The organism is Streptomyces sp. NPDC050564, from assembly GCF_044457265.1.
In the GTDB taxonomy this organism is placed as follows: domain Bacteria; phylum Actinomycetota; class Actinomycetes; order Streptomycetales; family Streptomycetaceae; genus Streptomyces.
This window is the reverse complement of the sequence record NZ_JBITGS010000005.1, coordinates 204546-261738: the sequence shown is the minus strand read 5'-3', so window position 1 is coordinate 261738 and position 57193 is coordinate 204546. Positions and strand designations below refer to the sequence as shown.

The 57193-nt window shown below is 69.8% G+C and carries 50 protein-coding genes (2 of these 50 only partly in view); 32 read left to right on the top strand and 18 right to left on the bottom strand.

The window, feature by feature from the left end:
* Nucleotides 1–204 carry the final stretch of a methyltransferase domain-containing protein gene (locus tag ACIBK0_RS10640; protein ID WP_399077830.1) on the top strand. The gene continues 591 nt to the left of window position 1, outside the view, so only the last 204 of its 795 coding nucleotides appear in the window; its start codon lies beyond the left edge, outside the window; its stop codon occupies nt 202–204.
* A gap of 695 nt (nt 205–899) precedes the next feature.
* Here ACIBK0_RS10640 and ACIBK0_RS10635 read toward each other — a convergent pair.
* Nucleotides 900–1805 (bottom strand): carbohydrate kinase family protein, encoded by a 906-nt coding sequence (locus tag ACIBK0_RS10635; protein ID WP_399077828.1) that lies wholly within the window; start codon nt 1803–1805, stop codon nt 900–902.
* Between the two features lie 38 nt (nt 1806–1843).
* Nucleotides 1844–2749, bottom strand: a complete 906-nt coding sequence (locus tag ACIBK0_RS10630; RefSeq protein WP_399077826.1) for a pseudouridine-5'-phosphate glycosidase — start codon at nt 2747–2749, stop codon at nt 1844–1846.
* 97 nt (nt 2750–2846) lie between these two features.
* Between ACIBK0_RS10630 and ACIBK0_RS10625 the strand changes: the two genes are divergently transcribed.
* Entirely contained in the window at nt 2847–3275 is a 429-nt protein-coding gene (locus ACIBK0_RS10625) for a VOC family protein (RefSeq protein WP_399077824.1), read from the top strand.
* Between the two features lie 279 nt (nt 3276–3554).
* Nucleotides 3555–3917, top strand: a complete 363-nt coding sequence (locus tag ACIBK0_RS10620) for a cupin domain-containing protein (RefSeq protein WP_399077822.1) — start codon at nt 3555–3557, stop codon at nt 3915–3917.
* A gap of 78 nt (nt 3918–3995) precedes the next feature.
* Here the strand turns inward: ACIBK0_RS10620 and ACIBK0_RS10615 are convergent, their stop codons facing one another.
* Entirely contained in the window at nt 3996–4550 is a 555-nt protein-coding gene (locus ACIBK0_RS10615) for a methylated-DNA--[protein]-cysteine S-methyltransferase (RefSeq protein WP_399077820.1), read from the bottom strand.
* Between the two features lie 88 nt (nt 4551–4638).
* The gene (locus ACIBK0_RS10610) at nt 4639–5508 is read right to left on the bottom strand and encodes a glycerophosphodiester phosphodiesterase (RefSeq protein WP_399077817.1); all 870 of its coding nucleotides are present in this window, start codon (nt 5506–5508) and stop codon (nt 4639–4641) included.
* 279 nt (nt 5509–5787) lie between these two features.
* On the opposite strand from ACIBK0_RS10610, the gene ACIBK0_RS10605 reads away from it, so the two are divergent.
* From ACIBK0_RS10605 to ACIBK0_RS10575, 7 genes are all read left to right on the top strand, one after another.
* On the top strand, nt 5788–6654 hold the full coding sequence (locus ACIBK0_RS10605) for an MHYT domain-containing protein (protein WP_399077815.1): 867 nt from the start codon (nt 5788–5790) through the stop codon (nt 6652–6654).
* A gap of 40 nt (nt 6655–6694) precedes the next feature.
* Entirely contained in the window at nt 6695–8830 is a 2136-nt protein-coding gene (gene uvrB / locus ACIBK0_RS10600) for an excinuclease ABC subunit UvrB (protein WP_399077813.1), read from the top strand.
* A gap of 160 nt (nt 8831–8990) precedes the next feature.
* Nucleotides 8991–9569, top strand: coding sequence for a TerD family protein (locus ACIBK0_RS10595; protein WP_189187596.1), 579 nt, complete (start codon nt 8991–8993; stop codon nt 9567–9569).
* A gap of 42 nt (nt 9570–9611) precedes the next feature.
* Entirely contained in the window at nt 9612–11633 is a 2022-nt protein-coding gene (locus ACIBK0_RS10590; protein WP_399077811.1) for a TerD family protein, read from the top strand.
* Nucleotides 11634–11905: 272 nt separating this feature from the next.
* Complete coding sequence (locus ACIBK0_RS10585) at nt 11906–12895, top strand: TerC/Alx family metal homeostasis membrane protein (protein ID WP_399077808.1); 990 nt, start codon at nt 11906–11908, stop codon at nt 12893–12895.
* Nucleotides 12896–13024: 129 nt separating this feature from the next.
* The gene (locus tag ACIBK0_RS10580) at nt 13025–13327 is read left to right on the top strand and encodes a hypothetical protein (protein ID WP_399077806.1); all 303 of its coding nucleotides are present in this window, start codon (nt 13025–13027) and stop codon (nt 13325–13327) included.
* Between the two features lie 96 nt (nt 13328–13423).
* Nucleotides 13424–14524, top strand: a complete 1101-nt coding sequence (locus ACIBK0_RS10575; protein ID WP_399077804.1) for a calcium:proton antiporter — start codon at nt 13424–13426, stop codon at nt 14522–14524.
* A 33-nt stretch (nt 14525–14557) separates the two neighbouring features.
* Here the strand turns inward: ACIBK0_RS10575 and ACIBK0_RS10570 are convergent, their stop codons facing one another.
* Nucleotides 14558–15859, bottom strand: coding sequence for an MFS transporter (locus ACIBK0_RS10570; RefSeq protein WP_399077802.1), 1302 nt, complete (start codon nt 15857–15859; stop codon nt 14558–14560).
* A 60-nt stretch (nt 15860–15919) separates the two neighbouring features.
* The gene (locus ACIBK0_RS10565; protein WP_399077800.1) at nt 15920–16966 is read right to left on the bottom strand and encodes a S66 peptidase family protein; all 1047 of its coding nucleotides are present in this window, start codon (nt 16964–16966) and stop codon (nt 15920–15922) included.
* 101 nt (nt 16967–17067) lie between these two features.
* Between ACIBK0_RS10565 and aroQ the strand changes: the two genes are divergently transcribed.
* A complete protein-coding gene (aroQ, locus tag ACIBK0_RS10560) occupies nt 17068–17541 on the top strand; it encodes a type II 3-dehydroquinate dehydratase (protein ID WP_399077798.1) in 474 nt (157 codons plus the stop codon).
* A gap of 83 nt (nt 17542–17624) precedes the next feature.
* Here aroQ and ACIBK0_RS10555 read toward each other — a convergent pair whose 3' ends face one another.
* The 5 genes from ACIBK0_RS10555 to ACIBK0_RS10535 all read right to left on the bottom strand — a co-directional run bounded on the left by ACIBK0_RS10555 (nt 17625) and on the right by ACIBK0_RS10535 (nt 22087).
* Nucleotides 17625–18377: an amino acid ABC transporter ATP-binding protein gene (locus ACIBK0_RS10555; protein ID WP_399077796.1), complete on the bottom strand. Its 753-nt coding sequence runs from the start codon at nt 18375–18377 to the stop codon at nt 17625–17627.
* A complete protein-coding gene (locus ACIBK0_RS10550) occupies nt 18374–19276 on the bottom strand; it encodes an amino acid ABC transporter permease (RefSeq protein WP_399077794.1) in 903 nt (300 codons plus the stop codon). Before ACIBK0_RS10550 ends, ACIBK0_RS10555 begins: the two co-directional genes overlap by 4 nt.
* Nucleotides 19273–20157: an ABC transporter substrate-binding protein gene (locus tag ACIBK0_RS10545; RefSeq protein ID WP_399077792.1), complete on the bottom strand. Its 885-nt coding sequence runs from the start codon at nt 20155–20157 to the stop codon at nt 19273–19275. Before ACIBK0_RS10545 ends, ACIBK0_RS10550 begins: the two co-directional genes overlap by 4 nt.
* Before the next feature lie 574 nt (nt 20158–20731).
* Entirely contained in the window at nt 20732–21388 is a 657-nt protein-coding gene (locus ACIBK0_RS10540; protein ID WP_399077790.1) for an MBL fold metallo-hydrolase, read from the bottom strand.
* 9 nt (nt 21389–21397) lie between these two features.
* Complete coding sequence (locus tag ACIBK0_RS10535) at nt 21398–22087, bottom strand: maleylpyruvate isomerase family mycothiol-dependent enzyme (RefSeq protein ID WP_399077787.1); 690 nt, start codon at nt 22085–22087, stop codon at nt 21398–21400.
* A 222-nt stretch (nt 22088–22309) separates the two neighbouring features.
* On the opposite strand from ACIBK0_RS10535, the gene uvrA reads away from it, so the two are divergent.
* Nucleotides 22310–25351, top strand: a complete 3042-nt coding sequence (gene uvrA / locus ACIBK0_RS10530; RefSeq protein WP_399077785.1) for an excinuclease ABC subunit UvrA — start codon at nt 22310–22312, stop codon at nt 25349–25351.
* A 376-nt stretch (nt 25352–25727) separates the two neighbouring features.
* Here uvrA and ACIBK0_RS10525 read toward each other — a convergent pair whose 3' ends face one another.
* The gene (locus ACIBK0_RS10525; RefSeq protein ID WP_399077783.1) at nt 25728–26639 is read right to left on the bottom strand and encodes a carbohydrate kinase; all 912 of its coding nucleotides are present in this window, start codon (nt 26637–26639) and stop codon (nt 25728–25730) included.
* Nucleotides 26636–27694, bottom strand: a complete 1059-nt coding sequence (locus ACIBK0_RS10520; RefSeq protein WP_399077781.1) for a LacI family DNA-binding transcriptional regulator — start codon at nt 27692–27694, stop codon at nt 26636–26638. Before ACIBK0_RS10520 ends, ACIBK0_RS10525 begins: the two co-directional genes overlap by 4 nt.
* Nucleotides 27695–27969: 275 nt before the next feature.
* Between ACIBK0_RS10520 and ACIBK0_RS10515 the strand changes: the two genes are divergently transcribed.
* Nucleotides 27970–28398, top strand: coding sequence for a Rieske 2Fe-2S domain-containing protein (locus ACIBK0_RS10515; RefSeq protein WP_399077779.1), 429 nt, complete (start codon nt 27970–27972; stop codon nt 28396–28398).
* Nucleotides 28399–28429: 31 nt separating this feature from the next.
* On the opposite strand, the gene ACIBK0_RS10510 is transcribed toward ACIBK0_RS10515, so the two are convergent.
* On the bottom strand, nt 28430–29377 hold the full coding sequence (locus tag ACIBK0_RS10510; protein ID WP_399077777.1) for a hypothetical protein: 948 nt from the start codon (nt 29375–29377) through the stop codon (nt 28430–28432).
* A 312-nt stretch (nt 29378–29689) separates the two neighbouring features.
* Between ACIBK0_RS10510 and ACIBK0_RS10505 the strand changes: the two genes are divergently transcribed.
* Nucleotides 29690–30157, top strand: coding sequence for a hypothetical protein (locus tag ACIBK0_RS10505; RefSeq protein ID WP_399077775.1), 468 nt, complete (start codon nt 29690–29692; stop codon nt 30155–30157).
* Between the two features lie 61 nt (nt 30158–30218).
* Here the strand turns inward: ACIBK0_RS10505 and ACIBK0_RS10500 are convergent, their stop codons facing one another.
* Nucleotides 30219–30569 (bottom strand): response regulator, encoded by a 351-nt coding sequence (locus ACIBK0_RS10500; protein WP_399077772.1) that lies wholly within the window; start codon nt 30567–30569, stop codon nt 30219–30221.
* A 173-nt stretch (nt 30570–30742) separates the two neighbouring features.
* Between ACIBK0_RS10500 and ACIBK0_RS10495 the strand changes: the two genes are divergently transcribed.
* From ACIBK0_RS10495 to ACIBK0_RS10420, 16 genes are all read left to right on the top strand, one after another.
* Nucleotides 30743–31150, top strand: a complete 408-nt coding sequence (locus ACIBK0_RS10495) for a hypothetical protein (protein ID WP_399077770.1) — start codon at nt 30743–30745, stop codon at nt 31148–31150.
* Entirely contained in the window at nt 31147–33864 is a 2718-nt protein-coding gene (locus ACIBK0_RS10490) for a PAS domain S-box protein (protein WP_399077768.1), read from the top strand. Before ACIBK0_RS10495 ends, ACIBK0_RS10490 begins: the two co-directional genes overlap by 4 nt.
* Before the next feature lie 350 nt (nt 33865–34214).
* Nucleotides 34215–34886 (top strand): response regulator, encoded by a 672-nt coding sequence (locus ACIBK0_RS10485; protein ID WP_399077766.1) that lies wholly within the window; start codon nt 34215–34217, stop codon nt 34884–34886.
* A 65-nt stretch (nt 34887–34951) separates the two neighbouring features.
* The gene (gene uvrC, locus ACIBK0_RS10480) at nt 34952–36997 is read left to right on the top strand and encodes an excinuclease ABC subunit UvrC (RefSeq protein ID WP_399077764.1); all 2046 of its coding nucleotides are present in this window, start codon (nt 34952–34954) and stop codon (nt 36995–36997) included.
* A complete protein-coding gene (rapZ, locus tag ACIBK0_RS10475; RefSeq protein WP_399077762.1) occupies nt 36994–38025 on the top strand; it encodes an RNase adapter RapZ in 1032 nt (343 codons plus the stop codon). The genes uvrC and rapZ overlap by 4 nt, the downstream gene beginning before the upstream one ends.
* Complete coding sequence (gene yvcK / locus ACIBK0_RS10470; RefSeq protein ID WP_399077760.1) at nt 38022–39092, top strand: uridine diphosphate-N-acetylglucosamine-binding protein YvcK; 1071 nt, start codon at nt 38022–38024, stop codon at nt 39090–39092. Before rapZ ends, yvcK begins: the two co-directional genes overlap by 4 nt.
* A complete protein-coding gene (gene whiA / locus ACIBK0_RS10465; RefSeq protein ID WP_010987695.1) occupies nt 39083–40072 on the top strand; it encodes a DNA-binding protein WhiA in 990 nt (329 codons plus the stop codon). Before yvcK ends, whiA begins: the two co-directional genes overlap by 10 nt.
* Before the next feature lie 161 nt (nt 40073–40233).
* Entirely contained in the window at nt 40234–43191 is a 2958-nt protein-coding gene (locus ACIBK0_RS10460; protein ID WP_399077758.1) for a M14 family zinc carboxypeptidase, read from the top strand.
* Nucleotides 43192–43383: 192 nt separating this feature from the next.
* Nucleotides 43384–44394 (top strand): type I glyceraldehyde-3-phosphate dehydrogenase, encoded by a 1011-nt coding sequence (gene gap, locus ACIBK0_RS10455; protein WP_399077756.1) that lies wholly within the window; start codon nt 43384–43386, stop codon nt 44392–44394.
* A 128-nt stretch (nt 44395–44522) separates the two neighbouring features.
* Nucleotides 44523–45734 (top strand): phosphoglycerate kinase, encoded by a 1212-nt coding sequence (locus tag ACIBK0_RS10450; RefSeq protein ID WP_399077754.1) that lies wholly within the window; start codon nt 44523–44525, stop codon nt 45732–45734.
* A gap of 5 nt (nt 45735–45739) precedes the next feature.
* Complete coding sequence (tpiA, locus tag ACIBK0_RS10445) at nt 45740–46516, top strand: triose-phosphate isomerase (protein ID WP_399077752.1); 777 nt, start codon at nt 45740–45742, stop codon at nt 46514–46516.
* 110 nt (nt 46517–46626) lie between these two features.
* Nucleotides 46627–46863: a preprotein translocase subunit SecG gene (gene secG / locus ACIBK0_RS10440; RefSeq protein ID WP_107440227.1), complete on the top strand. Its 237-nt coding sequence runs from the start codon at nt 46627–46629 to the stop codon at nt 46861–46863.
* Nucleotides 46864–47099: 236 nt separating this feature from the next.
* A complete protein-coding gene (locus tag ACIBK0_RS10435) occupies nt 47100–47435 on the top strand; it encodes an RNA polymerase-binding protein RbpA (RefSeq protein WP_003957010.1) in 336 nt (111 codons plus the stop codon).
* Nucleotides 47436–47588: 153 nt separating this feature from the next.
* Nucleotides 47589–48869, top strand: coding sequence for an MFS transporter (locus ACIBK0_RS10430; RefSeq protein WP_399077749.1), 1281 nt, complete (start codon nt 47589–47591; stop codon nt 48867–48869).
* Nucleotides 48870–48937: 68 nt separating this feature from the next.
* Nucleotides 48938–50590 (top strand): glucose-6-phosphate isomerase, encoded by a 1653-nt coding sequence (gene pgi / locus ACIBK0_RS10425; protein ID WP_399077747.1) that lies wholly within the window; start codon nt 48938–48940, stop codon nt 50588–50590.
* 117 nt (nt 50591–50707) lie between these two features.
* Nucleotides 50708–51676: a hypothetical protein gene (locus tag ACIBK0_RS10420; protein WP_399077745.1), complete on the top strand. Its 969-nt coding sequence runs from the start codon at nt 50708–50710 to the stop codon at nt 51674–51676.
* A 6-nt stretch (nt 51677–51682) separates the two neighbouring features.
* On the opposite strand, the gene ACIBK0_RS10415 is transcribed toward ACIBK0_RS10420, so the two are convergent.
* The 3 genes from ACIBK0_RS10415 to ACIBK0_RS10405 all read right to left on the bottom strand — a co-directional run bounded on the left by ACIBK0_RS10415 (nt 51683) and on the right by ACIBK0_RS10405 (nt 55563).
* On the bottom strand, nt 51683–53974 hold the full coding sequence (locus tag ACIBK0_RS10415) for an ABC transporter permease (RefSeq protein ID WP_399077743.1): 2292 nt from the start codon (nt 53972–53974) through the stop codon (nt 51683–51685).
* A 306-nt stretch (nt 53975–54280) separates the two neighbouring features.
* Nucleotides 54281–55051, bottom strand: a complete 771-nt coding sequence (locus ACIBK0_RS10410; RefSeq protein WP_399077741.1) for an ABC transporter ATP-binding protein — start codon at nt 55049–55051, stop codon at nt 54281–54283.
* Nucleotides 55048–55563 (bottom strand): PadR family transcriptional regulator, encoded by a 516-nt coding sequence (locus ACIBK0_RS10405; RefSeq protein ID WP_399077739.1) that lies wholly within the window; start codon nt 55561–55563, stop codon nt 55048–55050. The genes ACIBK0_RS10410 and ACIBK0_RS10405 overlap by 4 nt, the downstream gene beginning before the upstream one ends.
* A 155-nt stretch (nt 55564–55718) precedes the next feature.
* Between ACIBK0_RS10405 and ACIBK0_RS10400 the strand changes: the two genes are divergently transcribed.
* Together ACIBK0_RS10400 and ACIBK0_RS10395 are read left to right on the top strand one after the other, a co-directional pair.
* The gene (locus tag ACIBK0_RS10400) at nt 55719–56993 is read left to right on the top strand and encodes an ABC transporter substrate-binding protein (RefSeq protein ID WP_399077737.1); all 1275 of its coding nucleotides are present in this window, start codon (nt 55719–55721) and stop codon (nt 56991–56993) included.
* Between the two features lie 161 nt (nt 56994–57154).
* Nucleotides 57155–57193, top strand: partial view of a glycoside hydrolase family 13 protein gene (locus ACIBK0_RS10395; RefSeq protein ID WP_399077735.1) — the start only. The gene runs 1635 nt beyond the window's last position; only the first 39 of its 1674 coding nucleotides appear in the window; its start codon is at nt 57155–57157; the stop codon falls past the right edge of the window.

The following is a 57193-nucleotide window of genomic DNA, read 5'->3' as shown; positions in this document are numbered from 1 at the left end:
GTGGAGGCCGACGCGTACTTCCCTGTCACCTCGCCCGCCTGCGCCGCCCTGGAGTCCGCGACGATCCGCCAGATCCGCGACCAGCTCGTCGCCGCGGGCCTGGCCACTCACCAGGACATCGACCGACACCTGGCCAACGTCGCCTCCGGCTCCATGGACCTGGCGACGGCACCGATGATCTCGACATGGGGGCGCAAGGGGTAGACGAAGGCATGGCGTTGGCGCTGGGCGCCATGGATACGACCGTCCACCCGGGTGTCGGCCCACCTGCTGGCGGCGCCGGGCCGACCCGCCGGCCGATCGGTAGGGGTCGGCGATGCGGCCGCCGCCTCGGTTCTGTCGGCCCAACTGCGTGCCCGCCGGCTGGTCCGCGCCACCGAGATGCGGTACCCGGTCGGCTTCGCCTGCGGCCCGCGTGTCGCCTTCTGCGGCGGGCTGTCCCCGCACCCGATGGCCGTCCCGCTCGGTCGGGCTCGTCTGCGGCCCGCGCGTTTCTCTGCGCGCGGCGGCGCTACCTACCCCACCTGCGTGCCGCCCCACAGGTTCCGGCTTCGCCAGTCGGCCCGCCTGCCGTCCCACCGGGTCGGGTTTCGCCAGTCGGCCCGCCTGCCGCCCCACCGGGTCGGGTTTCGCCAGCCGGCCCGCCTGCCGCCTCTGTGTGGTGGCACTGCCGCCTCCACCCGCGTGCTGCCTCACTCGGTCGGGCTCGTCTGCGGCCCGCGCGTTTCTCTGCGCGTGGCGGCGCTACCTACTCCCAGCTGCGTGCCGCCCCGGCCAGTCGTGCTTCGCCAGCCCGCCGGCTGCGTGACGCTCTGCGCCATGGCGCCATCGGCACGCCTCCACATGGCCCAACGAGCCGGCGTCGCCACCCCACCTGCGCGCCCACCGTCCGGCCGCCGTCAAGCGCTCTCCGGCGGTCTCCCTCCGACCCGCTCCACCGCCATCGCCCCAGCCCCACACCCCTCGGCCGCCGCTTCTTGGGGCTCCGCGCCGGCGAGCAGGGCGGCGAGGAACGCTCCGGTGAAGGCGTCGCCGGCGCCCGTGGTGTCGCGGGGTGTGGCGGGCACGGCGGGGACATGGGCCCGGATGGTTCCAGAGCGGGCCACCAGGGCGCCGGCACCGCCCTGCTTGGCGACGACGAGGGGGACATGGCGGCTCAACTTGGCCGCCGCGTCCGCGGGATCGGGCAGCCCGGTCAGCAGGTGCGCCTCGTCACGGCTGGGGAGCAGGATGTCGATGCCCTGGGCGAGTTCGAGGAAGCGGTCCACACCCAGCTCGGTGAGGAACCCCGCCGACGCCGGATCCAGGCTCACCGGCACGCCACGCGCGCGTGCCGACTCCAGCGCCACCGACACCAACGCCCGGCTCGGCTCGGAGAAGAACAAGTAGCCCGACAGATGCAACCGCGCGACACCGTCGAGCAGCGCGGGCGACCAGTCGCCGGGATCCAGCCGCAGAGAGGCCCCGCTGTCCGTGAGGAACGTGCGCTCCGCCGAAGCGCCCGTGTCCACCAGGCAGATCACCGTCCCCGTCGGTGCCTCCGGATCAACGACGAGAAGGGGACGTATGCCGCAGGCCGCGAGCTCACGCTCGTGCCACTTCGCCGCGTCCGCGCCCACCCGGCCGAGCAGCCGTACGTCCGAGCAGCCCCAGTGCGCGGCCCAGCACGCGACATTGGCACCCGCGCCGCCCGGCAGCGTGCGGATCGCGGCGGCGGTGTCGGTGCCCGCCGCGAGCGGTCCGCGGTGCCGGGCGACGATGTCCGTGACCACGTCACCGACGACCAGCAGAGCGCCCGCAGACACCCCCGTACTTCCCCCGGCACCCCCGCGATCCGTCCCGCTCACGCCTCGGCCCAGGCCGCCGCGATCCGCCCCGCGAGCCGTACGTTGCCGCGCACCGCCGCCAGATTGGCGTTCAGCGAGGCGCCGTCGGTGTGCCGCACCAGATAGTCGAGCAGGAACGGCGTCACGGCTTGCCCGGTCACACCCTCCGCCTCGCACGCGTGCAGCGCGTCGGTGAGTACGCGCGCGTGGAGCCCGGGATCGAGCTGCTCCTCCTCAGGGACGGGGTTCGCGACGATGAGGGCCGATTCGGGAGCGTCCAGCGCGTCCTGCGCCCGCATCACATCCGCCACCTGCCCGGGGGAGTCCAGCGTCCAGTCCACCGGATACCCCGAGTCCGAGAGGTAGAAGCCGGGAAAGCGTGCTGTGCCGTAGCCGGCCACCGCCACGCCCAGCGTCTCCAGGCGCTGCAGCGTCGCGGGCACGTCCAGGATCGACTTCACGCCCGCGCAGACCACGGTGATCCGGGTACGCGCCAGCAGACCCAGGTCGGCCGACTCGTCCTGCGTCACCGTCCACTCGCGGTGCACCCCGCCGAGCCCGCCCGTCGCGAACACCCGTACTGCCGCGCGAGCGGCCAGCAGCGCGGTCGCCGACACGGTCGTCGCCCCGCTCGCACCCGCCGCCACCGCGAGCGGCAGATCGCGGTGACCCAGCTTGCGGATCCCGTCCTCGTTCGCGACCCGTTCCAGCTGCTCCTTGTCCAGACCGACATGGGGCCGCCCGTCGAGCACGGCGATCGTCGCGGGGACGGCTCCCTGTCGCCTAACGACATCCTCCAGCTCCAGCGCGACCTGCAGATTCCGCGGGCGGGGCAGCCCGTGCGCGATGATCGTCGACTCCAGGGCCACCACCGGCCGGCGCGCGTCGAGCGCCTCCCGCACCTCTTCGGACACCACGATCACGCGTCTGCCTCCTGTCGGTCGTCTTTCCTCATCTCTGGCGGGCGGCTCGCCCGGTCAAACCCTTGCGACCTGCGGCGTACGACACCAGCCTGGGGATATGACGGACAACTCGGCACGTCTCGACCATGTCGTCCTGTGGGTGCGCGATCCGGTCGCCTCGGCCGACTTCTACGAGAAGGCGGTCGGCCTGGAGCCTCTGAGGGTCACCGAATTCGCCGCCGGAAAAGCGTCGTTCCCCTCGGTACGCCTCAATGGGGAGACCATTTTCGACCTCGCGCCCCTCCCCCTGGCGGAGTACATGAACGTGGTTCCCGGAGGCGCCGAAAGTGCCGGGCACCCGGTCAACCACGTATGCCTTTCCCTCACGGGACCCGAATTCGAAGCGCTACGGGCACGGCTGGAGGAGCGGTCCGTCCCCCTCTCGGGTTTCTCGTACGACTCCTACGGAGCCCGTGGGATGGCCAAGCGCAGCTTCTACTTCCGTGACCCGGACGGAAACGTCTTCGAGGCACGGCACTACGAGTAGCCCCCGGGACGGAGAGAACCCCCGGGACGGAGAGAAGGGGTGCCCCCACGCGCGCGGGAGCACCCCTCCGGGAGACAGGCGTGAGGTCAGACAGGCCGCACGCCCGCCGGCGCCCCATGCGGATCGAGGACGTACTTGCGGCCGGCGCCCTGGTCGAACTCGGCGTATCCGTGACTTCGGATGCCAGCGGCTGTGCGCAGGGCGGAGTCTGCTACCGGCCGCGCGTTCCGGCCACCCTCCGCGTGAGGTCTTTCTCGAATGCCCTTAAGGTGACCGCTCATGACCACGAACACCCAGGCCACCCCGTCCTTCGCCGTGCACATACCCGACGCCGAGCTCGAACCGGAGCCCCTGGACCCGGCTCAGATCGTTTCCGGCGACCCGGCAGTCACCGGCAAGGTGCTGTGGGAGTCGGCCGACGGCAAGCAGCTGCGCGGCATCTGGCAGATCACGCCCGGCGTGGTGACCGACACGGAGGCGAATGAACTCTTCGTCGTCGTGAGCGGCCGCGCCACGATCGAGGTCGAGGGCGGCGACGTCATCGAGGTGGGCCCGGGCGACGCGGCGATCCTGCGCGAGGGCGACCGCACCACCTGGACCGTGCACGAGACGCTCCGCAAGGCGTACCACATCAGCCTCTGACGCGGTCAGGCTCAAGCAGCGAGGTGTACTCACCGGCTCAGCGGTGAGACACCCTCACCCGGTCTCTCGGGGCAGTGGTCAGAACAGCGGCTCCGGAAGCACTCCCTCCAGCGCGAGCAGCTTCCGCTTCGTCTCCAGACCGCCCCCGAACCCGCCGATACCGCCGTCGCTCTCGACCACCCGATGGCACGGCACGACGACCGGCAGCGGATTCGAGCCCATGGCCACGCCCACGGCCTGCGCCGCGCCCGGCTGGCCGACCCGCCCGGCCAGGTCGCCGTAGCCGACGACCGCGCCGTACGGAACGCCCGACGCCAGCTCGCGCAGCACCTGGCGGTTGAACCCGGAGATCAGCGACCAGTCCAGCGGCAGGTCGAAGTCGCGCCGCTCGCCGGAGAAGTACGCCGCGACCTGACGTATCGCCTCGGCCAGCAGAGGCGACTCGGGGGCCTCGACGGGCTCGGTGCCCAGACGGGACGTGAGCCGGTCGAGCGCTTTGTCGCGCACTTCGTCCGTGGCGTGGAAGACGACGTTCACCAGGCCGTCGCGTGTCGCCGCCAGCAGCAGTGGACCGATGTCCGTGCCGACGACGGTCCACGCGACGTGCTGCTCGTACCGCCCATGGCTGTCCATGCGACCCACCGTACGGCCCGCCACCGACAACGCCCGTGGCGCGGACGCGGGCAGACGTCCGCAGCACGGGCGGTGGAGCCGCGGAGCGCTACCCCAATGCCCTCCGGATGACGTCGGGCACGTTCGTGATGATGCCGTCCACACCCAATCCGGCCAGGCGTCTGGCAGTGTTCGCGTCGTTCACGGTCCAGGCGAAGACCTTCATCCGACTGCCGTGCGGTCCGCCGAGTCCGTGCACCGTGGAGACGTAGCCGGATGACAGGGAGGTGTGATCCGCGTTGATCTGGTCGGTGAATCGGGCGTACTGGGGGAGCTGTGCGATCGACGGCTTGCCCAGGAAGGCCGTCCTGATGCCCGGGCGCAGATCATGGACCGTTCGCACGCTGTCCGCGCTGAAGCTCTGGACGAGCAGGCTGCTCCTCAGATGCGCCGGATCGAGCCAGCCCTCGTTGCTCAGGAGCTTGAGAGTCTGTCGCTCGATGCCGGGATAGAGGTCGGGATTCTTGATCTCCAGGACGAGCTTCTGGTGGTTGTGCGAGACACGGTCCATGTACTGCTTCAGTGTCGGCACGCGCGCGCCCGCGTACCGGGGGCTGAACCAGCTCCCGGCGTCCAGGCGAGCGATCTCCGCGGCGGTGAAGTCCTTGACCTTCCAGGGAGCCCTCTTGGGATAGACCTTCTCGACGTCGGTGGTACGCGCCAGCGTGGCGTCGTGCAGGACGACGAGCTCACCGTCCCTGGTGCGCTGAACGTCGTTCTCGACCCAGCTGAACCCCATTGCGGCAGCCTTGTCGATGGCGGCCAAGGTGTTCTCGGGCGCATACGCCGAGGCGCCGCGATGGGAGACGATCACCGGGCCGGTGCTCTGGGACCCGGCCCGGGCGTGCGGGCTGGGGAGTATCACCACAGCACCCCCTAGAAGCGCGGCGGTCGTGGCGGCGGCAACGCGCGCGTGCATTCCTTCTCCTCGCGTCCAGTGATCACTGACAGCACAAGAGTGACAGCAGAGAGTCAATGGAGGAGGGATGCGGGATGGCCACAGATTGAATGGAGTTGTCCAAGTCCGTTCACTGGTGGTGCACAGGTGGGGCGAGGCCGTGATTCTTTGCCGGAAAATCGTTCGACCATTCCAGTGGGAGTCATACTCTCTGCCTCAACCCTGTCCGCTCTTGCGGTCCCGAGGGTGGGGGTATTTCAGGGCATTTCAGGAGCAATAGGGCGGGAAGGGCAGCCGCGCATGCAGGGCACGGTCGACGGCTTCACTTACGGACTCGTCACACCGCTGGTGGCCTACCTCATGGCCTGCCTGGGTGGAGCGCTGGGTCTGCGCTGCACCACCAGATCGATGCTCGTCGCCCGCTCCTGGCGCGCCGGCTGGCTGGCGCTCGGCTCGGCCGCGATCGGCTCGGGGATCTGGACGATGCACTTCATCGCGATGATGGGGTTCACGATCAAGGAGACCCCGGTCCACTACGACAAGCTGACGACGTTCGCGAGCCTTGGCGTGGCCGTCGTGATGGTCGGCATCGGGATCTTCATCGTCGGCTACCGCGGCGCCCGCGGAACGGCACTGTTCACCGGGGGCACCATCACCGGCCTGGGAGTCGCCTCGATGCACTACCTGGGCATGGCCGGCATGCGCCTCAACGGAAGGCTCGAATACAACACCCTCACGGTCTCCGCCTCGGTGGTCATAGCCGTCGTGGCCGCCACAGCCGCCCTGTGGGCGGCGGGACAAGTGCGGGGTTTCCTGTGGAGCGTGGGCGCCAGTCTCGTCATGGGGCTCGCCGTCAGCGGCATGCACTACACGGGCATGGCCGCCCTCAGCGTCCATCTCCACGGCACGTCCAGCACCCCTGGGGGCGACTCGCCCGCCGCCCTGCTCGCGCCCATGATGATCGGCCCCCTGGCCTTCCTGTGTCTGGCGGGCGTCGTCGTGATGTTCGACCCGCTGATGGTCATGGGAAGGCCCGACTGGACCCCCACGGAGAACCGGCCCGGCATCCCGGCCCACCCCGCCGTCCCGCACCCCGGCCGCCGTCCTGCGTCCCGCACCGAGCGGAACCAGCGCCACCGCAGTTCCCGCACCCCGCAGAGCTGGTGATCCGGCCCCGTTGTCAGTGCGGGGTCGTACGGTGGATTCCATGCGGCCCGTATCCAAGATCGAACGTTCGGTGGCGCCCTTCGAGGTCGTCAGCTCCTACCAGCCGAGTGGTGACCAGCCCACGGCCATCGCCGAGCTGGAAAAGCGCATCAGCGCAGGCGAGAAGGATGTCGTGCTGCTGGGTGCGACCGGCACCGGCAAGTCCGCCACCACCGCGTGGATGATCGAGAAGCTCCAGCGCCCCACCCTGGTGATGGCCCCGAACAAGACCCTGGCCGCCCAGCTGGCCAACGAGTTCCGAGAGCTGCTGCCGAACAACGCGGTCGAGTACTTCGTCTCGTACTACGACTACTACCAGCCCGAGGCGTACGTCCCGCAGTCGGACACTTACATCGAGAAGGACTCCTCGATCAACGAGGAGGTCGAGCGATTGCGTCACTCCGCGACCAACTCGCTGCTGACCCGCCGTGACGTCGTGGTGGTCGCCTCGGTCTCCTGCATCTACGGCCTCGGTACGCCGCAGGAGTACGTCGACCGGATGGTCTCGCTCAAGGTCGGCGACGAGATCGACCGCGACGACCTGCTGCGCCGCTTCGTCGACATCCAGTACGCGCGCAACGACGTGGCGTTCGCCCGAGGCACCTTCCGGGTCCGCGGCGACACCATCGAGATCTTCCCGGTCTACGAAGAGCTGGCCGTCCGCATCGAGATGTTCGGCGACGAGATCGAGGCCCTCTCCACGCTGCACCCGCTCACCGGCGAGGTCATCAGCGACGACGACCAGGTCTATGTGTTCCCGGCCTCCCACTACGTGGCGGGCCCCGAGCGCATGGAGCGCGCGGTAAACGACATCGAGAAGGAGCTGGGGGAGCGCCTCGCCGAGCTGGAGAAGCAGGGCAAGCTTCTGGAGGCCCAGCGCCTGCGCATGCGGACGACGTACGACATCGAGATGCTCCGCCAGATCGGCTCCTGCTCCGGAGTCGAGAACTACTCGATGCACTTCGACGGCCGCGACCCCGGCTCCCCGCCGAACACACTGATCGACTACTTCCCGGACGACTTCCTGCTCGTCATCGACGAGTCGCACGTCACCGTGCCCCAGATCGGCGCGATGTACGAGGGCGACGCGTCCCGCAAGCGCACCCTCGTGGACCACGGCTTCCGACTGCCGTCCGCGCTGGACAACCGTCCCCTGAAGTGGGAGGAGTTCCAGGAGCGCATCGGGCAGACGGTCTACCTCTCGGCAACCCCGGGACAGTACGAGCTCTCCCGCTCCGACGGCCAGGTCGAGCAGATCATCCGCCCCACCGGCCTGATCGACCCCGAGGTCGTCGTCAAGCCCACCGAGGGCCAGATCGACGACCTGGTGCACGAGATCCGCAAGCGCACCGAGAAGGACGAGCGGGTCCTGGTCACCACGCTCACCAAGAAGATGGCCGAGGACCTCACCGACTACTTCCTCGAACTCGGCATTCAGGTGCGCTACCTCCACAGCGACGTCGACACCCTGCGCCGCGTCGAGCTGCTGCGCGAGCTGCGCGCCGGCGAGTACGACGTCCTGGTCGGCATCAACCTCCTGAGGGAGGGCCTCGACCTGCCCGAGGTCTCCCTGGTGGCGATCCTCGACGCCGACAAGGAGGGCTTCCTGCGTTCCGGTACGTCGCTGATCCAGACGATCGGCCGTGCGGCGCGCAACGTGTCCGGCCAGGTCCACATGTACGCCGACAAGATCACCCCGGCGATGGAGAAGGCCATCGAGGAGACCAACCGCCGCCGGGAGAAGCAGGTCGCGTACAACAAGGAGAAGGGCATCGACCCGCAGCCCCTCCGCAAGAAGATCAACGACATCGTGGCGCAGATCGCCCGCGAGGACGTCGACACGGAGCAACTGCTCGGCTCGGGTTACCGCAAGACGAAGGACGGCAAGGGCGCCAAGGCCCCCGTGCCCTCGCTCGCCGGCAAGGCGGCCAAGTCCGCCAAGGGCAAGGGCAAGGGCAAGGAGACGGTGCCGACCGACCGTCCGGCAGCCGAACTGGCCGAGCAGATCGAGGAGATGACGGAGCGGATGCGCGCCGCCGCGGCCGATCTCCAGTTCGAGATCGCGGCCCGACTGCGCGACGAGGTGTCCGAGATGAAGAAGGAGCTGCGCCAGATGAAGGAGGCAGGCCTGGCCTGACGCCCTCGCGGGCCGTGCCGGACCTCGGCATATGCGCGCTGTGTTGCAAGACCGACACAAAGCGCGCCCCGGGGTTCGGCACTGTCAGTGGCGCTGCGTAGGGTTCTGGTCATCCGCGGACTCCGCGGCAACAGGGGACAGTTCGAGAGGGGAACAGCGCGTGACGGTCAACATGACCAAGGGTCAGGCCATCAGTCTGCAGAAGAACGACGGGGGCACCCTGACCGCGGTGCGCATGGGGCTCGGCTGGCAGGCGGCCCCCCGGCGCGGGCTGTTCGGCTCCCGCACCCGGGAGATCGACCTCGACGCCTCGGCCGTGCTGTTCGCGGACAAGCAGCCTGTCGACGTGGTGTTCTTCCGCCACCTCGTCAGTGACGACGGCTCCGTACGGCACACGGGTGACAACCTGGTCGGCGGCGTGGGCCAGGGCGGCGACGACGAGGCGATCCTCGTCGACCTGCAGCGCATCCCGGTCCACATCGACCAGATCGTCTTCACCGTGAACTCCTTCACGGGCCAGACGTTCCAGGAAGTACAGAACGCGTTCTGCCGTCTGGTCGACGAGACCAACGGCCAGGAGCTCGCCCGCTACACGCTCGCGGGCGGCGGACAGTACACGGCCCAGATCATGGCGAAGGTGCACCGCGCCGGCGCGGGTTGGCAGATGACGGCCCTCGGCACGCCGGCCAACGGTCGTACGTTCCAGGACCTGATGCCCGCGATCCTGCCGCACCTGTAGGCAGTCGGCGCAGCACAAGAAGCGACGTAGGGGGACAAGGCGATGACGGCCGAGCTGGTCCGGGGGCAGAACCATCCGCTCTCCCAGGTCCGTCTTGAGGTCCGTGTTTCGGCCGGCAAGCCGATCGTGGCCGGGGCCACGCTCAGCGACGAGCAGGGCAAGGTCCGCGGCGTGGAGTGGGTGGCCCACCCGGGCGCACCCACACTGCCCGGACTCGAGGTCTCCAAGCAGGCGGCGGCCGACCACCGCCTCGCGTTCGACCTCGACGCCCTGCCGGAGAGCGTGCACCGGGTCAATGTGCTGCTCGCACTGCCGTCCGGGGTGGGCGGCCCGGTCCGGTTCGGCGCTGTCGCCGCCCCCTTCGTCGCGGTCACCGGCCTGGACGGCTCCGAGGTCGCCAGCTACACCATCACCGGCCTGGACGCCGAGTCGGCCGTCGTCGCCCTGGAGCTCTACCGCAGGCAGGGCGCCTGGAAGGTTCGCGCGGTCGGGCAGGGATACGCCGGCGGACTCGCCGAACTCCTCACCGACCAGGGCCTGTCGGAGGCCCAGCAGCTCGCGGGAAGTATCAACGAGGCGGTGGCCCAAGGCCTCGTCCGGTCGGTGGCGGCACCGCCGCCGCGTACGCCCGACGGTGACCGCTCACGACAGGCGGCCGCCTCGGCACCCGGGCCGGACCAGCCGTACACCGGGCCCCAGGGCGCCGGCGGGAACGTAGCGCAGACCCCGCTGTCTTCTTCGTCCCCGTACGACGCACCAGGTCCGCAAGGCACCACGGCGCCGCAGGGAAGCCACGCCTCGGACCCCTCCGCGGTCACTCAGCCCGCCGCGCCCACGGCAGGCGGGCCGATCAACTACAGCCATCCCGGTCGGCAGACCGCGGCCCCGCCACCGCCCCCGCCGACCGCGCCACCGGCCCCGCCCGGGCAGCCCGCACAGCCCGTCGCGGGCGATGCGACCGGCTGGTCCATGGAGGAGCGGCTCTACAACCAGGTGTGGGGCATGTTCGAGGACCTGGCCCGCACCACCGCCGCGTATCGCAGTGCCGTCGACTTCGCCGACTCACGCATGGAGCAGGAGCTCGACAAGGTCCTGTCCGACCCGCGCAGCAGGATCGGCGGACAGGGCGACGCCGCGCGCGAGGCGGCCCAGGCCAAGCACGCCCAGCTGGTCGACCAGGCCCGGGCGGCCCTCGACCGTGACCTCTCACAGCTCACCGCCGAGGCCGAGGTCGTCGAGCCCGCGCTGCCCGCGGCGTACGCGCGCTGGGACAACCCGGTCTGGCACGGCTATCGGGTACCGATGGAGATCCCCATGGCGCTGCGCCTCGGCGACCTCCATCTGCCCGAGAGCGAGGGCCTGAGCATCCCGATGCTGGTCCGGCTGCCGCTGGAGCGCGGCCTGTGGATAGACAGCGGCCGCACCGGCCTGGACGACTCGCTCGTCGACTCCGACGAATTGCGCCGCCTCGCCATGGACACGGCGGTGGCGCATGCCGCGCGGCTGCTCGCCGTGTATCCCGCCGACGAGTTCACGGTGCACGTCATCGACCCGGCCGGTTCGGGTGCCTCGTCCCTCACACCACTGGTGCAGTCCGGGGTGCTCGACGGCCCGCCCGCCGTTGGTGCCGCGGGAGTGGCCGACGTCCTGGCTCGGCTCACCCAGCGCGTCGACCTGGTGCAGATGGCGATGCGTGGCGGAGCGGCCGACTCACTGCCGCCGGGCTTCGACACCGCCGAGCAACTGCTGATCGTCAGCGACTTCCCGCACGGCTTCGACGACCGCGCCGTGACTCAGCTGCGCTATCTCGCGGACGAGGGCCCGGCCGTCGGCGTCCATCTCATGATGGTGGCCGACCGGGAGGACGCCGCCGCCTACGGGCCGCTGCTCGATCCGCTCTGGCGCTCGCTGCTGCGCCTCACTCCGGTGCCTGACGACCACCTCGCCGATCCGTGGATCGGGCACGCTTGGACATACGAGCCCGCGCTAGTTCCACCGGGCAGCCAGGTGCTCCAGCAGGTGCTCGCACAGGTGGCTGCGGCCCGTCGTCCCTGGAACCGCTGACCCGTCAGCGGTCGCCCGATGGGCTCGTGTCAAGCGTCAGTAAAACCCTCTGACCAGTGGATTTGATCTGTCTTTTACCAATCACTTTACCTTTCCTTGGTGATTCGGGTACTGTTCTCCGTACGGAGGGGAGTACTCCCTACCTGCTGCGGCGTACCCGTCAATACGGATCTGGCCAGATCCCGGGGCGTCGGCCCGTGAACGTCACGGGTGGAAGAGACCTCCGGTAGCGACGACGCTGAAATCTGCCGTTACGTACTGCCGGAGGCGCAGTGGATGTTTCCGTGACCCTGTGGGTCCTGACGATCGTGGGCCTTGCCGCCCTCATCGCGGTCGACTTCTTCATCGGCCGCAAGCCGCACGACGTATCCATCAAGGAAGCCGGAATCTGGACCATCGTCTGGATCGTCCTGGCCGGTCTGTTCGGACTCGGGCTGCTCATCTTCTCCGGCGGTGAGCCCGCCGGAGAGTTCTTCGCCGGTTTTATCACCGAGAAGTCGCTGAGCGTCGACAACCTCTTCGTCTTCGTCCTGATCATGGCGAAGTTCGCGGTGCCCTCGAAGTACCAGCAGCGAGTGCTCCTTGTCGGTGTGCTGATAGCCCTCGTCCTGCGCGCGATATTCATCGCCGCGGGTGCCGCGATCATCGCGAGCTTCGCGTGGGTCTTCTACATCTTCGGCGCGTTCCTCATCTACACCGCCTGGAAGCTGATCCAGGAAGCCCGGGCCGAGGAGGAGGACGAGGAGTTCGAGGAGAACCGGCTGCTCAAGGCCGCCGAGCGCCGCTTCGGCGTGGCCGACCGATACCACGGCACCAAGCTGTGGATCCAGCAGAACGGCAAGCGCGTCATGACGCCGATGCTGGTCGTGATGCTGGCGATCGGCACCACCGACGTGCTCTTCGCGCTCGACTCGATCCCCGCGATCTTCGGTCTGACCCAGGACCCGTACATCGTCTTCACGGCCAACGCGTTCGCGCTGATGGGTCTGCGACAGCTGTACTTCCTCATCGGCGGCCTGCTCAGGAAGCTGGTGCACCTCAGCTACGGCCTGTCGGTCATCCTCGGCTTCATCGGCGTCAAGCTCGTGCTGCACGCGCTGCACGAGTCGGGGGTCCATGTCCCTGAGATCTCCATCCCGGTCTCGCTCGGCGTGATCTGCGCGGTCCTGGTGGTCACCACGATCACCAGCCTGATCGCCTCCAGGAGGCAGGCGGCGCTCGACGAGGCCAAGAGCGCTCCGAAGGACAGCATCGACGTCTGACCACGTCGGGCGTAGGAACAACCATCCCCGGGAGCGGTGCGCGGCCAATTGCCGACCACCGCTCCCGGTGCTTGCTTGGGTGCTGTGCGTTCCCCTGCTCGGGGGCGCCCCGGCCGGGTGGAGGTATCCATGAAGTTCGTGCAGATCGTCGACTTCGAGACCGAGCGCATCGATGAGATGCAGAAGCTGGCAGGAGAGGCCGACAAGCGTATGGCCGACCGCAGCGACGGCCCCACGCACCGCCTCGTCCTGCAGGACCGCAACCAGCCCAACCGCTACCTCGTGGTGATCGAGTTCGATTCGTACGAGGACGCCATGCGCAACAGCAACGACCCCGAGACAACCAAGATGGCGGAGCACATGGCCGCGCTGTGTACTCGGCCACCGTCCTTCACCGACTGCGACGTACGCGAGATGACCGAGCTGAAGTAGCGAGCCGGTCTCGGAACGGGTTCCTTCAGCGCTGTCTCGGAGCGGGCTCCGCGCCACCGGAGTGCGGGGCCCGCGTACGCCTGCGACGATCGCAGCATGATCGCTCGGCTCCCGTCACTCGTGACGCGGTGGACGGCCGTCGTGCCCGTGCTCGCAGTGGTGCTGCTGGCCTGCACCTGGGGCCGCGAGCTGCCCGGGGCGGTCGTCGCGCTGGTCACGCTGGTCCTCGCCGGGGCCGTGCTGGCCGCCGTCCACCATGCCGAGGTGGTCGCGCACCGGGTCGGCGAACCCTTCGGCTCACTCGTGCTCGCCGTCGCCGTCACGATCATCGAGGTTGCGCTGATCGTCACCCTGATGGTGGACGGCGGCGCCAAGAGCTCGACGCTGGCCCGCGACACGGTGTTCGCAGCCGTGATGATCACGTGCAACGGCATCGTCGGACTGTGTCTGCTCGTCGCCTCGCTGCGCCACGGGCTCGCCGTCTTCAACGCGGAAGGCACCGGCGCCGCCCTCGCGACCGTCGCGACGCTCGCCACGCTCAGTCTGGTCTTCCCGACGTTCACCACCAGCAAGCCGGGCCCGGAGTTCTCCGCGGCCCAGCTCACCTTCGCCGCGCTCGCCTCGCTGGTCCTGTACGGCCTCTTCGTGACGACGCAGACCGTGCGCCACCGTGACTACTTCCTGCCCATCACCCGGCAGGGCGAGGTGATCGACGCGGACGACCACGCCAACGCACCGTCCGCCCGCGAGGCAGGGATCAGCCTGGGGCTGCTCGGCCTCGCTCTCGTCGGCGTGGTCGGGCTCGCCAAGGGCGTGTCGCCCACCATCGAGTACGGCGTCGAGGCGGCCGGCATGCCGCACTCCGTGGTCGGTGTGATCATCGCGCTGCTCGTGTTGCTCCCCGAGACCATCGCCGCCCTGCGGTCGGCGCGCCGCGACCGGGTGCAGACCAGCCTGAACCTTGCTCTCGGCTCCGCGATGGCCAGCATCGGACTGACGATCCCCGCCGTTGCCCTGGCGTCCGTCTGGCTCTCCGGGCCGCTTGTCCTCGGCCTCGGCGCCACCCAGATGGTGCTGCTCGCGCTGACCGTGGCGGTGAGCTCTCTGACGGTGGTTCCGGGGCGCGCGACCCCGCTCCAGGGCGGCGTCCATCTGGTGGTCTTCGCGGCCTATTTGGAGCTGGCGGTCAACCCCTGACGCGTCCCCCACAGGTTCGTACGGCGTGATCCGTCAATCCGCCGCCTGGACGACCGTCAGCCGCGCCACGGGCCGGGTCTCCGGCAGCAGGGCGAAGCACCCCAGGCTGAGCAGTGCGATCCCGGTCAGATACGCGGCGACGCCCCACGGGACGCGCTCTCCGCTCGCCAGCGCCGTCGCCACGATCGGTGTGAGCGCGCCCCCGAGGACCCCGCCCAGGTTGTAGCCCACCGCCGCGCCGGTGCAGCGCACCCGGGGTTCGTACAACTCCGGCAGATATGCGGCGATGACGGCGAACATCGTGATGAACGCGATCAGCGCCCCCAGGAAGCCGAGGAACATCAGCAGAGGCTCGCCGGTGGACAGCAGCCCGACCATCGGGAACATCCACAGCGCGGTACCCGCACAGCCCGCCAGGCAGAGCGGCCGCCGCCCGTAGCGGTCGCCGAGCAGGGCGATCAGGGGCGTCAGGGAGCCCTTCACCACCACGGCGGACATGATGCAGGTCAGCATGACGGTACGGCTCACACCAAGCCGTTCGACACCGTAGGCGAGCGCCCAGGTCGTCACCGCGTAGAACACGGCGTATCCGACCGCTAGCCCGCCGGCGGTCAGCAGCACGAGCCGCCAGTGGTCGCGCACCACCTCGGCTAGCGGCACGCGCGCGTGGTCCCGCATCTCCAGGAACCGCGGGCTCTCCGCGAGCGAGCCGCGCAGCCACAGCCCCGCCGCCGCGAGCACCCCCGCCGCCCAGAACGGCACCCGCCACCCCCACGCAGCGAACTGCGCGTCGGTCAGCGTCGCCGACAGCACCAACATCACGCCGTTGGCCAGCACGAACCCCAGCGAAGGCCCGATCTGCGGGAAGCTCGACCACAGCCCTCGCCGCTCGGCGGGCGCGTGCTCGGCGGTCAGCAGCACCGCCCCGCCCCATTCACCGCCAAGTCCGAGCCCCTGCAGAAAACGCAGCACAAGAAGGAGCACGGGAGCGGCCGTACCGATGCTGTCGTACGTCGGTACGCAGCCGACGGCGACGGTCGCCGCGCCGGTCAGCAGCAGCGAGGCGACCAGGACGGGGCGCCGCCCCCGCCGGTCTCCGATGTGCCCGAACAGCACCGAGCCGAGAGGGCGTGCGACGAACCCGACGCCGAACGTCGCGAAGGCCGCCAACGTCCCTGCCAGTGGTGAGAACGTCGGGAAGAACAGTGGCCCGAGGACCAGCGCGGCCGCTGTCCCGTAGACGAAGAAGTCGTAGAACTCGATGGCCGTCCCGGCGAGCGAGGCGGCCGCGAGCCGCAGCATGGAAGGCGCCCTTACGGTGTGTACGTCGTGCATGCCGCGTCAACTACCCACGGTGACCAAGGGTTACGGGGGCGCGTGGTGGTGAGGATGGCCTCAGTACGTGACGGTAATGCGCCGTGCAGGGCCGTCGACGCGGATGGTGCCTCCGTAGGGGATGACGATTTGGGGATCGGTGTGTCCGAGGTCCACGTCGAAGACGACCATCATGTCCGGGGCATATATGTCGACGGCCCGGAGGACCGCCTCATGCTGCTCTCGCACATAACGGGCCCTGGCCTCCATGTCGTTGGGCTGCTCGAACGACCACGACTTCGGGCGGCCCATCACAAGCGCCGGGAAGCGTTGCAGCAGGCCACGCTCGCCCATGCTGCGCAGGATCCAGAAGACGTCGTCGGCCTTGGGCATGTCCTCCGAGGTCTCCAGGAACAGCACATGGCCGTCGTACACGGAAGGATCACGGGCGATCTCACGGTCGGCCATCAGCAGCCAGGACAGGATCTCGATGTTGCCGCCCCAGGACGGGGCCTCGACGACGCGGTCGGGACGGTGCCAGGTCCAGCCGGCGCCCGGTTCCGTCGGGGGCTCGGAGTCGAAGGTCGCCGGGTCGTCCCAGGGGCCGTTGACGTCCCCGAAGCGGACGGCGGGGCGAAGTTCGTACGGCCCGGACGTGAACAACGCGGCCCGCAGCGACTCGGCGGTGAGCGGATCCATGGCGCCGGGGCGGCCGAACTCGCACATCACCGTTCCGCCGTGGTAGCCGACGATTCCGGCGTTCCACAGATATGCGAGGAGGTTCGTGTTGTCGCTGTAGCCGAAGAACGGCTTCGGGTTCGCGCGGATCAACTCCCGGTTCAGCAGCGGCAGCACCGTGATCTGGTCGGAGCCGCCGATCGACGCGATGACGGCCTTGATCGTCGGATCGGCGAATGCCGCGTGGATGTCGTCCGCCCGCTCCTGCGGTGTCGAGCCCATCTTCCGGGTCGTCGGGTACTCGACCGGTTCGAGGCCGTACTCCTTGCGCAGTCGCTCCAGGCCCAGCTCGTACGGGAGCGGGAGGAGTCCCGGCAGTCCACCGGACGGCGAGACCACGGCTATCCGGTCGCCGGGCGCGGGCTTGGGAGGGTAGGTGGGCGTCGTCATGACGGGAGGGTACGGGCCGTCACCTGTCCTGTGCACCGTGATAAACCGGGTCTGAGCAGCGGTCCTCAATGGACCGGCAGACCTGAAGGACCGGAGGAACCGTGCCCCGCACCCTCGCCAACGCCCCGATCATGATCCTCAACGGGCCCAATCTGAACCTCCTCGGGCAGCGCCAGCCGGAGATCTACGGCTCGGACACACTCGCGGACGTGGAGGCGCTGTGCGCCAAGGCGGCGGCCGCGCACGGTGGCACGGTGGACTTCCGGCAGTCCAACCACGAGGGCGAACTGGTGGAGTGGATCCATGAAGCGCGCCTGAACCACGCGGGCATCGTCATCAACCCGGCCGCCTATTCGCACACTTCCGTCGCGATCCTGGATGCGCTCAACACCTGCGACGGCCTTCCTGTGGTTGAGGTCCACATCTCCAACATCCACCAGCGGGAGGAGTTCCGGCACCACTCGTACGTCTCGCTCCGCGCCGACGGGGTCATCGCGGGCTGCGGTGTGCAGGGGTACACGTTCGCGGTGGAGCGGGTCGCGACCCTGGCGGGAACGGGGCAGGCGGACGCTTGACGGGGCCGCCGCGGCGCTGGGCGGAGATACCCGAGGGCAGCGAGCCGCTGGTGGGCTGATCGGCCGCGCCGTGCGGCGCGCGATCAGAGTCGTCCCGCCTCCACGATCCGTCGCAGGAACCGCTGAGTGCGCTCCTTTCGGGGGTCACCGAAGACCTCCTCGGCCGTTCCGCGCTCAAGGACCACACCGCCGTCCAGGAAGCAGACCTGGTCCGCGACCTCACGGGCGAAACCCATCTCGTGCGTGGCGAGGACCATGGTCATACCCTCGTCCTTCAAGTCCCGTACGACGTTCAGGACTTCGCCCACGAGTTCTGGGTCGAGGGCGGCGGTGATCTCGTCGAGGAGGAGCAGCCGGGGGCGTACGGCCAAGGCGCGGACGATGGCGGCCCGCTGCTGCTGGCCGCCGCTCAGCCGGTCCGGGTACTCGTTCGCCTTGGCGCCGAGCCCGAGCCGTTCGAGCAGCTCACGCGCGTGCGCCTCCGCCTCCGCGCGGTTCACGCCGTGTACACGACGCGGTGCGAGGGTGATGTTCTCCAGGACGGTCATGTGCGGAAAGAGGTTGTACGCCTGGAACACCACGCCGATCCGGCGGCGTACCGCGTCCTGGTCGGCCCGGGGGTCGGTGATCTCCTCGGCGTCCAGCCAGATCGCGCCGTCGTCTATCTCTTCGAGGAGGTTCGCGCAGCGCAGCAGGGTCGATTTGCCCGAGCCGGAGGCGCCGATGAGCGCGGTCACCGTGTGCGGGGCGACGTCCAGGTCGACGTCCCGCAGCACGACCGATTCACCGAAGGTCTTACGGACGGACTCCATCCGCAGCACCGGAGCGTCGGTCATATGGTCCCTCCCTGCGCCCGCTGACGGTCCATCCGGGCCGTGACCCAGTCCGTGAAGCGGGTCATCGGGATGGTCAGGGCGACGAAGACCAGTCCCGCGACGATGTACGGCGTGTAGTTGAGGCTGCGGCCCACGATGATGTCGGCGGCACGCACCGCGTCGACCGCGCCGCCGATCGAGACCAGTCCGGTGTCCTTCTGGAGGGACACCAGATCGTTGAGGAGCGGCGGCACCTGGCGGCGTACGGCCTGGGGGAGGACGACGTAGCGCAGGGCCTGCCGGTTGGTGAGGCCCAGTGAGCGGGCCGCTGCGCGCTGCGAAGGGTGGATGGATTCGATGCCGGCGCGGAACACCTCGGCGACATACGCCGAGTACGTCAGCGTCAGCGCCGTCCCGCCGAGCAGGACCGGGTCCACCGTGACGCCCTGCAGCCGCAGCGCGGGGACGCCCAGGACCACGATCATCAGGTTGATGATCAGCGGGAGTCCACGGAAGAAGTCGGTGTACGCGGCGGCCAGCGCCCGAAGCGGGAAGAACACCGGGCCGCGCAGCGTGCGGGCGACGGCGATCAGCATGCCCAGAACGAGGACCGCCGCGCCACATATCAGCAGCAGCCGGACGTTGAGCCAGAGTCCTTCGAGGACCTTGGGGAACGCCTCGCGCGTGTACTGCGCGTTGAAGAACGTCTCCTTGGTGCGCGGCCAGCCGGGCGCGTTGACGACGACGAAGTACAGGACGACGCCGGTGACCAGGGTGGAGAGCGCGGCGATCGCCGTCGCACGGCGGGCGCGGGCACGCTTGTAGCGCTCGCGCTCGATCCGCCGCTGCGACGGCACGTAGGCGTCGCGCATGTCGCCTTCGCCGGAGTCCTCTCCCGACTCCTCCTTCGTGAGGGTCACTTGAGCACCGGAGCGTCGACGGCCTCGGACAGCCACTGCTTCTCGATCTTCGCCAGCGTGCCGTCCTCGCGCAGGGTGTCAACGGCCTTTGTCACGCAGGAGGTCAGCGCGCTGCCCTTGTCGAGGACGAGCCCGAACTGCTCGGGCGTACCGCCCTGGTTCTCGAACTGCCCGACGATCTTCGCGTCGGTCACCTCGGCCGCCGTGATGTAGAACGCGGTGGGCAGGTCGACCACGATGGCGTCGACCTGGCCGTTCTTCAGCGCCGACTTGGCCTGGTCGTTCTTGGCGTATGCGGCCGGCTGCTGGGTCGGCTTCACCGCGTCGTTGATGTAGTTGAGGCTGGTGGTGCCGACCTGGGCGCCCAGCTTCAGAGCCTTGAGGTCCGTGATGCTTTTCGCCTTCGCGGCCTTGGAGCCCTTCAGGGCGATGACGGCCTGGCGGACGTCGTAGTAGCCGGACGAGAAGTCCACAGCCTTCTTGCGCTCGGCACTGATCGACACCTGGTTGATGTCGAAGTCGAAGGTCTTCTCGCCGGGCGCGAAGGCCTTGTTGAAGGGGACGCTCTGCCAGACGACATCGCCGTTGGCGTAGCCGAGCTGCTTGGCCACCGCGTACGCGACCGCCGACTCGAAGCCCTTGCCATTGGCGGGCTTGTCGTCCTTGAACCACGGCTCGTACGCGGGCTCGTCGGTCGCGATCGTGAGCTTGCCGGAGGTCTGGGTGCTCAACTTGCCTTTGTCGCAGGTCTCCCCAGTGGCTCCGGAAGCCTTGTCGGTCGCCTTCTCAGTGGGCTGCGGAGCACAGCCCACTGCCAGGGAGAGCAGGGCGAGGGTGGAGGCGAACGCGGTGCGACGCAGGGCGCGTTGGGCGAGATGCATGTCGGGAGAGTGGCAGTGCACCCTGCTGTTTGTCGAGGTCACAACGGCACATGTCCGCATAGTGGGAACGGGTGTTGCAGTCCCGTGAACGCACCACGCCCGGCATGTGCTCGACAGGAAGGTCTGCCGGGGCCGCCGGCCGAGGGCGGGGATCGAAGGCCGGCGGCCCGTTGCCGCGCAGGAGCCGTCATCCTGCGCGGGGCTGCCTCCAGTGGACTGCACCAGTGCCTCCGCCGGGAGCGCACGCGTGACACCGGCGCGTGCGCTCGGTTCACACGGGGCGCGCGCTTCACTCATCGCGCGGGGCGCGCGCACCTGAATGCGCGGGGCGTGGCGCGGTAACGAGGAACATGCGGGGGCGCGGCCGGGAGGTGTGAGGGGGTGTCGAAGCATGAGTCATGCACGGCGCTCGCTCATGGCAAGGCGTGACGCGTCCCCGATGAGCGAGGCGCTGGGGTTGGGGGCTCAACGAGCGAGGCGCTGGGGTGGGTGCTCAATGAACGAGACGAGGGGTACGTGCTCAATGAGCGAAGCGTGGGGCGTGTGCTCCAGGAGCACGCGCCCCGGCCCGGGTTCACCAGCCTCGCGCGTGCCACTCCGGCAGATGCGGTCGCTCCGCGCCCAGCGTCGTGTCATTGCCATGCCCGGGGTAGACCCAGGTCTCGTCCGGCAGCGCGTCGAAGATCTTGGTCTCGACGTCGTGGATGAGGCTGGCGAACGCCTTCGGGTCCTTGCGTGTGTTGCCCACACCGCCCGGGAAGAGGCAGTCCCCGGTGAACACATGCGGGTGCCCGTGCGGGTCGTCGTAGACAAGGGCGATCGAGCCCGGCGTGTGCCCCACCAGATGGCGCGCGGTGAGTTCCACGCGCCCCACCCGGATCGTGTCGCCATCCTCCATGGGGACGTCGGTCGGCACCGGAATGCCGTCGGCGTCGTCCCGGCCCGCGTAGGTGCGCGCGCCGGTGGCCGCCACGACCTCCGCGAGCGCCTGCCAGTGGTCACCGTGCTGATGGGTGGTCACGACGGACGCGATGCCGTCGTCACCGATCAGCGTGAGCAGAGTCGAGGCGTCGTTCGCCGCGTCGATCAGAAGCTGCTCGTCGGTGGCCCGGCAGCGCAGCAGATAGGCGTTGTTGTCCATCGGGCCCACGGCGACCTTGGAGATCATCAGGTCCTGCAGCTCATGCACATCGGCAGGGCCGCCGACCTTCACCGCTCCGCTGTACGTCATGACGGCAGCCTATAGCGGGGGGAGGGTGGGAAGCAGGCCACCGTCGACCGTCAGATCGGCCCCGTCGCGGCGTCCCGCGAGCCAGCCCAGGAGCGCGGGCGCCGGCCCGGTCACGGTGACCTCCGGGGCGCCCTCCGTGTCACGTCCCGTGTGCCACGCGCGCGAGCTGTCCGTGATCCGTGTGGGCGGCACATCGGGATGCCCGGCGAAGCGGTCGGCCAGGAACTCGATCTCCCTCTCCACGAACTCCTCCGGAAGATCTTCGAGCTCGTACCCGATCCCCAGATCCACGTGGTGCAGCTCCACCTCGACCCACCGCCGGAACGGCACCCGGGACGCCGAGTCCGTGACCCCGTTGCGCAGCTCTACCGTGCGGGACCAGTCCGCGGGGGCGGCCGCCGCCTCCTGGAAGCGGGCCGCGCTCTCGCGGCCGTCGGCGAGCTGCGCGTCCAGCGGGCGCTGCGCGTCCCGCTCGATGTCGGTGTCCCGGGCGTCGCCGGAGGCGTACATGGGGCGCCCTTCGAGGACGTTCACGAGAGCGTCCGCGTTGCGGGCGAGGTGGGCGAGGACGTGGCCGAGGCTCCAGCCGGGAAGCCGTGACGGCTCGGCCACTGATGCGTTGTCCAGTTTGGCGGCTGCGGTGAGCAGCCGTTCGGTCGCGTCACGTACAGACGCCAGGTCGCGCACATGATCAATCATGAGGCCGACCCTAGCCCCGCCACACGTTCGGGTGAAGGTGGTCGACCACCCCCGCAAATCGAATACCCGTGCTATAAGCTCGGGCGCGGCGTCGGGCATGCTGGATGGCCCGGGATTGTTGTGAACCAGGGAAAGCATCCGGCGCTGTCAGTGGCTCCCCCTAGTCTGAAAAGGACGGGGGCCCCGCCCCTGTCACTTCTCTCAAGAAAGGTGCGGACCGGCGTGGCCGACCGTCTCATCGTTCGTGGAGCGCGCGAGCACAATCTCAAGAATGTCTCGCTCGACCTCCCGCGCGACTCGCTCATCGTCTTCACGGGCCTGTCGGGGTCGGGCAAGTCCTCGCTGGCCTTCGACACGATCTTCGCCGAGGGGCAGCGGCGCTACGTGGAGTCGCTCTCCTCGTACGCCCGGCAGTTCCTCGGTCAGATGGACAAGCCGGATGTGGACTTCATCGAGGGCCTCTCCCCGGCGGTCTCCATCGACCAGAAGTCGACCTCGCGCAACCCGCGCTCGACGGTCGGCACCATCACCGAGGTCTACGACTATCTCCGCCTGCTCTTCGCGCGCATCGGCAAGCCGCACTGTCCCGAGTGCGGCCGTCCCATCACGCGCCAATCGCCGCAGGCCATTGTTGACAAGGTCCTGGAGCTGCCGGAGGGGAGCCGCTTCCAGGTCCTGTCGCCGCTGGTGCGCGAGCGCAAGGGAGAGTTCGTCGACCTCTTCGCCGATCTCCAGACCAAGGGGTTCAGCCGGGCCAGGGTCGACGGCGAGACGATCCAGCTCACCGAGCCGCCCACGCTGAAGAAGCAGGAGAAGCACACCATCGAGGTGGTCGTCGACCGCCTCACGGTGAAGGACTCCGCCAAGCGCCGCCTGACCGACTCCGTGGAGACCGCCCTCGGCCTCTCCGGCGGCATGGTCGTGCTCGACTTCGTCGACCTCCCAGAGGACGACCCCGAGCGCGAGCGCATGTACTCGGAGCACCTCTACTGCCCGTACGACGACCTGTCCTTCGAAGAGCTGGAGCCCCGCTCCTTCTCCTTCAACTCGCCTTTCGGCGCCTGCCCCGAGTGCACGGGCATCGGTACGCGCATGGAGGTCGACCCCGAGCTGATCATCCCGGACGAGGAGAAGTCCCTCGACGAGGGCGCCATCCACCCCTGGTCGCACGGACACACCAAGGACTACTTCGACCGCCAGATCGGCGCCCTCGCGGACGCACTCGGCTTCCGGACGGACATCCCCTTCGCGGGCCTGCCGCAGCGCGCCAAGAAGGCCCTGCTCTACGGCCACAAGACACAGATCCAGATCCGCTACCGCAACCGGTACGGCCGCGAGCGCGTGTACATGGCGTCCTTCGAGGGTGCCGTGAACTTCGTCAAGCGCCGGCACAGTGACGCCGAGAGCGACGCGAGCCGCGAGCGCTTCGAGGGTTACATGCGAGAGGTGCCGTGCCCCACCTGCGAGGGCACGCGTCTGAAGCCGCTCGTCCTCGCGGTCACCGTCATGGAGAAGTCGATCGCCGAGGTCTCCGCGATGTCCATCAGCGACTGCGCGGACTTCCTGGGCGAGCTGAAGCTCAACGCCCGCGACAAGAAGATCGCCGAGCGCGTCCTGAAGGAGGTCAACGAACGGCTGCGCTTCCTGGTCGACGTAGGCCTCGACTACCTGTCGCTGAACCGCGCGGCGGGCACCCTCTCCGGTGGTGAGGCCCAGCGCATCCGTCTGGCCACTCAGATCGGCTCCGGGCTGGTGGGCGTCCTGTATGTCCTCGACGAGCCCTCCATCGGCCTGCACCAGCGCGACAACCACCGGCTGATCGAGACCCTGGTCCGGCTGCGCGACATGGGCAACACGCTCATCGTCGTCGAGCACGACGAGGACACCATCAAGGTCGCCGACTGGGTCGTCGACATCGGCCCCGGTGCGGGCGAGCACGGCGGCAAGGTCGTGCACAGCGGCCCCTTGAAGGAGCTGCTCACCAACGCCGAGTCGATGACCGGCCAGTACCTGTCGCGCAAGAAGGAGATCGCGACCCCGGACATCCGCCGCCCCGCCGACCCGAGCCGCCAGCTCACGGTGCACGGCGCCCGGGAGAACAACCTCCAGGACATCGACGTGTCCTTCCCGCTGGGCGTCCTCACGGCCGTCACCGGCGTCTCGGGCTCCGGCAAGTCGACGCTGGTCAACGACATCCTGTACACGCACCTGGCCCGCGAGCTGAACGGAGCGAGGAACGTTCCCGGGCGGCACACGCGCGTGGAGGGCGACGACCTCGTCGACAAGGTCGTGCACGTCGACCAGTCGCCCATCGGCCGTACACCCCGGTCGAACCCGGCGACGTACACCGGAGTCTTCGATCACGTCCGCAAGCTGTTCGCGGAGACGACCGAGGCGAAGGTGCGGGGCTACCTGCCCGGCCGCTTCTCCTTCAACGTCAAGGGCGGCCGCTGCGAGAACTGCTCCGGCGACGGCACCATCAAGATCGAGATGAACTTCCTGCCGGACGTGTACGTCCCCTGCGAGGTCTGCCATGGGGCGCGCTACAACCGGGAGACCCTGGAGGTCCACTACAAGGGCAAGTCCATCTCCGAGGTCCTCGACATGCCGATCGAGGAGGCCCTCGGCTTCTTCGAGGCCGTCCCGGCGATCGCCCGCCACCTGAGGACGCTCAACGACGTCGGCCTGGGCTACGTCCGGCTCGGCCAGTCCGCGCCGACGCTGTCCGGCGGTGAGGCGCAGCGCGTCAAGCTCGCGAGCGAGCTCCAGAAGCGTTCCACGGGCCGCACGGTGTACGTGCTCGACGAGCCGACCACCGGTCTGCACTTCGAGGACATCAGCAAGCTCATCACGGTGCTGTCCGGCCTGGTCGACAAGGGCAACACGGTCATCGTCATCGAGCACAACCTCGATGTCATCAAGACCGCGGACTGGGTCGTCGACATGGGTCCCGAGGGCGGCAACGGCGGCGGTCTCGTGATCGCCGAGGGCACTCCCGAGCAGGTTGCCGGCGTTCCGACCAGCCACACCGGCAAGTTCCTGCGTGAGATCCTCGGCGCCGACCGGATCAGCGACGCGGCCCCTGTGAAGGCCGCGCGCAAGACCGCCGCCAAGAAGGTGGCGGCGGCCGGGGCGACGGCGAAGAAGACGACCACGAAGGTCGTCAACAACACGGCCACCAAAAAGGCGGCCGCGGCCACCAAGAAGACAGCCACCAAGAAGGCGACCCCCGCGAAGAAGATCACGCGGGCTCGCAAGGCCTGACTCGAACCGGCCCTCAGGGCCTGAATCGGACGGCCGCACGGGGGCCGAGGAAGTCCCAGGAAATACGGCGCCCCACGGGTACTCCCCGTGGGGCGCCGTGCGTTGCACAGTCAGCCGTGCTGTCCCTGCGGCTCGGCGAACCGCATTGTCCAGTTGCTCCTCCTGACAACATCACGATTCCGAAGTCCGGAACCGACCTCATCGCGCACCTGGAGGCCGGCCCACCGCGCCTTTGGTACGAGACGTTCGCGCTGCCGGACGACGGCCATCGAGTGGTCGTACCCCTCCCCGCGGACGAAGCCACGGCGAGCGCGCTCGACCGGCTCGATGAGTGGCAGCCCGGGGCGCTGCGGGCGGAGGGCAGTCGAACGTCCCGCTACAGGTCGCCGAGCTCGGAGGCGTACGGCGGTTCGGCTCCCGCGCGTGAGCAGGTGATCGCCGCCGCGCGGGCCGCGAAACGCAGCAGCTGGGTCCAGCCGTCGGCGCCGAGGGCTGCCATGGCCGCCGGTGACAGGGCGTCCCGCGCGGCCAGGCCGTGCAGCAGCGCCGCGTTCACCGTGTCGCCGGCGCCGATGGTGTCCACGACGTCGACCGGTTCGCCGGGTACGGAGTGGACCGCCCCGTCGCGGGTGAACGCCGTCAGGCCGTCACCGCCCTGGGTGATCACCACGGCCGCGGGGCCGGACGCCAGCCACTCGCGCGGGGTGCCTCCGAGCCACAGGGCGTCCTCCTGCGAGAGCTTGAGGAGCGAGACCGATGGGAGCCAGCTCTTGAAGCGGGCCCGGTAGGCGTCCGCGTCGGGGATCAGCCCGGCCCGGATGTTCGGGTCGAGCGCGGTGAACACGCCGCGATCGGCGGCGGTCCGCATCAGCTCCTCGTACGCGCTCGCGCCCGGCTCCAGGACGAGGGAGCAGGTGCCGAAGGACACCGCCCTCGTGGCGTCGGGGAGTTGGTCCGGTGCCGAGAAGAGACGGTCCGCCGTGCCCTCGACGTAGAAGGAGTACGCGGCCGAGCCGTCCGTGCCGATCGAGGCGACCGCGAGGGTCGTCGGCTCCGTTCCGCGCTGTACGGACGACACGTCGACGTTCGCCTCGCCGAGACCGCCGAGGAGCGCCTCGCCGAACGCGTCGTACGAGACCCGGGAGCAGAAGGCCGTGGGAGAGCCGAGGCGACCGAGCGCCACGGCCGTGTTGTAGGGGCCGCCACCCAGGCGCGGCAGCAGTCCCACGAGGGCGCCCGCGCCCTGCGGTACCAGATCGATCAGGGCCTCACCGGCGACGACGATCACGACTCGGGTCCTTTCCTGTGGCTCTCGGGACTCTTGGAGCTCTCGGGGCAGCCGCATGAAGTGCGGTGGACGAAGGTGGAGGGCAGCCGGACGGTACGGCCCGGACGGCCGGGCGACGTGAGGCGTTCCAGGAGCAATTGGACGGCCTGGGCCCCGATCTCCTTGCTGGGCTGGGCGATCGCGGTCAGCCGGGGTGTGAACAGGTCCGCCCAGGAGAAGTCGTCGAAGCAGCACAGCGCCAGGTCGTCGGGCACGGACAGGTTCCGTTCACGCACGGCCCGCAGCGCGCCGATGGTCATGGCGTTGTTGGCGGTGACGAGCGCGGTGGGCGGCGTCGCGAGGGACAGCAGGGCGTGGGTGGCCTCCTCGGCGGCGCCGGCCTGGGAGTTGCCGGGCGCGACGAGCCGCTCGTCGTACGGGAGTCCGGCGAGCGCGAGGCCGTGACGGTAGCCGGTGATCCGCTCGGTCGTGGTGCTGAGCCCGGGCAGGCCCGCGACCAGTCCGATGCGTTGGTGGCCCAGTTCGGCGAGGTGGGTGACCAGTCTTGTCATGGGCTCGGTGTTCTCGGTGCAGACCTGGTCGAATCGGAGGGGGCCCTCGGCGGGGGAGTCGACGAGTCGGTCCAGAAAGACGGTGGGCACGTCGTGCTGCCCGAGGTAGCCGAGGAGCTCGGCCGGAGCGGCGGAGGGCGCGATGATCATGCCGTCGACGCGTCGCTCGTGCAGCAGCTGGACGACCTTCCGCTCATGCTGCGAATCGTCGTGCGGATCGGCGATCAGCAGGCTGTAACCGTGCTTCAGGGCGCCGGCCTCGACGCCCTGAAGGATCTCCGTGAAGTACGGGTTGCTGATCGCCGACACCGCGAGCCCGATGGACCGCGTGCGGGCGGTGACCAGTGAACGTGCCAGGGTGTTCGGCGTGTAGCCGAGCTCGTCGATGGCATCGAGGACGGCCTGGCGCGTCTGGGGCAGCACCGGGCGGGTGTCGTTGAGTACGTGCGAGACAGTCGCGGTGGACACGCCTGCCCGCTGGGCCACGTCGACCATTGTTGTCATGGCGCTGCCTCCCCTGGGACCCGGTTGTCAGCACGAGAACGTATCCCATCCGGCGGCTGACGTAAACGCTTACGTCAACGCTTGCGCAAGCGTTTACGTCCGCGCTCGCGCAAGCGATTGCGCCTGCGCATGCGTAATCGCTTGCGCAAGCGTTTACATGCGCACCGTGGAGTCGGCTCCCCCGCCACGAGCGGAATGGTTCATGCCGGTATCGTCGGTGTGCACCGCCCTCTGCCCGTGTCGGTGTCCACCGCCCCCCGACCAGTGGAGATGCCATGCCCGGCCGTCCGTCAGCGAGCCGTCGTACCGTCCTGCGGGGAGCGGCGCTCACCCCGGTCGCCGGGCTTGCCCTCACCGCGTGCTCCGGTGGTGGCGACGACAGCGGGGCACCCGCGACGCCGACCGCGCCAGTCGAGCTGGGTGCGGAGAGCGAGATCGCCAAGGGCGGTGCCAAGCTGTATCGGGACCGGAATGTCGTGGTCAGCCGTGCCGAGAACGGCGAGCTCAAGGCGTTCAGCTCGATCTGCACGCATGCGGGGTGCGCCATCAACAAACTTCAGGGCACAACGCTCGTCTGCCCCTGCCACGGCAGTGAGTTCGACGCCGCGACGGGCAAGGTGCTGCAGGCGCCGGCCACCGTGCCGCTGCACGAGCTGTCCGTGGAGGCGAAGGACGGGAAGATCGTCGCGGGCCCGGGCGCCTGAAGAGGCCTGTGCGACGCCGACCCGGAGGCGGTCACTCCCAGTCCCATCCGATCCCCAGGATCCCCGACCGCACGCGTGGCTCGACCAGATGCACCGAGCGGTGGCGACCGCTCAGCGTGAGTTCCTGGCGGCCGCTGCGCGGAGCCGCCGCCGAGTGCTGGGTGAACCGGTGGCAGCGCACGGGCAGCGCCTCCTCGGCGAACGCAACTTGGAGGGCGTACTGCCCGCCCGCGAAGCTGAAGCCGCGGACGTACTCGCTGGACGCACCGGCCGTACCGTCGTCGAAGCCGTAGCGGAACAGGAAAGTGTCACCGGCGCGCAGGCGTGTGTCGAAGAGCAGCTCGGCCACGAGCACCCCGGTGTCGTGATGCCAGCGCACCCGCCCCGTACGGCAGTTCTCCAGGGCGCGTACCGCCATCCGCTCCGGAGCGCATCCCGGGTCTCCGTGGTGGATGGCCACATAGCGGTCCACTCCGTCCCTGTGGGCGCGGACTATGTGGTGCGACTCGCGGTCCAGCAGCTCGCGGTGTGCGCCGATCCGTACGCGTTCGTGGTGACCGAGGGTGTGCAGCCCGCCGTCGAGCGGTGACTCCAGCTCGGCCAGCAGCCGCTCCAGGATGCCGGAGGCCTCGACGAGGGAGCGGTACGACCGACCCGCGGGGCGTTCCGGACCGGAGTGCTCGTCCGCCTTGGCGAGCAGCCGGATCAGTGACTCGTCGGGGAGCTGGAGGATCTCCTCCAGGGCGCGGACGGCCCGTAGCGACTCGGGGCGCTGTGGGCGCCGGGCGCCCTGCTGCCAGTAACTCAGGCTCGTCACCCCGACCTTGACCCCGTACCGCGACAGATGGTGCTGTACGCGCTGCAGCGGCAGTCCGCGGGCGGCGATCGCGGCGCGCAGCGCGACATGGAAGGGGCCGCCCCGCAGAGCCGTCTCCAGCTCCGCTGTGGCGACGTCCGCGTGCTGTGTGCCGTGCCGCATGCAGGGGGCCTTTCTGTGAATGTTCACTACGGCTGGTCAGGCCGTTCGTGCGGGTGGTCGGGGCCGCCAGGTCGGCGCGCGCGGCCCGTTCACACGCGTCTGCCGCCGTTCACGCCCCGAGTTCCCCCGCATTGAAGCGTGTTGACCAAGCCCCGACAACACCTGATGCTCAACATGCTTCACCGCAGTGTCCGGACGCGCTCCTCCACTCCTGGAACCCCACTCGGGAGGACCGTGATGCGTCACAGAAGACCGAAAGCGACTCCTTCTCCTGGACCCACTCTCGCTGTACCGGATCGGGGCGTGCGCGCGATGACTCGCCGTAGCCGCGGCACCAGCGCCGTCGTCGCGGGCTGCTCCGCCGCCCTACTGCTGGGCATGGCCGCTGCCTCCCCCCGGGCCGACACCGGCCCCTCACCGACGTCCCTGGCCGCCGTACAGCGCGCGGCCGCCGCGCCGGAGACGCCCGGTACGTCCAGCGCCACGCGCGCGTGCTGCCCCTCGGCGCGGACGCCCGGCAGGCGATCGGCTCCCATGGCACGGCGCTCCCCGCCCATCGCGCGCGTGCACAAGGCGTACGCGGACCGGCTCCCCGGCTCCGCCTACACGCGGTCCGCCGAGGTGGGCGGATACGGCTCCGAGTCCCCTGGGACCGGGCGCCCGGGCGCACCGGAGGGCCCCGGCCCCGCCGTTGTCATCGCCTCGGCGATCGCCGGCGTCGGGGCACTTGTCGCCCTCGCCCTGAGCGCCTCCCGCGCCCTGCGCCGACGCCGCCGCTGACTCCGCCTGCGCGGAGGCGGGAGGAGTCACCCCCGGCTCCACACGGCCGTCGAAGCGGTGACTAGCGCTCCAGCAACTCCCGTATCGCCCGTACCGAAAGCGCCGACTTGTGGAGGAAGCCGCGGGCCGAGCTGGCCGCGACGAGTTCCTGGAAGTCCTCCAGGGAGTGCGTCGAGATGAGGATCACGGCGGGCACGCTTCCCGCGAGCCGTCCCGCCACCTCGAAGCCGTTCTCGCCGTCGAGGTCGATATCGACCAGGGCGACGTCCGGGGCCAGTTCAACGGCTCGCGCGAAGGCCTCCGCGCCCGTCGTGGCGACACCGACGACCTGTACCCCACCACGCTCCAGCAGGGCGCGCGCGGCCTCCAGGAACCGGGCGCTGTCGTCGACGAGGAGACAGCGCATGGACATGCGGACAGCTTCCCAACAGGTTGACCTTCGCGCTTTCCAGCTAGCCGGAAAGTGCTGAAGTCCTTTGCCAGACAGGGAGGTTCGCGTTCACGGAGAGCAGCGGCGTGTCACGGGCGGTAGCATGTCTGATGCCCTGGGGTGGCCGTGTCCCGTCGGTTGGATGGGGGTACACGATGACGTTGCTCCGAAGGAAACCGATACCAGGCCGGGCGTTCTTCGCCGGAGCGGTCTGTGAGACCCTCCTCGTCGCCGGATGCGGCTGGGACGGCGACGACGGAGCGCGTTCCAAGGCGCGCGAGGACACCACGGGCGACAGAAAGCTCAAGGGCACCCCCGACATCAGCGTGTGGTTCCGCGCGGGCCCGAGCGGAGAGCTCGACACGATGCGCCGCCGGGTCGAGCACTTCAACGCCGCGCAGCAGGCCCTACGGGTCGAGCCGGTCGCATGTCCTGAAGAGCGCCCGTACGCGGATCTGGTCGAAGCCGGGGTCGTCGGCGGCGACCTGCCCGACTTCGGCAAGGGCACGGTCACCGACAAGGATCTGGCCCACCACCGGAGTCACCCGGTGGGCGGGCCATGAGATCCGGCGGCCGGCGTCCGGCGCGCACAGCCGGGGCCCGTCCGCCGCTGCTCGCGCGGCTGCGGGTGGGCACCAAGCTCATGCTGCTCGCCCTGCTGCCGGTCGCCGGACTGCTCGCCTTCACGGTCTTCTCGGCCGTGGCCCAGTGGCACGAAGCGCGCACCCTGCAGAACTTCAGGGCCTCCACGAAGGTGTCCTTCGCGACGGCCGGGCTCTACGAGGCCGTCGCCCGTGAGCGCCTCACGGAGGTGGTCGCCGCCGTGGCCCCGGACCCGGCGGCCACGGCGGCCGAGCGGGGCGCCGCCAGGGGCGCCACCGACCGCGCCCTGATTGCCGCCGAGAGCGCCGTGTCCCGGCACCGGGGCCGGCCCGGCGCCCTCGGCTCCCTGCGCAACCAGCTCCATGCGGTCCGGCTGGAGGCGGCCGGCGGCTCGCTCACCGCGGCGGGGATCGAGCAGCGCTACGCGACCGTCGAAACGTATCTGCTCGACACCGTCCGCCGCCTCGACTCCAGCCGCCCCACGCGGGCCGCGGGCCGCTCCGGTGACGCCTATCCGGCGATCCTGGGCGCCATCGAGGCGGCCGAGCGCGAACGCGTCGAGCTGGCCGTCCTGCACGCGGCACCGCCCCCGGACGGCCGAGGTGCCCCCGCCACCCGCTGGCCCGCCCTGGAGAGCGCCCAGCTCGACACCTTCCGCCGGACCGCCTCGGAGCCGCTGCGCGCCCGGCTCGCCAGGGCGCTGCGGCAGCCTGCGGGGCGCACCGTGCGCGCGGCCCGCGAAGCTCTCATGACAGTCCGAGGAGCGAATCCGAAACTGCCCTCGCTGGACCGTTGGCTCATGGCCTCCACCGAGCGACTCGCCGCCCTGCGCGGCATCGCGCACGAGACGGCCCGCGAACTCGCATCCGACGCCGACCACGGCCTGAACAGTGCCCGAGACAGGGGTGAGCGTGAACTCGCCCTCTCCGGAGGAGTGCTTTTCGCCGTCACCGTCCTCGCGCTGACGCTGCGCCGCTCCATCACGCGTCCGCTCACCGAGGTGTCCCGGGGCGCCAAGGCCCTCGCTGCCGGAGATCTGTCGTACGACGTCCACTACCGGGGGCGCGACGAGCTCGGCGTCGTCGCCGACACCTTCCGCGAACTCCATGCCACCAGCGAGCGGCTCGCCGCCGAGATCCGCAGCATGAACGCGGCGATCGACGACAACCGGCTGGGCCACCGCGCGGACGCCGCCGGGTTCGAAGGGACCTGGGCACAGCTGCTGGGCGGCATGAACGACGCCATGGAGTCCTTCGCCGCGGCGCACGGCAGGCGCCGCAAGGCGGAGCGGGAGCTGGCGAGCATCTTCAACCTCTCCCTCGACCTGCTGTGCATCTGCGGGATCGACGGCTACCTCAAGCGCGTGAACCCCGCCTTCGAGCGAACCCTGGGGTACCCCGCCGAAGTGCTCCTCACCAAGCCCTGGCTGGAGTTCGTCCACCCGGACGATCGGGCACGCACGCGTGCCGTCCTCCACCGCCTGGCCGACGGCGTCGAGCTCGGCGAGTTCGAGAACCGCTGCCTGCGCGAGGACGGCACCGAGCGCTGGCTGCAGTGGAGCGCTCGCCCGGTGGCCGGGGAAGGCCTCGTCTACGCCGCCGCGCGCGATGTCACCGAGAGCCGCCGCGCCGACCGGGAGCAGGCCGCGCTGCGCCGCGTCGCCACCCTGGTGGCGCGCGGTGAGCCGCCGCACCAGGTGTTCGCCGCGGTCGCTCGTGAGGTGGGGATGGTGCTGAGTACCGGGACCGCGGCCGTTCTGCGCTACGGGGCCGACGGTGCCGTCACGCTCCTCGGTTCGGCCCGCGCGGCCGCGAGTGTGGGCGAGGCGGCGGCGGCCGGCGCGGTGGCCGAGACTCGCCGGGTGGCCCGCGCCGGACGGTCGGTCGGAGCGCCGATCGTCGTCGACGACCGTCTGTGGGGTGCGGTCGTCGCGGCCCCGACGGGCCCGGAGCCGCTGCCCCCGGGCACCGAGTCCCGGCTCGCCGACTTCACCGAACTCATCGCCACCGCCGTCGCCAACGCCGACGGCCGGGCTCAACTCACGGCTTCACGCGCGCGCGTGGTGGCCGCTTCGGACGCGTCGCGGCGCCGTATAGAGCGCGATCTGCACGACGGCGTCCAGCAGCGGCTGGTCTCGCTCCAGCTGGACCTGCGGATGGCCGAGTCCATGATGGACGATCAATCCGCCGAGTTCGTGGAGCAGTTGGCGCACATCAGCCAGGGCCTGGACGACGCCTTCGAGGACCTGTTGCAGGTCTCCCGCGGTATCCACCCGGCGATCCTCTCCAGGGGCGGCCTGGGCCCCGCCCTGCGCGCCCTGGCCCGCCGCTCCGCCGTACCCGTGGAACTGGATCTGCGGCTGCCCTCCGTGCGCCTTCCGGAACAGACCGAGGTCGCTGTCTACTACGTGACCTCCGAATGCCTCACCAATGCCGCCAAGCACGCCCAGGCCACGGTTGTACGGGTCGGGGCGCGGACGTACGACGACGTCCTGGAGGTGTCCATCGGCGACGACGGGACCGGGGGTGCCGACCCCGGCGGCGGCTCGGGTCTCGTCGGGCTCACCGACCGCGTCGAGGCGATCGGAGGCAAGCTCGCGATCAGCAGCCCACCGGGGAGAGGCACCACCCTGACGGTACGGCTGCCGATGCGGAAACCGCCGACCCAGGAGTGACCGCCCGGGGTGTGCCCCACGCCAGGGGGACGCGTACGAGGGGGCAGGACGCGTACCGGCGGGCACGGATCGACCACCGTCGTTTCTCGATCCGTGTCCGCCGTGTCTCCCGCAGCCCTTCGACCGTCCGTCCCGCCCGTCGCCCCTCGCCCGGGGCGTACCGTCCGACCTGCCGCCCCTCGCCCGGGGCGGCCGGTCCGCTGCGTCCGCACTGGTTCGAGCATCGCGTCGTAAGGACCCCGTGTCGTCACGGCCAGCCCCCAATTCGGCTTCCGGCTAGCCGTAACCCCGGGGGTCCGGCAGGCTGTTGGGGGGCGCACCGGACGGGTCGGGCAAGGGGAGCCGGGACCATGGACGCATCGCAGCAGCCGGGTCGGGGACGGGTCGTCCTCGCCGACGACGACGTCCTGCTCAGGGAGGGTCTGGCGAGTCTGTGCGAGCGCGTCGGCTACGAGGTGATCGGGCAGGCCGGCGACGCCACGCGGCTCTTGGAGTTGGTCGCCGACGAGCACCCCGATCTGGCGATCATCGACATAAGAATGCCGCCGTCCCACTCGACCGAGGGACTCAAGGCGGCCCGCACGATCCGCGAGCACCATCCCGCCACCGGCATCCTGGTCCTGTCGGCCTACGTGGAGGTCGAGGACGCCCTGGAACTGGTGGCCGGCGGTCGCAAGGTCGGCTACCTCCTCAAGAGCCGGATCACCGTCGTGGACGAGTTCCTCGAGACACTCGACCGGATAAGCAGGGGCGGCTCGGTCGTCGACCCTTCTCTGGTGCAGGAGCTGGTCTCCGCCCAGCGCCGTGACGATCCGCTGTCCTTCCTCAGTTCCCGCGAGCGCGAGGTCCTCGCCCTCATGGCCGAGGGCCGCTCCAACGCGGGCATCGGCCGCCGCCTGTGGGTCACCGAGGGCACCGTGGAGAAGCATGTCCGCAGCATCCTGGGAAAACTCCGCCTCCAGGAGGAGCCCGACGACCACCGCCGTGTCCTGGCCGTCCTGACCTTCCTGGAGTCGCGCTGAGGCAGGGCTCCGGCCTTGTCCACAGGGTCGCCGCGCTGTCAGCCCTCGCCAGTAGGGTGTGTGACATGGCCGATCCCTCCAGCTACCGCCCCAAGCCGGGACAGATTCCGGACTCTCCCGGGGTGTACAAATTCCGCGACGAGCACCGCCGGGTGATCTACGTCGGAAAGGCGAAAAGCCTGCGCCAGCGCCTGGCGAGCTACTTCCAGGACCTGGCGAACCTGCACCCCCGCACCCGCACCATGGTCACGACGGCCGCGTCGGTGGAGTGGACGGTCGTGTCCACGGAGGTCGAGGCGCTTCAGCTGGAGTACTCCTGGATCAAGGAGTTCGACCCCCGGTTCAACGTCAAGTACCGCGACGACAAGAGCTATCCGTACCTCGCGGTGACGATGAACGAGGAGTTCCCGCGCGTTCAGGTGATGCGCGGCCAGAAGCGCAAGGGCGTGCGGTACTTCGGTCCGTACGGGCACGCGTGGGCGATCCGCGACACCGTGGACCTGCTGCTGCGCGTCTTCCCGGTCCGCACCTGCTCCGCCGGCGTCTTCAAGAACGCGGCCCGCACCGGCCGCCCCTGCCTGCTCGGCTACATCGGCAAGTGCTCCGCACCCTGCGTCGAGCGCGTCTCCGCCGAGGAACACCGTGACCTGGCCGAGGAGTTCTGCGATTTCATGGCCGGGCGTACGGGGACGTACATCCGCCGACTCGAGAAGCAGATGACGGACGCGGCCGAGGAGATGGAGTACGAGCGGGCGGCCCGCCTGCGCGACGACATCGAGGCCCTGAAGAAGGCCATGGAGAAGAGCGCGGTCGTGCTCGCCGACGCGACCGACGCCGACCTGATCGCCGTCTCCGAGGACGAGCTGGAAGCGGCCGTGCAGATCTTCCACGTCCGCGGCGGTCGCGTGCGCGGCCAGCGCGGGTGGGTCACGGACAAGGTGGAGGCCGTCACCACCGGTGACCTCGTCGAGCACGCGCTCCAGCAGCTCTACGGGGAGGAGACGGGCGACTCCGTCCCCAAGGAAGTGCTCGTCCCGGCGCTGCCCGACCCGGTGGAGCCCGTCCAGGAGTGGCTCGCCGAGCGCCGCGGGTCAAACGTCTCGCTGCGCATCCCCCAGCGGGGCGACAAGAAGGCCCTCATGGAGACCGTGCAGCGCAACGCTCTCCAGTCGCTCGCGCTGCACAAGACCAAGCGTGCCTCCGACCTGACCACCCGCTCGCGCGCCCTGGAGGAGATCGCCGAGGCACTCGACCTGGACAGCGCACCCCTGCGGATCGAGTGCTATGACATCTCGCACCTCCAGGGCGACGACGTCGTGGCGTCGATGGTCGTCTTCGAGGACGGGCTCCAGCGCAAGAGCGAGTACCGGCGCTTCCAGATCAAGGGCTTCGAGGGCCAGGACGACGTCCGGTCCATGCACGAGGTGATCACCCGCCGCTTCAGGCGCTACCTCGCGGAGAAGGAGAAGACGGGGGAGTGGGCCGACGGCGAGAGCGGGCTCACCGAGGAGGACGGCCGCCCCAAGCGCTTCGCCTACCCCCCGCAGCTCGTCGTGGTCGACGGCGGCCAGCCACAGGTCGCGGCAGCCAAGAAGGCTCTCGACGAACTCGGCATCGACGACATCGCCGTATGCGGCCTCGCCAAGCGCCTGGAGGAGGTGTGGCTGCCGGACGAGGGCGACCCGGTGGTCCTGCCGCGCACCAGTGAGGGCCTGTATCTGCTGCAGCGGGTCCGTGACGAGGCCCACCGCTTCGCGATCACCTACCAGCGCACCAAGCGGGCCAAGCGCTTCAGGGCGAGCCCGCTGGACGACGTGCCGGGCCTGGGCGAGACGCGCAAGCAGGCGCTGATCAAGCACTTCGGCTCGGTGAAAAAGCTGCGGTCCGCGACAATCGACCAGATCTGTGAGGTTCCCGGCATAGGCCGCAAGACGGCCGAGACGATCGCCGTGGCCCTCGCCCAGGCGGCCCCGGCCGCACCCGCCGTGAACACGGCGACTGGAGAGATCATGGGAGATGAGGAAGACGGGGAGCCCGAAACGACGGCGGGTTCCTCAGAGGAGCCCGTGACCGCGGGCGCCTCGGACGAGCGACGGGGGCAGGAGAGATGACCGAGAACGACGCGCGCGAAGAGGAACGCCCGGCACTGGGCCAGGAAGTGCACGACGCACACGAAGCGCACAAGGAAACAGGCGAAGATCACCTGGAGCACGAAGCGCCCCAGGAAGACGGAGCACAGGTGGGTACGGGTATCGAATCGGCCGCGGTCCCCGAGGCGGCCATCCCCGAGCTGGTGATCATCTCCGGTATGTCCGGAGCGGGTCGGTCGACGGCCGCCAAGTGTCTGGAGGACCTCGGCTGGTTCGTCGTCGACAACCTGCCGCCCGCGCTGATCCCCACCATGGTGGAGCTCGGCGCTCGCTCCCAGGGCAACGTGGCCAGGATCGCGGTCGTCGTCGACGTACGCGGCCGCCGCTTCTTCGACAACCTCCGTGAGTCCCTCGCCGACCTGGAGTCGAAGCACGTCACCCGGCGGATCGTCTTCCTGGAGTCCTCCGACGAGGCCCTGGTACGCCGCTTCGAGTCGGTGCGCCGCCCGCACCCCCTCCAGGGCGACGGCCGCATCGTCGACGGCATCGACGCCGAGCGCGAGCTGCTGCGCGAGCTGCGCGGCGACGCCGACCTGGTGATCGACACCTCCAGCCTGAACGTGCACGAGCTGCGCGCCAAGATGGACGCCCAGTTCGCCGGCGAGGAGGAGCCCGAGCTGCGGGCCACCGTCATGTCCTTCGGCTTCAAGTACGGCCTGCCGGTCGACGCCGACCTGGTCGTGGACATGCGCTTCCTGCCCAACCCGCACTGGGTCCCCGAGCTGCGCCCCTTCACGGGCCTGAACGAGGAGGTCGCGGCGTACGTCTTCAACCAGCCCGGCGCCAAGGAGTTCCTCGACCGCTATGCCGAGCTGCTCCAGCTCATCGCGGCGGGGTACCGGCGTGAGGGCAAGCGCTATGTGACCATCGCGGTCGGCTGCACCGGCGGCAAGCACCGCTCGGTCGCCACCTCCGAGAAGCTCGCCGCCCGTCTCGTCTCCCAGGGCGTGGAGACCGTGGTCGTGCACCGGGACATGGGGCGCGAGTGACCGGACGTGCTGCTCTGCGGCTGAGCAGGCTGCGCCGCGTCACCCTCGAGGGACGCGGCGGCAAGCCGGCCGAGGCGCGCGGTGCGAAGCCGCGTCGCCGCGGCACCCAGCCCAAGGTCGTCGCCCTCGGCGGCGGCATGGGCCTGTCCGCCTCGCTCGCCGCGCTGCGCCGGATCACCGGCGACCTCACCGCCGTCGTCACCGTGGCCGACGACGGCGGCTCCAGTGGGCGGCTGCGCGACGAGCTGGGCGTGCTGCCGCCCGGCGACCTGCGCAAGGCCCTGGCCGCGCTGTGCGGCGACGACGACTGGGGCCAGACCTGGGCCCGTGTCATCCAGCACCGCTTCCAGTCCCAGGGCGACCTGCACGAGCACGCGGTCGGCAATCTGCTGATCGTCGCCCTGTGGGAGCAGCTCGGCGACCACGTCCAGGCCCTGGATCTGGTCGGCAAGCTGCTGGGCGCGCACGGCCGCGTGCTGCCCATGTCGGCCGTACCCCTGGAGCTCCAGGCACTGGTCAAGGGACACGACCCGGAGCGGCCGGATGACGTCGAGACGGTACGAGGGCAGGCGACGGTGGCGCTCACGCCCGGTGAGGTGCAGTCCGTGCACGTCGTGCCGCACGACCCCCCGGCCGTCCCCGAGGCCGTGGCGGCTGTCCTCGACGCGGACTGGGTGGTCCTCGGCCCCGGCTCCTGGTTCTCCTCGGTGATCCCGCACCTGCTCGTGCCCGAATTGCTCGACGCCCTCATCCAGACGAAGGCGCGCCGGGTACTCTCGCTGAACCTCGCCCCGCAGCCCGGAGAAACCGAAGGCTTCTCCCCGCAGCGTCATTTGGAGGTTTTGGGACGACACGCCCCTAAACTCGCCCTGGACGTGGTGCTGGCCGACGAGGCCGCCGTGCCCGACCGCGACTCACTCACCGACGCCGCCAAGCGGTTCGGCGCCGCGGTCGAGCTGGCGCCGGTGGCCCGGACCGATGGATCTCCGCGGCACGACCCGGAGCTGTTGGCCGCCGCGTACGACCGTATTTTTCGGATGCATGGAAGGATCGGCCCATGGCGATGACGGCAGCGGTGAAGGACGAGATCTCCCGGCTCCCCGTCACCCGGACCTGCTGCAGAAAGGCGGAGGTCTCCGCCATTCTGCGGTTCGCGGGCGGCCTTCACCTGGTGAGCGGCAGGATCGTGATCGAGGCGGAGCTGGACACCGCGATGGCGGCGCGCCGCCTGAAGCGGGACATCCTGGAGATTTTCGGCCACAGCTCCGAGCTGATCGTGATGGCGCCCGGCGGTCTGCGCCGCGGCTCCCGCTATGTCGTACGCGTCGTCGCGGGCGGCGACCAGCTGGCCCGCCAGACCGGGCTCGTCGACGGCCGGGGCCGCCCGATCCGCGGGCTGCCCCCGCAGGTGGTCTCGGGGGCCACCTGCGACGCCGAGGCGGCCTGGCGCGGGGCGTTCCTGGCGCACGGCTCGCTGACCGAGCCCGGCCGTTCTTCCTCGCTCGAGGTGACCTGCCCGGGCCCGGAGGCCGCGCTCGCGCTGGTCGGCGCCGCCCGCCGCCTGTCGATCGCGGCGAAGGCCCGTGAGGTGCGCGGCGTGGACCGTGTCGTCGTACGCGATGGCGACGCGATCGGGGCGCTGCTCACCCGTCTCGGCGCGCATGAGTCCGTGCTGGCCTGGGAGGAGCGGCGGATGCGCCGCGAGGTCCGCGCCACGGCGAACCGGCTGGCCAACTTCGACGACGCCAACCTGCGCCGCTCGGCCCGCGCCGCCGTCGCCGCCGGGGCCCGGGTGCAGCGCGCTCTGGAGATCCTCGCCGACGAGGTGCCGGAGCACCTCGCGGCCGCCGGACGGCTGCGCATGGAGCACAAGCAGGCCTCCCTGGAGGAGTTGGGCGCGCTCGCCGACCCGCCGCTGACCAAGGACGCCGTGGCCGGCCGTATCCGTCGACTGCTCGCCATGGCCGACAAGCGGGCGCAGGACCTCGGCATCCCCGGGACCGAGTCGAACCTCACCGAGGAGATGGCGGACAACCTCGCGGGCTGATCCCCCGATGATCACAAGAAGCTCAACATGCCGGTGCCGACACCCACTTGGGGCGTCGGCACCGGCGTTTGTACGCCCTTGAGGCGCCCTTGACTTGACCATGAAGTGTCATGAGCCTGGCATCTGTTCGCTGCTGTGGCGGACCCGTGCAAGGGGGGCTCATGAGACGAAGAGCGAGAGCGATCCTCGCTACCGGCGCGCTCCTGCTGGGCGGTGCGGGCATGGCGCCCATCGCCCAGGCGCAGAGCGGCAGTTCACCCAAGCCCGACGCGAACGCCGTGAAGGTGTTCCGCGCCGAGGTCACGAAGCAGCAGATACCCCTGCTGCTCGCGGCCGGACAGGACGGCCACGAACTCGGCGACACGACCTGGAAGAACGGCAAGAGCACCGTCGAGGTCTACGTCACCGACCAGCAGGCCAAGAAGCTCAAGAAGCAGGGCGTCGAGCTCACCGAGCACACGCTCTCCGCCAAGGCCGAGGACCGCGTCGAGGACGCGGCCCAGGGCGTGTTCCGCCCGTACAGCGGAAAGGGCAATCTCCAGGAGGAGATCGTCCGGACCGGTCAGGAACACCCCGATCTCACCAAGGTCGTCTCCATCGGCAAGACCGTCAACGGCCAGGACATCCTGGCGCTCAAGTTGACCAAGGGCGCCAAGAGGAGCAAGGACGGCGCCAAGCCATCGGTGCTGTACATGTCCAACCAGCACGCACGCGAGTGGATCACGCCCGAGATGACGCGGCGTCTGATGCACTACTACTTGGACAACTACGCGACGAACAAGCGCATCAAGAAGATCGTCGACTCCACCGAGCTGTGGTTCGTCCTGTCGGCCAATCCGGACGGCTACGACTACACGTTCAAGGGCACGGACGAGCGCCAGTGGCGCAAGAACCTGCGGGACGTGAACGGCGACGGCGCGATCTCCACCGGCGACGGCGTCGACCTCAACCGCAACTTCGCCTACAAGTGGGGCTACGACGACGAAGGTTCGTCCCCCAACCCCACCAGCGAGACCTACCGCGGCACGAGCCCCGGCTCCGAGCCCGAGACCAAGGCCCTCGACGCCTTCGAGAAGCGCATCGGCTTCACCTACGGCATCAACTACCACTCCGCCGCCGAACTGCTCCTCTACGGAGTGGGCTGGCAGGTGGCGACGCCGACCCCGGACGACGTGCTCTACAAGGCGCTCGCCGGAACCCCGGAGAACTCGGCGATCCCGGGCTACCACCCGCAGGTCTCCTCGGAGCTCTACACCACCAACGGCGAGGCGGACGGCCACGCGGGCAACGTCAACGGCATCGCGATGTTCACCCCCGAGATGTCGACCTGCCAGACCGCGTCGAACCTCGACCCGGGCGACGCCTGGAACGCGGCCGACTGCGCCTCGGTCTTCACCTTCCCGGACGACGAGAAGCTGATTGAGCAGGAGTTCGAGAAGAACATCCCGTTCGCGCTCTCCGTCGCCGAGACCGCGGCCCACCCCGACCGGCCGTCCTCCTCGGTCGGTATCGACGCCCCCGACTTCACCCCGGCCGCCTTCTCCACGTCGTACTCCCGCGGCGCCGACCAGGAGGTCTCCGTCGTCGTACGCAAGTCCGTACGCGACAAGGAGCTCAAGTACCGCGTCAACGGCGGCCGCACGCAGGACATGGCGCTCAAGGCCTGGAAGGGCGGCGAGACCTACGGCGGCAAGGACAACCTCTACTTCGACGAGTACCGCGCCATGGTCCAGGACGGCGACCCCGGCGACAAGGTCGAGGTCTGGTTCACCGGCGAGACGAAGAGCGGGAAGCCCACCTCCAGCACGCACTTCACGTACACCGTGGCCGAACGGCCGCGCGCCGACACGCTCGTGGTCGCCGAAGAGGGCGCGACCGCCACACAGGCGCAGGCCTACGTCGACGCGCTGAAGGCCAACGGCAGGAAGCCCCTGGTCTGGGACGTCGCGACCTTGGGCGCACCGGACGCGCTCGGCGTGCTCGACCACTTCAAGACGGTCGTCCACTACACGGGTGCCGTACGGCCGGGCAACGCCACGCAGCTTCAGCTGCGCGCCTTCCTCAACGAGGGTGGCAAGCTGATCGAGGCGGGTGAGCTGGCCGGCGGCAGCGTCGACCTCGGCGGCGGCACCTTGTCGAACGACTTCAGCCAGTACTACCTGGGCGCCTACTCCCGTACATCGACTCCGGGGGCCACCGGCTACACCGGCTCCGGGAAGCTCGCCGGCTTCACGGGGGCGCTCGGCGCCGCGCCCGGCAACCCGCTGAACGCGGCAGGCACCTACGGCGTCACCTCGGACTCGCTGCCCGCCGCGCAGTACCCGCAGTTCGGGTCCAGTGCGGGAGCGGGGCAGTTCGCCGGGACCGTCAACCCGTACGGGCCCTACGCGGGCTCCTACATGGCCGCCGCGGTCCACACCGACGACGCCTACAAGCGCCTCACCCGCACGATCGACCTCACCGGCGTCGGTGCGGCCGACAAGCCGACACTGCGCTCCCAGCTCCTGTGGGACACCGAGCCCGGCTACGACCACGCGGTGCTCGAAGTCCACACGACCGGGGCGGACGACTGGACGACGCTCCCCGAGGCGGGCGGCGCCACCAGCAACGCGGTCCCCGCGGAGTGCGAGGCCGGTTTCCTCGTCAGGGAGCACCCGTCCCTCAAGCGCTACCTGACCGTGGGCTCGGCCGGCTGCGCCAATACCGGCACCAGCGGGTCCTGGAACAGCTTCACCGGCGCCTCCAGCGGCTGGCAGCAGGTCAACTTCGACCTGAGCGCGTACGCCGGCAAGTCGATCGAGGTCTCGTTCAGCTACATCAGTGATCCGAGCGCGGGCGGCCACGGTCTCCTTGTCGACAATGCCTCCCTCGTCGTCGGCGGCACCGCCACCGAGACGGAGGGCTTCGAGGCCTCCCTCGGCCCCTGGAGCGTCCCCGGACCGCCCGCGGGCAGCCCGGCCGTCCTCAAGGACTGGGCGCGCTACGGGGAGCTCTTCAAGACATACGGAGGGGTCACCACGGACGACACCGTGCTGCTGGGCTTCGGCCTGGAGCACGTCACCGCGGCGGCCGATCGCGCGGCCCTCGTCAAGAAGGCGCTCGTGGCACTGGCGCGCTGACTCCGAGTGACGCACTCGTCAACACGGAGGGTGTTCCGTACCCCTACTGGTGGGTACGGAACACCGTGCCGTGTATGGGGCATCTGGATGTCACCGCGGGCGCCTCAGGGAGGTAGGGTCGGAGGCGGTCGGGGACATCCCATACAAACTCGCCGGCGTCTGAGTCGGCGTACCTAACGAGGAGATCGGTTCGTGACGATCCGCGTAGGCATCAACGGCTTTGGCCGCATCGGTCGTAACTACTTCCGCGCGCTGCTGGAGCAGGGTGCTGACATCGAGATCGTGGCTGTCAACGACCTGGGTGACACCGCGACCACCGCTCACCTGCTGAAGTACGACACCATCCTGGGCCGTCTCAAGGCCGAGGTGTCGCACACCGCCGACACGATCACCGTCGACGGCCACACCATCAAGGTTCTGTCCGAGCGCAACCCCGCCGACATCCCGTGGGGCGAGCTGGGCGTCGACATCGTCATCGAGTCGACCGGCATCTTCACGAAGAAGGCCGACGCCGAGAAGCACATCGCCGGCGGCGCCAAGAAGGTCCTCATCTCGGCTCCGGCCAAGGAAGAGGACATCACCATCGTGATGGGCGTCAACCAGGACAAGTACGACCCGGCGAACCACCACGTCATCTCCAACGCCTCCTGCACCACCAACTGTGTGGCGCCGATGGCCAAGGTGCTCGACGAGAACTTCGGCATCGTCAAGGGCCTGATGACGACGGTCCACGCGTACACGAACGACCAGCGCATCCTGGACTTCCCGCACTCGGACCTGCGCCGCGCCCGCGCCGCCGCCGAGAACATCATCCCGACCACGACCGGTGCCGCCAAGGCCACCGCCCTGGTCCTCCCGCAGCTCAAGGGCAAGCTGGACGGCATCGCCATGCGCGTCCCGGTCCCGACCGGTTCGGCCACCGACCTGGTCGTGACGCTGCAGCGCGAGGTCACCAAGGACGAGGTCAACGCCGCGTTCAAGAAGGCCTCCGACGACGGTGACCTCAAGGGCTACCTGTCCTACACCGAGGACCCGATCGTCTCCTCGGACATCGTCGGTGACCCGGCCTCCTGCACCTTCGACTCCTCCCTGACCATGGTCCAGGAGGGCAACTCGGTGAAGATCCTCGGCTGGTACGACAACGAGTGGGGCTACTCCAACCGCCTCGTCGACCTCACGGTCTTCGTCGGCAACCAGCTCTAAGTCCCAGAGCAGGCACCTCGATGTGAGCACAGGGCTCGGGCAGCGCAAGGCCGCGCTGCCCGAGCCCTGTGCCGCGTACTGATCGATCAGCCCTCTCGGATCACAAGAGCTTTCCTAGGAGCCCACTCATGAAGACGATCGACGAACTTCTCGCCGAAGGCGTGGACGGCAAGCGGGTCTTCGTCCGCGCCGACCTGAACGTGCCACTGGCCGACGGCCTCATCACCGACGACGGCCGCATCCGCGCCGTTCTGCCCACCGTCAAGGCCCTCGCGGACGCGGGCGCCAAGGTGGTCGTCGCCTCGCACCTGGGCCGCCCCAAGGGTGCCCCGGACCCGGCCTTCTCCCTGCTGCAGCCCGCCGAGCGCCTCGGTGAACTCCTCGGCGCGCCCGTCGCGTTCGCCCAGGACACCGTCGGCCCCGCCGCTCACGACGCAGTGAACGGCCTGCAGTCCGGCCAGGTCGCGGTCATCGAGAACCTGCGCTTCAACGCCGGTGAGACGTCCAAGGACGACACCGAGCGCGGCGAGTTCGCCGACCAGCTCGCCGCCCTGGCCGATGTCTACGTAGGCGACGGTTTCGGCGCCGTGCACCGCAAGCACGCCTCCGTGTACGACCTCCCCGCACGCCTGCCGCACTACGCCGGCTACCTCATCGCCACCGAGGTCGGCGTCCTGAAGAAGCTCACCGAGGACGTCAAGCGCCCCTACGTGGTCGCACTCGGCGGCGCCAAGGTCTCGGACAAGCTCGCCGTGATCGACCAGCTCCTCGGCAAGGCCGACCGTCTCCTCATCGGCGGCGGCATGGCGTACACCTTCCTCAAGGCCCAGGGCCACGAGGTCGGCATCTCCCTCCTCCAGGAGGACCAGATTCCGGCCGTCAAGGAGTACATGGAGCGCGCGGAGAAGAACGGCGTGGAGCTGGTCCTCCCGGTCGACGTCCTCGTCTCCACGGAGTTCCCGGACCTGAAGACGAAGGCCCCGGCCAACCCCACGACCGTCGCCGCGGACGCCATCCCGGCCGACCAGGAGGGTCTCGACATCGGTCCTGAGACCCGCAAGCTGTACGCCTCGAAGCTCGCCGACGCGGCCACCGTCTTCTGGAACGGTCCCATGGGCGTCTTCGAGCACCCCGACTACGCCGAGGGCACCAAGGCGGTCGCCCAGGCCCTTCTCGACTCCCAGGCCTTCACGGTCGTCGGCGGTGGCGACTCCGCCGCGGCCGTTCGCATCCTGGGCTTCGACGAGACGGCATTCGGCCACATCTCGACCGGCGGTGGCGCCTCCCTCGAATACCTCGAGGGCAAGACGCTCCCCGGCCTCGCCGCACTGGAGGACTGACCTCAATGAGCACGCGCACGCCGCTGATGGCGGGCAACTGGAAGATGAACCTCAACCACCTCGAGGCCATCGCGCACGTCCAGAAGCTCGCCTTCGCCCTGGCCGACAAGGACTACGAGGCCTGCGAGGTCGCCGTCCTGCCGCCCTTCACCGACCTGCGCTCCGTGCAGACCCTGGTCGACGGCGACAAGCTCAAGATCAAGTACGGCGCCCAGGACCTCTCGGCGCACGACTCCGGTGCCTACACCGGTGAGATCTCCGGCCCGATGCTGGCCAAGCTGAAGTGCACGTACGTCGCGATCGGGCACTCCGAGCGCCGGCAGTACCACCACGAGACCGACGAGCTGGTGAACGCCAAGGTCAAGGCCGCCTACAAGCACGGTCTGACCCCGATCCTGTGCGTCGGCGAGGAGCTGGAGGTCCGCGAGGCGGGCAACCACGTCACGCACACGCTCGCGCAGGTCGAGGGCGGTCTCAAGGGCCTCCCGGCCGAGCAGGCCGAGTCGATCGTGATCGCCTACGAGCCCGTCTGGGCCATCGGCACCGGCAAGGTCTGCGGCGCCGACGACGCCCAGGAGGTCTGCGCGGCGATTCGCGGCAAGCTCGCCGAGCTGTACTCGCAGGAGCTGGCCGACCAGGTCCGTATCCAGTACGGCGGCTCGGTGAAGTCCGGGAACGTCGCCGAGATCATGGCGAAGGCCGACATCGACGGCGCCCTGATCGGCGGCGCCTCACTGGACGCCGACGAGTTCGTCAAGATCGTCCGGTTCCGCGACCAGTGAGCCGAGCAGTGAGTATGCGCTAGCGGCGATCCGTCGTACCCTTGCGGGGGCCAGGTGGAGTGCCACCCGGCCCCCGTCGTCCATCCAGTTCCGAGGAAGTTGGTCCAGCCGTGGTTTTGGGGTTCTCGATCGCCCTGATCGTCTTCAGCCTGCTGCTGATGCTGCTGGTGCTGATGCACAAGGGGAAGGGCGGCGGCCTCTCCGACATGTTCGGTGGCGGCATGCAGTCGTCCGTCGGCGGCTCCTCGGTCGCCGAGCGCAACCTCGACCGCATCACGCTGGTGATCGGTCTGCTCTGGTTCGCGTGCATTGTCGTGCTCGGCATCCTGATGAAGGTCAACAACTGATCACCGGCTGACATCGGTACGGCAGCACAACTGCACATTACGCAAGCACATTCCGCACGTAAGGCCCCATGTCCGGTACGCGCCCTCGGGCGCGGCCTATCATGGGGCTTGCGTCTAGAGGCGGGGGTGTAACTCCAATCACTGGACGCGCGTTGGGCCTTACGTAGACTGAGGCGCTCGCAGCGAAGCGTCACGCCGACTCGCTTCGCGGCACCATCACGCAGGGAGTTACGACCGTGGCAAGTGGCAACGCGATCCGAGGAAGCCGGGTCGGGGCGGGGCCGATGGGCGAGGCCGAGCGCGGCGAGTCCGCACCCCGGCTGCGCATCTCCTTCTGGTGCTCCAACGGGCACGAGACGCAGCCCAGCTTCGCCAGCGACGCGCAGGTTCCCGACACCTGGGACTGCCCGCGCTGCGGCTTCCCCGCCGGACAGGACCGGGACAACCCGCCGGACCCGCCGCGCACCGAGCCGTACAAGACGCACCTCGCGTATGTACGGGAGCGACGCAGCGACGCGGACGGCGAGGCGATCCTCGCCGAGGCGCTCGCCAAACTGCGGGGCGAGATCTAGAAGTTGAGAACCGGCCGGGCGCCTGCGGGCGCCTGGCCGGAGCCGTTTCGTACGGCTCTCGCGGCGTGCGGCCGTCCGTGGCCGGATCCGCCGAGGCCGATTGTCAGTGGTGCCCTCTACGGTTCTTGAAGTGGCGGAACCGGAGGGGGCGTTGTGACGACGACGGACGCGGCGGGCTTACGGGCGCCCGTGTGGCGCGGGGGATTCGGGCGGTTGTGGACCGCGGCCGTGGTGTCGCGGTTCGGGGACGCCCTGCGCACCGCCGCGCTGCCGCTGCTCGCCGTGCGGCTCAGCGACGATCCGCTCGTCATCGCCTCCGTGACGGCCTGTGGCTATCTTCCGTGGCTCCTTTTCGGGCTGCTGGGCGGGGCGATCGCCGATCGAATGGACCAGCGCCGGGCGATGTGGGCCGTGGACACCGTGCGCGGCTCCCTGGTGGCCTGCTTCGCGCTGGCCGTCGGGCTCGGACACGCGTCGGTCGTCCTGCTGGTCGCCCTCGCCTTCACCCTGACCACCCTCCAGACGCTCTTCGACAACGCTTCGACGGCCCTGCTGCCGTCCCTCGTGTCCCGCGAGGCCCTGGGCAGCGCGAATGCCCGGCTGATGACCGGGCAGCAGCTCGCCGGAGGCCTGCTCGCGGGCCCCTTCGTGCCGCTGCTGCTGATTGTGGGGGCCGCCATGCCGTTCACGGCGGACGCGGCCACCTATCTGCTCGCTGCCGCGCTCGTGGCCTCCCTGCGGATACGGGCGCCAGAGCGGGAGCCGCGTCCGGCCGGGAGCACGTTGCGCGCCGAGATCGGCGAGGGGCTGCGCGCCCTGTGGCGCGACCGGGTGCTGCGGGCGGCGTGTGCGGCCACCCTGCTGTGCAACATCGGCATGGGCGCGCTGATCGCCACGCTGGTGCTGCACGTGACGCGCTGGCTGCACACGGGGAACGCGGGATACGCGGCCGCCATGACGGCGTACGCGGCGGGCAGCTTCTCCGGCGGCTTCGTCGCCCAGCGTGTCGCCCACCGGATCGGGCGGGTCCGCAGTCTGCTCCTGGCGGGGTGCGTCCAGACGTCGTCCCTGGTGCTCATGGGCACCGTCCGTCACCTGGGCGCACTCCTCGTGGGCATGACGCTGCTGGGTGTGATGAACATGGTGTGGAACGTCAACCAGGTCACACTGATGCAGCAGCGCAGCCCGGAATCCATGGTGGGCCGCATCAGCTCCGCGTTCCGCACGGCCTCGACATCCGGGGCCCCGCTCGGCGCCCTGCTGGGTGGTGCCGTGGCGGGGGTGTACGGGCTGAACGGTCCGGCACTGTTCGCGGCCGTACTCTTCGCCCTCGCCCTCGCCCTCGCCGTCACCTCGCTGATACCTGCGCTCAAGCCGGACGTATCTGTTGTTGAGCCGGACGACGGCGCTACGACAGCTCACGTCAAGCCCTGATCAATTAGGTTGGGACCGGCAGCGGGGCAAGGTACGCAGCACACGCAGGAAAGAGGCGGAAGTCCGAGATGAACGCAGAAAGCCGTACCAGGCTCAACCAGACGCCCGAGTGGACCGCTCTGGCCAAGCACCGCGAGGAGTTCGCGGACACCCATCTGCGGGACCTGTTCGCGACCGATCCCGGGCGCGGCTCGGGGTACACGCTCCAGGTCGGCGATCTGCACGTCGACTACTCCAAGCACCTGGTCACCGACGAGACCCTGCGGCTGCTGCGTGACCTGGCCGCGGCGACCGACGTGTTCGGGCTGCGGGACGCCATGTTCCGCGGTGAGAAGATCAATGTCACCGAGGACCGCGCGGTACTGCACACCGCGCTGCGCGCCCCGCGCGACGCGGTCATCGAGGTCGACGGCGAGAACGTCGTCCCCGCGGTGCACGCGGTGCTGGACAAGATGGCCGACTTCGCCGGCCGCGTCCGTTCGGGTGCATGGACCGGACACACCGGCAAGCGCATCAAGAACGTGGTGAACATCGGCATCGGCGGCTCCGACCTCGGTCCCGCGATGGCGTACGAGGTGCTGCGCTCCTTCACCGACCGCGATCTGACGGTCCGCTTCGTATCGAACGTGGACGGCGCCGACCTGCACGAGGCGGTGCGGGACCTGGACGCGGCCGAGACGCTGTTCATCATCGCGTCGAAGACGTTCACCACCATCGAGACGATCACCAATGCGACCTCCGCGCGCAACTGGCTGCTGACCGAGCTGAAGGCCGGTCAGGAGGCCGTCGCCAAGCACTTCGTGGCGCTGTCGACCAACGCCGAGAAGGTGTCGGACTTCGGCATCGACACGGCCAACATGTTCGAGTTCTGGGACTGGGTCGGCGGGCGCTACTCGTACGACTCGGCGATCGGTCTGTCGCTGATGATCGCCATCGGTCCGGACCGCTTCCGGGAGATGCTCGACGGGTTCCATCTGGTCGACGAGCACTTCCGCACCGCCCCCGCCGAATCCAACGTGCCGCTGCTGCTCGGCCTGTTGGGCATCTGGTACGGAAACTTCCACGACGCCCAGTCGCACGCCGTACTGCCGTACTCGCACTACCTGTCCAAGTTCACCGCCTACCTGCAGCAGCTGGACATGGAGTCCAACGGCAAGTCGGTGGACCGCGACGGGCGCCAGGTGGAGTGGCAGACCGGGCCGGTCGTGTGGGGCACGCCGGGCACCAATGGGCAGCACGCGTACTACCAACTCATCCACCAGGGCACGAAGTTGATCCCGGCCGACTTCATCGGATTCGCTGAGCCGGTCGCCGATCTGCTGCCGGGTCTGGTCACCCAGCACGACCTGCTGATGGCGAACTTCTTCGCGCAGACCCAGGCGCTGGCCTTCGGCAAGACGCCGGACGAGGTGCGCGCCGAGGGCGTGGCCGAGGAGCTGGTGCCGCACAAGACGTTCAAGGGCAACCACCCGACGACGACCATCCTCGCGCGTGAGCTGACCCCGTCCGTCCTCGGCCAGTTGATCGCCCTCTACGAACACAAGGTGTTCGTCCAGGGCGCCGTCTGGAACATCGACTCCTTCGACCAGTGGGGCGTCGAGCTCGGCAAGGTCCTCGCCAAGCGCGTCGAGCCGGCGCTGACGGAGGGCGCGGAGGTGCCCGGGCTGGACGAGTCCACCAAGGCGCTGGTCGCCAAGTACCGGGAGCTGCGCGGCCGGTAGGCCGGCCGGGGTGTGGGAAGCGGGCGGCGGGAGTCCGTCCGCTTCCCGTAGACTCCCCGACGGTCACGCAGCGGCGACTCGGGGGAGTGGAAGTTGGCCGGTACGCGCGGAAACTGGATGAGTGACAGGCTGACGCTGCGTTCGATCCTGCAGCCGAAACAGGTGGCGCAGGCGTTGTATCACCCGGCGTGGATCCCGGCATCGGTCGATCCGTCCGTGGATCGGCTCAAGAAGGCGCGCATCATTGCCGGAGCGGTCGCGGCCTTCGGCGTGTACACCTTCGTGCAGCACAAGTTCGACTTCGAGGAAGCGCTGGAGAACATGCTGACGGCGTGCGCCGTCGTGCTGCTCATCACTCCACTGACGGTCGCCGTGATGCTCTTCGTGTGGCGGCGCACCGGGACAGTCCGCCAGCTGCGGGTGCCCCTCCTCAATTCGCTCAAGCTGCTGCTGTTCTTCATCGGCTCGGCCGTCGGGACGGTGTCCCTTTTGCTGTGGTCGACCTCGCTCCCGGCCGCCGGGATTGTGGTGCTCGGTATGATCGCGCTCTGGCTGTTGGGCATGGTTACTTACGGCGCGGTGCAGGTGTCCGGGAACTTCTTCGGTACGGCCGCCGTCCACCGGTGCCTGCCGCCGCTGCTCGCCACGGTGACGACATGGCTCATGGCGCTCCCGGATCTGCTCACGGGCGACCTGCACGGGCTCAGCTTCAAGTTGGGCATCGTCTTCATCCTGGGCGCGCCGGTGACGGTCACGGCCATAGCGGCTCTGGAGATGAACCGGCTCCGCCGCCGCTACGGGATCCGGCTGGGCGCCCATCCCGCGACACTGCCGGTGACGCGCCCCGCGCAACCGCCGGCGTACCCACCGCCCACCGGGTTCGTGCCACCCCAGGGGAATCCGTATCCGACCGGGAACCCGTACGCCGCCTACCCGCCACAGGGACATCCGTACCCGCCACAGGGACATCCGTACCCGCCACAGGGACATCCGTACGCCCCGAACCCGCAGGGCAACCCCTATGGGCCGGGGACGCCGCAGAACCCGCCCCCGTACCCCTACGGCCAAGGACCGTACGGGTCCTGACCGGGCTCAGGCCACCGCGCTCAGGGTGTCCGCCAGTCGCCGTCGGGCCGCGCGCGCCGCGGGCAGGGCGGCGAGTCCGGCGGCGCCCAGCACAGCGGCCGAGCCGAACAGCAGAAGAAGCGCGGGGGAGGGCCCCTGGGCGAGGCCGGCGCCGATGCCGCTCGACCTGCCCTGGGCGTCGATCAGCCAGTGCGCGAGGGGCACCCCCAGCGCCGTCCCGACGACGACCGCTGCCAGGGCCGTGCACCCTGTCGCCGTCACGGTGACCGCGGTGATCTGCCGCGGAGTCAGCCCGATGGCCTTCAGCGCCAGCAGATCCCGCTCGCCCTCGCGCACGGTGCCGCCGATCGCGGTGAGCAGTTCGATGAGCCCGATCAGGGCCAGCACGGCGATCAGCCCGACGACGACCCCGCGCAGCGGCGAGAGCCCGTCTGCCGGGTTGGTCACGGTGTGCACGTCGAAGCGTCCGTGCGCGGCCGTGGCCAGCTCGGTGGCCACCTTGTGCGGGTTGGCGCCGGGACGCAGCTGGAGCTGGTAGAGGGTCGGCCGGAGGTCGGGGTCGTTCTCGCGGAGGGTGTCGAGCGAGGTCGAGATGACCCGGCCGCCGTTCTCCGGCTCGATGCTGCGGCCCACGATGTGCAGGATCTGCGGCTGAGCGCCCACCGTGATCCGCACCCAGTCGCCGACGCGCACGTCCAGCAGATCGAGCAGTCCCTGACCGGCCACCGCCTCGTCGGGTCCGCGCGCGGGGCGACCCTCGGCCAGCGAGAAGGGGTAGGGATCCTGGTGGGTGCCGAGGCCGCGCAGCGCGATCGTGCCCGTCTGGCCGGGGACGAGCGCGGCCACCTCCACGCCCGGGTGGACGGCGGTGACCTGCGGGTTCTGGGCCAGCAGGGCCCGTACGCCGGGATCGCTCAGGCTCTCGTCCGCCCGCACCGTGAGCGCGGCCGCCAGACCGATCTGCTCGGGCCTGCTGTGGAAGCGGTCGATGGTGGTCCACGCGCTCATGGCCACCACGATGAGCAGCAGCGGCAGGGTGAGGCGGGCGACGGTGGCCAGCGAGCGCGGCCGTCGCGTGAACGCCTTGTGCCAGCCCAGGACCAGCGCGGACGGCAGCCGCAGCCCGAGCGCCCCGCGCGCCAGGCCCGACAGCCTTCCGCCGATCGGCGCGGCGGCCCGCAGCACCGGCACCGGCGGCACCCGTCCGGCGCGCCACGCGGCGAGTCCGGTCGTCGCGGCAATGAACAGCACCGCGGCCACGGGTATCGCGACGAGGGCCGCCGTGTGCCCCGGCAGCCCTTGCCATACGCCGACCGCGTCGCCGAGACGTCCCGGAATCCGGCTGCCCAGCGTCTCGCAGAGCGCGGCGGCGAGCACGGCGCCCAGCAGCGCGAACGCCACGTGCTGGAGCAGGAAGATGCGCACCACCTGGCCGGGGGTGAAACCGATCGCCTTCAGCACCGAGATGTCCCGCAGATGGCCGCGGATCCGGGTGCTGATCGCGCCGTGCACGGCGAGCGCCGCGGCGAGCAGCGCGCCGAGGCCGAACAGGCCCAGCACCTGCCCCAGCAGCCGGTCGTCGCCCTGTGCCTCGGCCCGTGCCTGCTGCCAGGGGGAGACCTCGGTGACCGCTCCGGCGCCGAGGAGGGTGACGGCCCGCTGGACGGCGTAGTCGGTGTCGTCGGGATTGGTCAGCCGCAGCCCGATCACCTGGCCGGCGCGCCCGGCGGTGCGCTGCACGGCGGACGGGAGCGCCCATACGAGGCCCGAGTGCTCGCCGGGGCTGTAGTGCGGCTCGGCGCTGTCGGCGACGCCCAGGACGGTCAGGGTCCGTGCGGTGCCGGGCACGGTGAGGGTGTCGCCCGGCTCGGCCCACAGCGCCTGGGCGAGGCTGCTGTCCAGGACCACGCCGTCCGGCGACGCGGGGTCGAGCCAGCGGCCGGAGGTCAGCAGCGGGCGACCCATCGAGGGGGGTTCGACGGCGCCGCGCAGTTCGACGGAGGCGCGGGTGCCGCGCGACTCGACGGTGGCGGCGGTTGTGGGGTACGGGCCCGCTACGGACTCGACTCCGTCCAGGTCGGCGAGCCTCGGTGCGTCGGCCGACGGGCCGGTGTGGATCCACACGTGCGCACCGTGCGACTGGGTGAAGACGCGCTGCCAGGGGTTGGTCGCGTACCCGAAGAGCGCCGTGGCCAACAGCAGCGAGGCGACGATCCCGGCGGTGGCCAGCACGATGAACAGCGCCTCGCCGCGATGCGTCCGCAGATCGGCGTGCGCCCAGCGCAGAGTGGCTCGCATCCCGGTTCAGCCTCTCGGCTCGCGCACGAGGCAACGGTTCATCGGTAGGGGGCCGCATACCTCGCGTACGAGGGAAGAGCGCCTGGGGAGGGGCTCACGTACGAGAGAAGGACGCATGCGCAGGGGCTGATGTGCGAGGGAAGAGCGCATGGGCAGGGGCTGGCGTACGAGGGAAGAGCGCATGGGCAGGGGCTGGCGCACGAGGGAAGAGCGCATCGGCAGGTGCTCGCGTACGAGGGCCCAGGTCCCGGCGAGAGGCTTGGACAGGGGGGAGCAGGTCTTCGACACAGGCTTGCGCACGGCGGCTCAGTCCTTCAGTTCCAGCACGCCGGATATCCCCACGCCCCGCGATGGTGTCCCGTCGAGCGCCGCGTCGTCGGCGATGCGGCCGTCGAAGAAGCTGATCACCCGGTCCGCGGCGCTCGCGAGCCGTGCGTCATGCGTGACCAGCAGGATGGTCTGGCCGCGCTGGTGGAAGCGGGACAGCAGCCGGGTCACCTCGCGGGTGCCCTTGCTGTCGAGGCTGCCCGCGGGTTCGTCGGCGAGCAGCAGCGGCGGATGGTTGACCAGGGCCCGCGCGAGTGCGACGCGCTGCTGCTCGCCGCCGGACAGTTCGCCCGGCATGCTGCGCTCCTTGCCCTCCAGACCCAGCTCGGCGAGGAGCTCCTCGCGCTCGGCGCGCGCCTGCTTGGGGGAGACCCCGGCGAGCAGGGCTGGCAGTTCGACGTTGTCGGCGACCGACAGGTTCGACACCAGGTTGAAGAACTGGAAGACGATGCCGATGCGACGTCGGCGCTCGACCGCCCAGCGCGCCTCGCTGTACGCGTCCGTGCACTCGCCGTCCAGCCAGACGCTGCCGGAATCCGGTCGCTCGAGCCCGCCGAGCAGATGCAGCAGGGTCGACTTCCCGGCACCGGACGGGCCAGTGACGGCCACGAACTCGCCCTTTTGCACGGCGAGGTCCACGCCGCGTACGGCATGCGCGGGCGCACCCTCGCCGTAGTGGGTCTTGACCAGGCCCTCGGCGCGCAGCACGGGGGCGTCCTCGGCGCGTGGCGAAGGAGGGGTGCGGCTCATTCCAGCTCCTCCAACTCCTCCTGGCAGCGCTCCAGCCAGTCGAGATCGGCCTGCAGATGCAGCATGGCGCCCTCGATGAGCAGCTGGGAGACGCGGTTGTCCCGGTCCTCGGCCGCGGCGAGCTTCGACAGATCGCGCATGGTGTTCAGATACTGGCGCCGCTGCTTGTTGATGAGGGCGATCTGATCGGCGAGACCGGTCTGCGGTGCGAGCGCGAGCTTCATGAAGAACTCGTCCCGTACGCGCGGCTCGTCCGCCGTCTCCTCGTACCAGGCGCGCAGCGCCTCACGCCCGGCGTCGGTGAGGTGATAGATCTTCTTGTTGGGTCGGCTCGACTGCTCGACTTCCTCGCCCGCGATCAGTCCCGACTTCTCGAGGCGGCTGAGCGTCACATAGATCTGGCCGACGTTCGGCTGAGGGTACGCGGCACCCAGCAGTTGCTCAAGGTCCTGCTTGAGCTCGTAGCCATGGGCGGGTCTGCGCGCCAGCAGGGCCAGGAGGGACAGCCGCACTCGTGCTCTCCTCCCCGCATCCTTGTCATGTGCCGCAGGCCCACGTGCCCGAGGCCAATGTGCCGCAGGCCCTAGTATCGCCCATACCTAACAGGTATACATGGGCCTCTGACTCCGGGCGAAGGTGCTCGGTGCCGGTGTACAGGGAGGAACCTATGCGGTGGATACGCGCCGCCGGTAGGGGCCTCCTGGTCGCGGCGGTGGTCCTGTCCGGTTACGTCGCCTCGGGCGCGCGCGAGGACGGAGCGCACGGCGACGGCCGCGGACCGCTCACCCTCGCCACCGCCGGTGACCTCACCAACTACCTGGGTCCGCTGCTCGACGGCTGGAACCGCACCCACCCCGGCGAGAAGGTCACCCTCGTCGAACTGCCGGACTCCGCGGACGAGACCCACGCGCAGATGACGACCGACCTGCGCGGCGGTGACCGGAGCCGCTTCGACGTCCTCAACATCGACGTCGCCTGGACTTCGGAGTTCGCCGCCGCGGGCTGGATCTCCCCCCTGCCGCGCGCCCGTTTCCCGCTCGGCAGCTTCCTGCAGCCCGTGGTGGACACGGCGAAGTACAACGGAAGGCTGTACGCCGTCCCGTACGTCACCAACGCCGGCCTCCTCCTTTACCGCAAGGACATCCTGGCCAAGGAGGGTGTGGCGCCCCCGCGCACCTGGGCCGAGCTGGAGAAACAGGCGAAGACCATCGCGCCGAAGTACGGACTCGACGGCTACGCGGGCCAGTTCCTGCCCTACGAGGGACTCACCGTGAACGCCGCCGAGGCGGTCTACTCGGCGGGCGGCACGATCCTCGGCGACGAGGGCGAGCGCGTCACGGTCGACTCCGCGGCGGCCCGCGAGGGCATCGGCTTCCTCGCGGACGGCGTGCGCGACGGCTGGATCCCGAAGAAGGCGTTGACGTACAAGGAACAGGAGTCCAAACAGGCCTTCCAGGACGGCCATCTCCTCTTCCTGCGCAACTGGCCGTACGCCTACGTCAGCGCCTCCGCCAAGGGCTCGGAGGTCGCCGGGAAGGTTGGCGCGGTGCCGCTGCCCGGACCCGACGGGCCCGGGACGAGCGTGCTCGGCGGCTCCAATCTCGCGGTCAACGCGCATGCCCGGCACCCCGACTCCGCCGCGCGCCTGATCGCGTACCTCACCAGTGAGCGGGTGCAGCGGCAGGTCCTCACGCGTGGAGCGCTGCCGCCCGTACGGGCCGACCTCTACCAGGACCCGGCGCTGATCCGGGAGTTCCCGTATCTCCCGACGCTGCGCGCGAGCGTCGTCGCGGCGGCGCCGCGCCCCAAGAGTCCTCGGTACGACCAGGTCAGCCTGGCCGTGCAGGCCGTCGTGTACGACGCGCTGACCGGGCACCAGACGCCCGAGGCGGCGGTGCGCCGGCTGGCCCGCGAGCTGGCGGACATCTCACGTCGGGGCTGAGCCCTCTTTCGCCGCACTCGACGGCTCCTAGTTACATGTTAGGTAACGCGCCCGTCTCAACTTCGGCCTTCGCGGGTAGAAAAGTCCGCATATAAAGACCCAACTTCCAGATGGGTAAAGCCCACTCGTTGACACCCCTGCGACACGCCTACTTAACATGCATGCATAACCGGAGGCACGCACAGACAGGTCAACGGGTG

What these genes read in the sequence shown, in the direction of transcription:
- ACIBK0_RS10625 (WP_399077824.1), top strand. Translation starts at nt 2,847, where the DNA reads ATGACGGACAACTCGGCACGTCTCGACCATGTCGTCCTGTGGGTGCGC.
- ACIBK0_RS10620 (WP_399077822.1), top strand. Translation starts at nt 3,555, where the DNA reads ATGACCACGAACACCCAGGCCACCCCGTCCTTCGCCGTGCACATACCC.
- ACIBK0_RS10615 (WP_399077820.1), bottom strand. Translation starts at nt 4,550, where the DNA reads ATGGACAGCCATGGGCGGTACGAGCAGCACGTCGCGTGGACCGTCGTC.
- ACIBK0_RS10610 (WP_399077817.1), bottom strand. Translation starts at nt 5,508, where the DNA reads ATGCACGCGCGCGTTGCCGCCGCCACGACCGCCGCGCTTCTAGGGGGT.
- ACIBK0_RS10605 (WP_399077815.1), top strand. Translation starts at nt 5,788, where the DNA reads ATGCAGGGCACGGTCGACGGCTTCACTTACGGACTCGTCACACCGCTG.
- uvrB (WP_399077813.1), top strand. Translation starts at nt 6,695, where the DNA reads ATGCGGCCCGTATCCAAGATCGAACGTTCGGTGGCGCCCTTCGAGGTC.
- ACIBK0_RS10590 (WP_399077811.1), top strand. Translation starts at nt 9,612, where the DNA reads ATGACGGCCGAGCTGGTCCGGGGGCAGAACCATCCGCTCTCCCAGGTC.
- ACIBK0_RS10580 (WP_399077806.1), top strand. Translation starts at nt 13,025, where the DNA reads ATGAAGTTCGTGCAGATCGTCGACTTCGAGACCGAGCGCATCGATGAG.
- ACIBK0_RS10575 (WP_399077804.1), top strand. Translation starts at nt 13,424, where the DNA reads ATGATCGCTCGGCTCCCGTCACTCGTGACGCGGTGGACGGCCGTCGTG.
- ACIBK0_RS10570 (WP_399077802.1), bottom strand. Translation starts at nt 15,859, where the DNA reads ATGCACGACGTACACACCGTAAGGGCGCCTTCCATGCTGCGGCTCGCG.
- ACIBK0_RS10565 (WP_399077800.1), bottom strand. Translation starts at nt 16,966, where the DNA reads ATGACGACGCCCACCTACCCTCCCAAGCCCGCGCCCGGCGACCGGATA.
- ACIBK0_RS10555 (WP_399077796.1), bottom strand. Translation starts at nt 18,377, where the DNA reads ATGACCGACGCTCCGGTGCTGCGGATGGAGTCCGTCCGTAAGACCTTC.
- ACIBK0_RS10545 (WP_399077792.1), bottom strand. Translation starts at nt 20,157, where the DNA reads ATGCATCTCGCCCAACGCGCCCTGCGTCGCACCGCGTTCGCCTCCACC.
- ACIBK0_RS10540 (WP_399077790.1), bottom strand. Translation starts at nt 21,388, where the DNA reads ATGACGTACAGCGGAGCGGTGAAGGTCGGCGGCCCTGCCGATGTGCAT.
- ACIBK0_RS10535 (WP_399077787.1), bottom strand. Translation starts at nt 22,087, where the DNA reads ATGATTGATCATGTGCGCGACCTGGCGTCTGTACGTGACGCGACCGAA.
- ACIBK0_RS10520 (WP_399077781.1), bottom strand. Translation starts at nt 27,694, where the DNA reads ATGACAACAATGGTCGACGTGGCCCAGCGGGCAGGCGTGTCCACCGCG.
- ACIBK0_RS10515 (WP_399077779.1), top strand. Translation starts at nt 27,970, where the DNA reads ATGCCCGGCCGTCCGTCAGCGAGCCGTCGTACCGTCCTGCGGGGAGCG.
- ACIBK0_RS10510 (WP_399077777.1), bottom strand. Translation starts at nt 29,377, where the DNA reads ATGCGGCACGGCACACAGCACGCGGACGTCGCCACAGCGGAGCTGGAG.
- ACIBK0_RS10505 (WP_399077775.1), top strand. Translation starts at nt 29,690, where the DNA reads ATGACTCGCCGTAGCCGCGGCACCAGCGCCGTCGTCGCGGGCTGCTCC.
- ACIBK0_RS10500 (WP_399077772.1), bottom strand. Translation starts at nt 30,569, where the DNA reads ATGTCCATGCGCTGTCTCCTCGTCGACGACAGCGCCCGGTTCCTGGAG.
- ACIBK0_RS10495 (WP_399077770.1), top strand. Translation starts at nt 30,743, where the DNA reads ATGACGTTGCTCCGAAGGAAACCGATACCAGGCCGGGCGTTCTTCGCC.
- ACIBK0_RS10490 (WP_399077768.1), top strand. Translation starts at nt 31,147, where the DNA reads ATGAGATCCGGCGGCCGGCGTCCGGCGCGCACAGCCGGGGCCCGTCCG.
- ACIBK0_RS10485 (WP_399077766.1), top strand. Translation starts at nt 34,215, where the DNA reads ATGGACGCATCGCAGCAGCCGGGTCGGGGACGGGTCGTCCTCGCCGAC.
- uvrC (WP_399077764.1), top strand. Translation starts at nt 34,952, where the DNA reads ATGGCCGATCCCTCCAGCTACCGCCCCAAGCCGGGACAGATTCCGGAC.
- rapZ (WP_399077762.1), top strand. Translation starts at nt 36,994, where the DNA reads ATGACCGAGAACGACGCGCGCGAAGAGGAACGCCCGGCACTGGGCCAG.
- whiA (WP_010987695.1), top strand. Translation starts at nt 39,083, where the DNA reads ATGGCGATGACGGCAGCGGTGAAGGACGAGATCTCCCGGCTCCCCGTC.
- ACIBK0_RS10460 (WP_399077758.1), top strand. Translation starts at nt 40,234, where the DNA reads ATGAGACGAAGAGCGAGAGCGATCCTCGCTACCGGCGCGCTCCTGCTG.
- ACIBK0_RS10450 (WP_399077754.1), top strand. Translation starts at nt 44,523, where the DNA reads ATGAAGACGATCGACGAACTTCTCGCCGAAGGCGTGGACGGCAAGCGG.
- tpiA (WP_399077752.1), top strand. Translation starts at nt 45,740, where the DNA reads ATGAGCACGCGCACGCCGCTGATGGCGGGCAACTGGAAGATGAACCTC.
- pgi (WP_399077747.1), top strand. Translation starts at nt 48,938, where the DNA reads ATGAACGCAGAAAGCCGTACCAGGCTCAACCAGACGCCCGAGTGGACC.
- ACIBK0_RS10420 (WP_399077745.1), top strand. Translation starts at nt 50,708, where the DNA reads ATGAGTGACAGGCTGACGCTGCGTTCGATCCTGCAGCCGAAACAGGTG.
- ACIBK0_RS10415 (WP_399077743.1), bottom strand. Translation starts at nt 53,974, where the DNA reads ATGCGAGCCACTCTGCGCTGGGCGCACGCCGATCTGCGGACGCATCGC.
- ACIBK0_RS10410 (WP_399077741.1), bottom strand. Translation starts at nt 55,051, where the DNA reads ATGAGCCGCACCCCTCCTTCGCCACGCGCCGAGGACGCCCCCGTGCTG.
- ACIBK0_RS10400 (WP_399077737.1), top strand. Translation starts at nt 55,719, where the DNA reads ATGCGGTGGATACGCGCCGCCGGTAGGGGCCTCCTGGTCGCGGCGGTG.